Below are 57671 nucleotides of genomic sequence, written 5' to 3' on the forward strand. Positions count from 1 at the left end.
GAAGTTTGGCACCGCCCAATCCAAGTCGATCAGGTGCAGGAGGCTCTCGACAAACCCCGTCGTCTGCCGCAGCGCCATGCCGAACAGTACTTTCATCGTCAGACATGTCTGGATCGCAGCGTCACTGTAGTCGGGCTGTCGGCCACGTTTTCCGGTCGGCGCAGCCTCCCAGGCCATGGTGGGATCGAACCAAATCGTCAGCGAGCCACGACGCTTGAGCGCTTCGTTATAGGCGGACCAGTTCCTGGTCTTGTAGGCGAGGGGTGTGGGTTTACTCATACCACACAGCTACCATGCTGGATTCACAAGATGAATCCCTCATGGGATTTGTGCAACAGAGCCCATGACAGCCACCACAGATGCACAGCGTTCGGTCTTAATTGTGGGCGCGGGCCTGTCGGGGGCGGTGGTGGGGCGCGCTCTGGCCGATGCTGGATGGGCCGTGCAGATCATCGACAGCCGCGCGCATATTGCGGGCAATTGTTACACCGCGCGCGATGCGGATACGGGCGTTTTGGTGCATGTATATGGCCCACATATTTTCCACACCGATGATGCGGACGTTTGGGCGTATGTGAACCGCCACACGACCTTTCGGGCGTTCAAAAACCGGGTGAAAACCACCAGCCAAGGGGCGGTTTATGCGCTGCCCATCAACCTGCACACGATCAACCAGTTTTACGGCAAAACCTTTGGCCCTGCCGATGCCCAAGCGTTTTTGGAGGCGCAAGGCGATGCCAGTATCACCGACCCGCAGACGTTTGAAGAACAAGCGTTGCGGTTCGTTGGCCCCGATTTGTATGAAGCGTTTTTTAAAGGATATACCGAAAAACAGTGGGGCTGTGCGCCGTCTGAGCTGCCTGCGTCCATCTTGAAACGCCTGCCGGTGCGGTTCAATTATGAGGATGATTATTTCGCGCATCGTTTCCAAGGGATGCCCGAGGATGGCTATACCCCTATGGTCGCGTCGATTTTGGACCATCAAGGCATTACGGTGACGCTGAGCACTACGTTTACGCCCGACATGGCGCGGGGCCACACGCATGTGTTTTGGTCGGGCGCGCTGGATGGGTATTTCGATTTTCGGTTGGGACGCTTGGGATACCGTACCTTGGATTTTGAGGCGTTCTCAGGTGTCGGCGATTACCAAGGGTGCGCTGTGATGAATTATGGCGACCGCGATGTGCCATACACCCGCATTACCGAACACAAGCATTTTTCGCCGTGGGAAAGCCACGACAGCACCGTGTGTTGCCGCGAATTTTCGCGCGCGGCGGGGCCAGAGGATGTGCCCTATTACCCGATCAGGTTGGTGGAGGAACGGGCGCTGTTGGGTGATTATGTGGCGCTTGCGCAAGCGTGCGAGGGCGCTACGTTCTTGGGGCGACTTGGCACCTACCGCTATCTGGATATGGACGTGACCATCCGCGAGGCGATGGATGCCGCCGAGGCGTTTTTGGCGCGGGGCGGTCATTTGCCCGCGTTTTGCGTGGACCCGCTGACAGGCGCCAAGGTGATTTGACCGGGTTATTTTGGCGGGCGTGAATAATCTTGTTGAAGCGACGATTTTCCCGCGCCATCATCCGGTTATGGAACCCACATCCCCCCGCTATGACGCCTTAATGACGAACCTGCGCACTCGCGAACGCGATTTGATTGCGCTGACCCAAGATTTAATTCGCATCCCCACCTTGAACCCGCCCGGCGAAAATTATCGCGCGATTTGCGATTATCTGGACCAGCGCCTGCGCCGCATGGGGTTTGCCACGGAAATGATCCGCGCGCATGACACGCCGGGCGATTGTGATGAATACCCCCGTTGGAACGTGGTGGCGCGGCGTGAAGGCAGACGGGCGGGCGATTGTGTGCATTTCACCAGCCATATCGACGTGGTCGAAGTAGGCGCGGGCTGGACGTTTGACCCGTTTGGCGGCGAGTTGCACGATGGCAAGATTTACGGGCGTGGGGCCTGCGATATGAAAGGGGGCCTCGCCGCGTCGATCATCGCGGTGGAGGCGTTTTTGGGCGTCTGCCCCGATTTTGCAGGCGCGATTGAGATTTCTGGCACAGCCGATGAGGAATCGGGTGGTTACGGTGGCGTGGCCTATTTGGCCGAAAAAGGCTATTTTTCACCGCAAAAGGTGCAGCATGTGATTATTCCAGAACCGCTGCAAAAAGACCGCGTGTGTCTGGGTCATCGCGGCGGTTGGTGGGCGGAGATTGAGACGTTTGGCGAAATTGCCCACGGCTCCATGCCGTTTCTGGGTGATTGTGCGATCCGTCATATGGGGGCCGTGCTGGACGTGTTTGAAGATAAACTGTTCCCCGCCATGGCGCTGCGGCGCACCGATATGCCCGTGGTGCCCGAAGGGGCGCGGTCGTCCACGATGAACATCAATTCCATCCACGGCGGGCAGCGTGAAACCCCTGCGGGCTCCACCGCGCTGCCATCCCATTGCGTACCCGACAGTTGCCGCATCGTGATTGACAGGCGGTACTTGGTGGAGGAATCGCTGGACGGTGTGCGCGATGAAATTGCGGGCTTGCTGGACGGGTTGAAACGCGACCGCCCCAAATTTGATTATGCGATGCGCGAATTGAACCATGTTATTCCGTCGATGACCGACCGTGACGCCCCGGTGGCACGCACGGTGGCGGCGGCGATTGCGCAAGTGTTGGGAAAACCTGCGGAATTTGTCGCCTCGCCGGGCAGTTATGACCAAAAGCACATCGACCGCATTGGCAAGTTGAAAAACTGTGTCGCTTACGGGCCGGGGCTGTTGGAACTGGCGCATAAGCCCGATGAATATGTCGGCGTTGCGGATATGATGGACAGTGCCGCCGTGATGGCGCAAAGTTTGGCAACCTTGCTGTTGCCGGGACCAAAAAACGGGGAGACGACATGAAACATTTGACTGCGCTTATTCTGGCGGGAACGACCGCTGTGTTTGCCACGGCGGCGGCCGCTGAAACCAATATCCGCGTGGCGATGCAGTTGGAACCGCCGAACCTTGACCCGACCAGCGGGGCCGCGCAAGCCGTGGATTCGGTGGTTTATTCCAATATCTTTGAAGGGTTGACGCGGTTCATGTCCGACGGATCGGTCGTGCCGGGGCTGGCGGAAAGCTGGGAGATTGCAGCGGATGGGCTGACCTATACGTTCAAGCTGCGGCCCGGTGTGATGTTCCATGACGGCACCACGATGGACGCCGAAGATGTGAAGTTCAGCCTCGATCGTGCCCGGGCCGAGGACAGCACCAATGCGCAAAAGGCGTTGTTTGCCAGCATCGCGGATGTGACGGTGGTGGATCCGTTGACGGTGCAACTGACCCTGTCGGCCCCAAACGGCGCGATGTTGTTTAATCTGGCGTGGGGTGATGCAGTGATCGTGGCGCCGGAAAGCATTGCGGATATTGCGACCAAACCGATTGGCACTGGTGCGTTTACCTTCACAAATTGGGTGCAAGGCGACCGGATAGAGATTGCGCGCAACCCAAATTATTGGGGCACGCCCGCCGCGATGGAAACGGCGACCTTCCGCTTTATTTCCGACCCAACAGCCGCCTTTGCCGCTGTGATGGCCGAGGATGTGGATGTGTTTGTGGGCTTTCCCGCCCCCGAAAACCTGCCCCAGTTTGAGGCGGACCCAAGGTTTCAAGTGTTGGTGGGCAACACCGAAGGCGAGACGATTTTGGCGATGAACAACGCCCGTGCGCCGTTTGACAACAAGCTGGTGCGCCAAGCCGTGGCCCATGCGATTGACCGCCAAGCGATTATTGACGGGGCGATGTACGGCATCGGCACGCCGATTGGTACGCATTTTGCGCCGCATAATCCCGATTATGTGGACCTGACCGGCCTGTCGAATTTTGACCCCGAAAAATCCAAGGCGCTGTTGGCCGAGGCGGGGTTTGCCGATGGGTTTACCACCACGTTGAAATTGCCACCGCCATCCTATGCGCGGCGTGGCGGCGAGATTATTGCCGCACAGTTGCGCGCCGTGGGCATCCAGACCGAGATTGAAAACCAAGAATGGGCGCAATGGTTGGAAACCACGTTCAAAGGCAAGGATTTTGGCCTGACGATTGTTAGCCATACCGAGCCGATGGACATTGGGATTTACGCCAACCCCGATTACTATTTCGGCTATAACAACCCCGATTTGCAGGCGATGATGACCACGCTCACATCCACCACCGACCCGGCCGCGCGGTCGGAGATGTGGAAGCAAGCGCAGACTGTGATCGCCGAAGATTTCGTGAACGCTTATCTGTTTGAACTCGCGGTGCCCACGGTGGCAAAGGCGGGGATTGAAGGTTTGTGGTTGAACCAACCCACCGCCGCGATTGACCTGACGGGCGTGACTTGGCTGTAATTGAATGGGCGGCGCAGGGCACCCCGCGCCGCTGTTGACTGACCCCAAGCGCGGAGCCGCCCAGCGATGATACGCTACACCGCCACGCGCCTAATCTCGCTTTGTATCAGCTTGATTGTGGCGTCACTGGTGATTTTCACAGTGGTGGAGGTGTTTCCGGGCGACCCTGCTGCCTATATGCTGGGGGTCAACGCGCAACCCGATACGGTGGCCGCGTTGCGGGCGGAATTGGGGTTGGATATGTCGCGGCCTGCCCGATACCTCGCTTGGGTTTCCGGCATGGTACAAGGCGATTTTGGCCAATCCTATACTTACCGAACGCCCGTGTCGCAGATGATTATGGACCGGATTTGGGTGTCGCTGCCACTAGCGCTGTTTGCGCTGGTGCTGACCGTATTAATCGCCTTTCCCGCCGGGATTTACGCAGCCAGCAGGCGCGGTGGCGCGGGGGATATTGGCGTGATGGGGGCCACGCAGCTGGGAGTCGCCATCCCGAATTTCTGGTTTGCGATGATCTTGGTTTTGATATTCGCCATCCATCTGCGCTGGTTTTCGGCAGGCGGATTTCCGGGTTGGGACAAGGGGCTGTGGCCCGGTATCAAGGCGCTGATCTTGCCCGCTGTCGCACTGGCGCTGCCGCAAGCGGCGATACTTTCGCGCGTGATGCGGTCATCCTTGTTGGATATGCTGGGCGAAGATTTCATCCGCACCGCCCGCGCAAAGGGCCTGTCGCGCCGCCAAGCACTGTGGCGCCATGCCCTGCGCAATGCGATGATTCCGGTGTTGACCATCATCGGATTGCAATTTTCGTTCCTGCTGGCGGGTGGCATTGTGATTGAGCAGGTGTTTTTCCTGCCCGGCTTGGGACGGTTGATTTTCCAAGCCATTTCCGCCCGCGATTTGATTGTGGTGGAAAGCGTGGTGATGCTGCTGGTGTTTTTGGTGATTGTGGTGAATTTCGCGGTCGATATCGCCTATGCCGCCGTAGACCCTCGACTGCGAGTGCGGCGATGACGGTGCCGCGCGGGTTGATTGCAGGCGCGGGTTTGGCGATTTTGTTTATTGCGGGCGCGCTATTGTCGTTTCTGTGGACGCCTTATGACATTTTAACCCTGTCCATCCCCGACCGTTTGCAGCCGCCCAGTGCTGCGCATTGGCTGGGCACCGACCATCTGGGCCGCGATATGCTGTCAATGGTGATGATGGGGGCGCGCACGTCGATTGCGGTGGCGCTGTTGGCGGTGGGGATTGGCATGGGGTTGGGCGTGCCGCTGGGATTGTGGGCGGCGGCGCGGCGCGGGTCGCTGTTGGATGAGGTGATTATGCGGGGCAATGATTTGATTTTTGCCTTTCCCAGCCTCGTGATTGCGATTTTGATCACGGCGGTGTTTGGCGCAGGGGCAATGAACGCGATTATTGCGATTGGGATTTTCAATATTCCGGTGTTTGCGCGGCTGACACGCGGGGCCGCGCTTTCGTTTTGGGCGCGCGATTTTATCTTGGCCGCGCGGGTCTCGGGCAAATCACCCGCGCGCATTTCGGTGGAACATATCTTGCCGAACATCGCCAATTTGATGATTGTGCAAGGCACCATTCAGTTTTCATTGGGCATATTGGCCGAGGCGGCACTGTCCTACATCGGGCTTGGCGCGCAACCGCCCATGGCCAGTTGGGGGCGAATGCTGGCCGATGCGCAAACGCTGGTCAGCATCGCGCCGCATGTGGCGCTGGTCCCGGGGTTTGCGATTATCCTGTTGGTGTTGGGGTTGAACCTGATGGGGGACGGGCTGCGCGACATGCTGGACCCGCGCATCCGGGTGGCGCGCGTATGACATTGCTGGCGGTTCAAGGGCTGAATGTAAGCATCCGCGCAGTGCAGATTTTGCACGAAGTCACGCTAGAGGTTGCTGCGGGCGAGGTGGTCGCTATCACGGGTGAAAGCGGGTCGGGCAAGTCGATGACAGCACTTGCCGTGATGGGTCTTTTGCCGGATAGGTCGATGGCGACCGGGCGGGTGGTATTGGACGGGGCGGACCTGTTGGCGCTGAGCGAGGCGCAGATGTGCAGCATCCGGGGCCGCGATATTGGCATGGTGTTCCAAGAGCCGATGACCGCTTTGAACCCCGTGCAGACTATCGGCGCGCAAGTGGCAGAAACCATCCGCATCCATGAAGGGATTGGCAAAGCGCAAGCTTGGACCCGCGCGCGCGATATGCTGGCCCGGGTGGGGCTGCCCGAGGCGCGCTTTCCCCTGACCCGCTATCCGCATGAATTGTCTGGCGGGCAACGCCAACGTGTGGTGATTGCGATGGCAATTGCGTTGCGCCCCAAACTGCTGATCGCGGATGAGCCGACAACCGCGCTGGACGTGACCACGCAAGCGCATATCTTGGACCTGCTGCGCGATTTGGCCAGCGAATTCGGCATGGGGTTGCTGATGATCACCCATGATCTGGCGGTCGTGGCACAAATGGCGGACCGGATTGTGGTGATGCAAAAAGGCCGCGTGGCGGAGACTGGCCCCACCGCACAGCTGTTTGCCGCGATGAAGCACCCCTATACCCGCGCGCTGTTTGCGGCGTCGGCGCACCGGGTGAACCTGCCGCCCGCCCCCGCCCCTGTTCCACTGTTGCAGGTGCGCGGCGTGACCCGCACCTACCGCCAACCGCGCCGCAGCTTGTTTGGCCCGCGCGCGGTGGTCGATGCAGTAGCGGATGTCAGTTTCACGTTGCACAAAGGCGAACGCTTGGGGCTGGTGGGCGAATCTGGCTGCGGAAAATCGACCCTAACCCGTGCGATTTTGGGGTTGGAGGATGTGCAGGCGGGCGAAATTACGCTGAACGGCGCGCCCGTATGGTCCGCCAATCGCTCCAATCTGGCCGTGCGCCGCCAAATGCAGGTGGTGTTCCAAGACCCCTATGGCAGTTTCAACCCCCGCCACCGCGTGTCCCGTCTAATCACCGAGCCGTTTCATTTGCTCCCCCATCCCCCGCAAGGTGAGGTACGCGATGCCGCGATTGCCCGCGCGTTGACGGATGTGGGCCTGTCACCGGATGATGCGCACAAATACATTCATGAATTTTCCGGCGGCCAGCGCCAGCGCATCGCGATTGCCCGTGCGCTGATCAACGACCCCGACCTGATTGTGTTTGATGAGGCGGTATCGGCGCTGGACGTGTCTGTGCGCGCGCAAGTGCTGGATTTGCTGGCCGATCTGTGCCGCAAACGGCCCCTTAGTTACCTGTTCATCAGCCATGATTTGCATGTGGTGCACAGTGTTACCGACCGGGTGATGGTGATGCAGGCAGGCCGGATTGTGGAGCAGGGCGTGACCGAGGAGGTCTTTGGTAACCCGCAGCATGCCTATACCAAAACCCTGCTCGCCGCCGCGCCAAGACTGCCCGAAATAGGGGGGATTTCCCATGTTACTTGACGCTTTTGCCATCCCTGCCGCCCACCATTTGATCGGCGGCGTTTGGATGCCTGCGCGCGAAACGCTGGCGCTCATCAACCCCTCTACCGGGGAATGGTTGGCCGATATTGGGCGCGGCGATGGCACGGATATTGATGCCGCCGTGACCGCTGCGCATACCGCCCGCGCAAGTGATTGGGGCCGTATGACCGCGTTGGAGCGGGGGCGAATTTTGACGCGGCTGGGCCAATTGATTTTGACGCGGGTCGATGATCTGGCGCAATTGGAGGCGCGCGATGTCGGCAAACCGCTGGCTCAAGCACGCGCGGATGCTGTGGCGCTGGCCCGGTATGTGGAATTTTACGGCGGCGCTGCAGATAAGATTATGGGCGAAACCATCCCCTATCTGGACGGCTATACCGTCTATACGCTGCGCGAGGCGTTTGGGGTGACGGGGCATATCATCCCGTGGAATTACCCGATGCAGATCATCGGGCGGTCGGTAGGCGCGGCGCTGACCATGGGCAATGCCTGCGTTTTGAAACCGGCGGAGGAGGCGTGTTTGACCGCGTTGGCTTTTGCGGCAATGGCGACCGAGGCGGGGCTGCCTGCGGGGGCGCTGAACGTGGTGACGGGTTTGGGCGCGGAGGCGGGGGCAGCCCTGGCCGGGCATCCGCGCGTGCAGCACCTGTCGTTTACCGGTTCGGTGGGTGTGGGCGCGCTTATCCAAGCGGCGGCGGCGCGCAATGTGGTGCCCGTGACGCTGGAACTGGGCGGCAAGTCGCCGCAGATTGTGTTTGATGATGCCGATCTGGACCGTGCGCTGCCGTTTTTGGTCAATGCAGGGGTGCAAAACGCAGGACAAACTTGTTCAGCATCATCGCGCATATTGGTGCAGCGCGGTGTTTATGACGCGGTGCGCGACCGGATGGCGGCGGCTTATGGCGCGCTAACCGTTGGCCCGGCGTTGGGAAATCCATCTGTGGGGCCGTTGATTTCAGCACGGCAAAAAGCGATTGTGGAGGGGTTTTTGGCACTGGGGGCCGATTTGAAAATCGCAGGCGAAGGAGTTTTGCAAAGCGATGCGCCCCCCGCTGGCCATTACGTTCGCCCAACCCTGTTTGCCGATGTGCCACCCAACCACCCGCTGGCGCAGCAAGAAATCTTTGGCCCCGTGCAAGTTATTATCGCGTTTGAGGATGAGGCGGACGCGCTGCGCATCGCCAACAGCACCGAATATGGGCTGGTGGCCGCCGTGTGGACCCGCGATGGTGGCAGGCAAATGCGGTTTGCGCGCGATTTGCACGCGGGCCAAGTGTTTATCAACAATTACGGCGCGGGGGGCGGGGTGGAACTGCCCTTTGGCGGGGTGGGCAAATCCGGCCATGGGCGCGAAAAGGGGTTTGAGGCGCTGTACAGCTTTTCGCAATTGAAAACGGTGGCAGCATGGCATGGGTGATCGCATGAGACTGATGGGAAAAATCGCAATTGTGACCGGGGCCGGGTCGGGGTTTGGCGCAGGCATCGCGCGCAAATTCGCGGCGGAGGGCGCGCGGGTGATCGTGGCGGATATCAATTTGGAAGCGGCACAGGCGGTGGCGGATGAAATTGGCGGCACAGCGCAGATGTGCGATGTGGCCAACCGCGCCAGCGTGGCCGCCCTGCGCGACATGGCGCAAGCGGTTGATATTGTGGTGAACAATGCGGGCGTGACGCACTTGCCCTGCGCGACCGAGGATGTGAGCGAGGATGATTTTGACCGCATCATAGCCGTGAACATGAAGGCGATTTATTTGATGACCCAGGCCTTTGTGCCGAGGTTCAAAGCGCGCGGTTCGGGCACTATCCTGAACATCGCATCGACTGCGGGCGTGTCGCCGCGCCCGCGTTTAAGTTGGTATAACGCGTCCAAGGGATGGGTGATTACGGCGACAAAATCGCTGGCGGTGGAGCTGGCCCCTTTTGGCATCCGCGTGAACGCGCTAAACCCGGTGGCGGGGGAAACGCCGCTGCTGAAGTCGTTTATGGGGCAGGATACGCCAGAAATTCGCGCCAAATTCCTGTCGACCATCCCCTTGGGGCGGTTTTCCACGCCCGAAGATATTGGCAATGCCGCGTGCTTTTTATGCTCCGATGAGGCGTCGATGATAACGGGCGTCGCGATGGAGGTGGACGGTGGGCGCAGCATATAAAACCGGACCGCGCAATACGATCACCGATGTTGCAGGGTTGCGGGTGGGCAACGCATCGGACGCAGGCTTGAAATCTGGAGTCACGGTGGTGACCGCCGATGCGCCGTTTGTGGCCAGCGTGCATGTGATGGGCGGTGCGCCGGGGACGCGCGAAACCGATCTGCTCGCCCCCGATAAAACCGTGGTGGCGGTGGATGCGTTGGTGCTGGCGGGTGGGTCGGCGTTTGGGCTGGATGCCTGTTCGGGGGTGGTTGACGGCTTGCGCGCGGTGGGGCGCGGGTTTCGGGTCGGCGATGCGGTGATCCCGTTGGTGCCGGGGGCTATCTTGTTTGATTTGCTGAATGGCGGGAGCAAAAGCTGGGCGGTAAACCCTTACCCCGCCTTGGGGCGCGCGGCGTTTGATGCGGCGGCCCCCGATTTTGCGTTGGGGTCGGTGGGGGCTGGTACAGGCGCGCTGGCGGCGATGCACAAGGGGGGGCTGGGGTCCGCGTCCTTGGTGTTGGGCGACGGCACGGTGGTGGGTGCGCTGGTGGCAGCCAATCCGGTGGGCAGCGTGACCACACCCGGCGAACGGCATTTTTGGGCCGCATCGTTTGAAATGGGTGCGGAATTTGGCGGGCGGGGGCCGGACCCCACATCAGGGCATTGCGCCCCGCCCCAAAGCCAGAAAATGGCGGCGCTGCTGGGGCCGCGCAGCAACACCACCATCGCGATTGTGGCGACCGATCGCGCGCTGACCAAGGCGCAGTGCCACCGTTTGGCCGTGGCCGCCCATGACGGCATTGCGCGCGCTGTGGTGCCTGCGCACACGCCCTTTGACGGGGATTTGGTGTTTGCCCTGTCCACTGGCAACGGCGCGCCCGCCAGCGATGCGGAAATGGTGGAGATTGGCCACGCCACCGCCCTGTGCCTGTCCCGCGCTATTGCCCGCGCGGTGTATTTGGCGACCCCAGCGGCGGGTGATGTGTTGCCCTGCTATCAAACTAACTAGCTGCGCCGCCCCAGCAACCAGACAAAAAACAGCCCGCCCCCAAACCCTGTGATGATGCCAATCGGCATATCCTCGGGCGCCATGATGGTGCGCGCGACAATGTCGGACCACAGCAGCAGCACCGCACCCACCATCGCAGAGGCGGGCAGCACGCGCGCATAATCACCCCCCACAACCAAGCGCACGATATGCGGCACCATCAGCCCCACGAACCCGATGATGCCCGAAAACGCCACCATCGTGCCCGTGATCAAAGCGCTGGCGACGAACACCTGCACCCTAAACCGCGCCACCGGAATCCCCAAGGTTGCAGCCGTTTCATCGCCCAGCGTCATCGCGTTCAGGTCGCCAGCCCGCCGCCACACCCACAGCGAAATCGGCAACAACACCGCCAAAGGCCACATAAGTTGCCCCCATTGCGCAAGGCCAAGCCCGCCCAGCATCCAAAACACCACCGTATGGGTGGCGCGCGGATCACCCATAAAAATCAACATATTGGCCAATGCCATCACGATAAACGATACGGCCACCCCGGCAAGGATCATGCGGTCCGCCGATGTGGCCCGCGTGGTTTGCGTGACCCCAAGCACCAACAAAGTCGCGGCCATCGCCCCCAAAAAGGCAAACAGCGGCACGGTCGCCAGCCCCAAAAACAACCCCGTGTGCAGCAGCGCCAAAATCGCGCCAAAAGCCGCGCCAGAAGAGATGCCAAGCAGATGCGGGTCGGCCAAGGGGTTGCGCGTGACCGCTTGCAACATCGCCCCTGTCACAGCCAAACCTGCCCCCACCAAGGTCGCCAGCATCGCGCGCGGCAGGCGCAGATTCCACACGATTGCGCCATGCCCCGCTGGCCAGTCGGGGGTAATCCAACCCGGAATAATGGCGTTTGCCACCACACCCCAAACCGTGGCGCCGGGCACATAAACTGCCCCCACACTGACCGCGAGGGAAAAGGACAGGGCCAACACCACAACCCCCAGCGCCAGCAAAAGCACCAGCCTGCGCTGCGGGGTCGATAAAAGGGTGGCCCTGACCATTGGGTCAGTTGCCCCGCAAGGCGGCGGCGACCTTGGTAACGGCAGCGATGTTGCGCGGGCCGGGCGTTGCCTCCACATATTCCAGCACGACAAAGCGGTTGTTGCGCACGGCGGAAATGCTGGCAAAGGCTGGATTGTCCTTAAGGAAGGCGATCTTTTGTTCTGCGGTCACATCGCCGTAATTCACGATCATGATAACTTCGGGATCACGTTCCACCACCGCTTCCCATGCGATTTCTGCCCAGCTTTTTTCAATATCATCCAGAATGTTCACACCGCCCGCCGCCTCAATAATCGCGGTGGGCATGGCATAGCGGCCAGCGGTAAATGGGGCATCCTGCCCCGAATCGTACACAAAAACGCGCGGGGCTGCGGGCAGTGGCGTCAATCCCGCCAAGGTCGTGGCCAGATCATCGCGGTAGCCTTGGACCAGCGCCTGCGCCCGATCCTCCTCCCCGAAAATGCGGCCAAGGTTCAACAGGTCGATATACATATCCTCCATGCTGATCTTGGATTTGGGCATGATGTGGCTGCAGCTTTCCGTCAGCTCATACACGTTGATATTATACGCCGCTAAACTTTCAGGCGTCACCTCACCGCCCACTTTCATGCCGTAATTCCAGCCTGCAAAATAGAAATCGGTGCCAGCGCCGATCAACACCTCGCGGCTGGGGTATTTTTCCGACAGTTCGGGCAAGGCCGCCACCCCTTCGCGCAAATCAGGTGCCAAGGTTTTCCAGCCCGAAATCCCGGTGTATCCCACCATGCGATCGGTCAGGCCCAAGGCCAACATCATTTCTGTCAGGTTCACGTCATTGGATACGGCGGCGGTTGGGGCCGCGTCAAAGGTCACGCTGCGATTGCAGCTTTGCACCGTGACCGGAAACGCAAAGGCGGCGCTGCTGGTACAAGCGAAGAGTGCGGCAAGGATAAGTTTCATTTTGGGCCTCAGGAATTGGTTAGGTGAAAGGTTAGATGGGGGGCGTTGCTGGGGTGCAGGTGTTGGACTGCGACGCCAACCCCAAACACGGCGGCCAATGTCGCAGGGGTCATTGCATTGCGCGCGGGGCCAAGGGCAGTCACGCGACCATCAGCCAGCAGCACAATGTCATCGCACAAATGGGCGGCCAGGTTCAGGTCATGCAGGCTGATAACGATGGTCAGGCCAAGGTCGCGGATTAGGGCAATCACCTCTAGCTGATGGCGGATATCAAGGTGGTTGGTGGGTTCATCCAGCACCAAAATTGCGGGGTTTTGGGCCAATGCGCGGGCGACCATAACGCGCTGACGTTCGCCCCCCGACAAGGTGCCCATCAAGCGGTGCGCCAAGGGACCAAGCGCCAGTTGGTCCAGCGCATCGGCGACAATGGCCTGTTCACTGCGGCCAGACTGCGGTGACGCGTGCCGATGCGGCGCGCGGCCAAGCGCCACCACCTCGGCCACGCTAAGGGCGAAATCGGTGGGGTGCTCTTGCAGCACGGCGGCGATTTGGCAGGCGACCGCGCGAGCATCCATCGCCCAAATGTCCACCCCGTCCAACAAAACTTGCCCCGTGCGGGGGCGCAAAAACCGATAAATCAAACGCAACAATGTGGATTTTCCCGCGCCATTCGGGCCGATCACGCCCAAGATGCGGCCTTTTTGCAAGGATAGCGACACGGCCGACAAAACGGGCGCACCAAAGCGCGGGCCCCAGCCCACGCCGCGCAATTCCAAATGAGGGGTCATTGCAGGCGGGTCCCCAACGCTTCGATACGGCCAAAGGCGGCTGGTGCGGCGGCGCTGTTGATATCGCCTTTGAACCAAATCTCGGCTGCCGTTGCGTGCCAAGCCACCGTACAATCCCGGCTGCAATCCGCCAGATCGGCCTGCCCGGACAAAGTAAAATCCAGCCTAACGCCGTCAATTTGCGCCATTGCCGCAGACAGGCGTGTGATCAGACCAATACCCGCATGACACGGCGCGCCTGTGTGACGGCACAAGGTGCTGGTCGTCAATCGGTGGTTTTTTGGGTGAGCCATGTCATTCGCCTCCGCGCAAAGGACGGGGCGGGCAGCGCAATGCTGCATAAGGTCGGGATAAACCGATCCATCATAGCAAAACTCCTGTCCAGACACCCCGTCCGGGTTGGTTGACCTATGATGGCAGGTCTCCTGACTTGCGGGTCAACGCCGACTTGCGCCTTCCCAAACCCAAAGCGCGGGTTCAGTGGCTGTTGCAAGCAGGCTTACCGCGTACAGTTGCGGGGGCAGTCACGGATTCGGTGCCTGTTGGCTACGCCTTACCGTGTTCCCTTTTCATCCGGCGCAGCTTTCACCTGCCAGAACCATCGAAAACACACAGACCCGGTTCTGCGGGCAGAGTCAATCCATACTGCGACACATCGCGGGCAAAACCCGTCAGCCCAAGGCGTAACCCGCACCCCGCACGGTGCGCAAAATATCGGTTCCGTCCGTGCCGCACAGCACTTTGCGCAACCGGCCCACATGCACATCCACCGTGCGGGTTTCAACGTGGATGTCGCGGCCCCAGACCAAATCCAACAACTGTTCGCGGCTTAACACACGACCAGGGCGTTCCATCAGGGTTGCCAGCAGCCGAAATTCGGTTGGCCCCAACTTCAATTCAACCCCTGCGCGGGTGACGCGGTGAGTTTCGCTGTCCAGCGTCACATCTTGAAATTCCAGCACCACGCCAACGGTGGAGGGGCGAACGCGGCGCAGGTTGGCCCGCACCCGCGCCATAAGTTCCGCGATGGAATAGGGTTTGATGACGTAATCATCCGCGCCGGTTTCCAAGCCGCGCACGCGGTCCAACTCCTCGGACCGGGCCGACAGCATGATAACGGGGATTGCGCGGGTTTCGGGGCGCATTTTCAAGCGCCGACAAACCTCAATCCCCGACAAATGCGGCATCATCCAATCGAGGATAATCAGGTCGGGCGGATTTTCCGCGACCAGCAGCATCCCCTCCTCACCATCGCTGGCTTGGGCCACGCGGTAGCCTTCGGCAGCAAGGTTATAGGCCAGCACTTCGCGCTGCGCCGCCTCATCTTCGACCAGCAAGATCAGGGGTTGGGTCACGGCTGCCATTGCGCGTTACCGTTCCGTGCCTGTCATCAAAGCGGTGTTATCCGCCTTTGGCCGCGCCTCGGCGGGCAAGCTGCCTGTCACCAGATAGATCACCTGTTCGGCAATCCCCGTGGCGTGATCACCCATCCGTTCGATGTTTTTGGCGATGAAATGCAAGTGCATACAGGCGGAAATATTGCGCGGATCCTCCATCATATGGGTGATGAATTCGCGAAACAGGGCGTTGTACATTTGGTCCACGTCATGGTCATCTTGGCGCACCTGTTCGGCCAGAACGACATCGCGGCGGGCGTATGCATCCAGCACATTTTTCAACTGCAATTGCACCGCCTTGGCCATGCGCCGGATGGAACCTGCCGACCCCGCGACCGCCGGCATCTGCGCCAGAACATTGGACCGTTTCGCAAGGTTTTTGGCATAATCGCCGCAACGTTCCAGCGCGCCTGCAATTTTCATCGCCGTCAGCACCGTGCGCAAATCGGCAGCGGTGGGGGACCGCAGCGCGATCAGGCGCGCGGCATCCATATTGATCTGTTCTTCAAGCGCGTCGATCGCTTTGTCGCCAGCGCGAACAGCGCTCGCCAGCGCCTCATCGCGGGTTTCCAGCGCTGTGGCGGCGTTCAAAATAGCCTCCTCCACCAGCCCTGCCATACGCATGATATGCGTCTCAATCGCTTCAAGGTCGCGGTCAAATGCGGTGGTAATATGGGTGTCTTTTTTCATCGTATCCTCCGTCAGCCGATGCGGCCGGTGATATAGCTTTCGGTGCGGGGGTCGCGCGGGGTGGTGAAAATTTGCCCAGTTTCGCCGTATTCTACGAGGTTTCCAAGGTGGAAAAACGCAGTGCGTTGGCTGACGCGGGCGGCCTGTTGCATGGAATGGGTGACGATGACGACCGCGAATTGGGTGCGCAACTCGTCAATTAACTCCTCCACCTGTGCCGTGGCGATAGGGTCCAGCGCGGAACAGGGTTCATCCATCAACAAGACCTCGGGGTTGGTGGCGATGGCGCGCGCAATGCACAGACGTTGCTGTTGGCCGCCCGACAGGCCGGTGCCGGGGGCGTGCAGGCGGTCCTTCACCTCGGCCCACAGGGCCGCGCGGCGCAGGGATTTTTCCACCACTTCGTCCAGCTCTGCCTTGCTGCGGGTTAGCCCGTGAATTTTGGGGCCATACGCCACGTTATCATAAATCGACTTTGGGAACGGGTTGGGTTTTTGAAACACCATGCCCACCTTGGCGCGCAGTTGCACCGGGTCCACGCGGGGGTCATAGATGTTTTCGCCCTGCATCAAAATTTCGCCCTGCACGCGGCAAATATCGATGGTGTCGTTCATGCGGTTCAAGCAGCGCAAAAAGGTGGATTTGCCGCAGCCCGATGGGCCGATAAAGGCGGTTACGGTGTTGTCGAGGATATCGACATCAACATCCTTGATCGCGTGGTTGTCGCCGTAAAACACCTGCACGCTGCGGGCGGTCATCTTTGTGGTTTCAGTAGTCATAATCTGTTCCCTTTACCAGCGGCGTTCAAAGCGGCGGCGCAGCAAAATTGCGGTGGCGTTCAGGACCAACAAGAACACCAACAAAACGATAATCGCCCCGGATGCACGTTCCACAAAGGCAGGGTCGGCGCGCTGGGTCCAGTTGTAGATTTGCACCGGCAGCGCGGATGCTGGGTCAAAGAACCCTTCGGGCGGCGCGCCGGGGTATTCGCGCACAAAGGCGACCATGCCGATCAACAGCAAGGGGGCGGTTTCGCCAAGCGCTTGGGCCAGGCCAAGGATTGCCCCGGTCAGGATGCCGGGCGCGGCCAGTGGCAAAACATGGTGAAACACCGCCTGCATTTTGGACGCGCCCACCCCAAGGGCTGCATCACGGATGCTGTTTGGCACCGCCTTCAGGCTGGCGCGGGTGGCGATAATGATGGTTGGCAGGGTCATCAACGTCAACACCAGCCCGCCCACGATGGGGGCCGATTGGGGCAGGCCCGCAAAGTTGATGAAGATCGCAAGGCCAAGGATGCCAAACACGATGGAGGGCACGGCGGCAAGGTTGGCGATGTTCACCTCTATCAGATCGGTCCAGCGGTTTTTGGGCGCAAATTCTTCGAGATAGATGGAGGCAGCAACACCAAGGGGCAAGGCCAAGCACAAAACCACCAGCATCATATAAAGGGAGCCGAGGATGGCCACGCCCAACCCCGCCGCCTCGGGCCGTTGGTCAGAGGCATCGGCGGCGGTGATAAACGCCCAGTTGAAATCGCGCGACATCAGACCTTTGTCTTGCATCGCATCGGCCAGCGCCAGTTGGCGGGTGGAGATTTTGGTGTCGATCGCAGCGGATTCGAGGCTGACACGCCCTTTCAGATACCCATCGACCCGGCCATTGGCGAGGATGGAAAAGCTGACTGTTTGGCCCACCAAATCGGGGTTGGCCAGCACCGCATCGCGAACTTGCGCGGGGGCCTCCTTGGAAATCGTGTCGGCGATATCATCATCCGTCAGCCCATCAATCACGATGCCATTGTCGGCAATCGCCTGCGCCAATGCGGCGTTGATCACACGGGCATAGCCGATGGTCGTGACTTTGTGCATCACATCGGGGTCACGGGTGCCGGATTTATCCAGCGCGCTTTCGGTCAACGTGATGGGAATATGGATAAACGTCTGGCGAAACGCGCCAAGGCCGGAGGAGAAGACCGAGGTGAGCAGCATCACCAGTGCAGCAAGGCTGATGCCAATTGCCGTGAGGCCGTAACGGCGAAAGCGGCGTTCGGCGGCGTTGCGGCGTTTGGTGCGGGTGTCTTGGGCCAGCAGACTCATTCATATTGCTCCCGATATTTGCGTACGATGATCAGCGCCAGCACGTTCAGGCAAAGGGTAAAGGCGAACAGCGTCAGGCCAAGCGCAAAGGCGACCAGCGTTTCGGGGGCGGCAAAATCGGTGTCGCCCGTCAACTGGCCCACGATTTTGACGGTGATGGTTGTCATCGCCTCAAACGGGTTCAAATCCAGTTTTGCTGCCGCCCCCGCGCCCAGAACCACGATCATCGTCTCGCCAATCGCACGGCTGGCGGCCAGCAACACTGCGCCCACAATACCGGGCAAGGCGGCGGGCAACACGACTTGGCGGATGGTTTCAGACTTGGTGGCCCCAAGGCCCAGCGACCCATCGCGCAGTGATTGCGGGACTTGGCTGATGATATCATCCGACAGGGATGATACAAACGGGATCAACATAATCCCCATCACCAACCCCGCCGTCATCACCGACGACCCGCTGTTGCCAAGGCCCAACGGCTGCGCAAAATAATCGCGCAACAACGGGCCAACGGTGATCAAAGCGAACAGGCCGTAGACGATGGTGGGGATGCCTGCCAAAACCTCAATCAACGGTTTGGCAATGGCACGCAGGCGCGGCCCGGCGTATTCCGATAGGTAAATTGCGGCAAACAAGCCCGTAGGGACGGCGAATAATAAAGCGATAAAGCTGATGTAAAGCGTGCCCCAGAGAAGCGGCAAGAACCCAAGGTCGCTGTCGCCTTGGAACCGGGGCGACCATGTGGTGGAAAAGAAAAACCGCGTCCAATCATATTGCGAAAAGAAGTTGCGGGTTTCAAACAGCATCGACAAAACGATGCCCGCCGTGGTCGCAATCGCGATGGAGGAGGCGAGGATGAGCAGCCCCATCACCGCACGTTCCACCGCGTTGCGCGCACGGAAGGTGGCCGAACTGCGCAGCCATGCCCAAACCAGCCCCCCAAGCGCCAACGCCAGCACCGCAAACCCGCCCGCGTTGCCAAGGGGTGCCACCGTTTGCCATGCCAAAAACAGAACCGAAGCGGGCAGCACCGTCCAGATCGCCACAGCCCAGCCGTAATAATGCGGCAGCGAATGAAGACGGCGGCTGTCGCCTTGCACCGATGCCAAAGCGCGGCGGCGGCCAAGCACGAACCCAAGCGTGGCGAGGATGCCTAGCATCAAAAGAGTGGAAACTGCGGTCATCAAAGCCCCTGCATGTCGGCGACACATGGGGTGGGGCCGGATGGCCCACACCCCGTTTTCATCACTGCATCGTCACTTCATCTGCCACAACCGCTTGGGTTTCGGCAAGCGCCGGGTCGGACACCATGCCGTAAGCCGCCAAGGGACCGTCCGGGCCTGCCAGATCATCGGAGACAAAGAATTCCGCAAATTCCTTCAGCCCCGGAATTACGCCGATATGCGCCTGTTTCAGGTAGAAATACAGCGGGCGTGACACGGGGTATTCGCCAGATGTCACGGATTCGGTGGAAGGTAACACGCCGTTCATGGTGGCCACCTGCAACTTGTCAGTGTTGTTTTCATAAAACGACAGGCCAAACACGCCAATCCCATCGGGGTTCGATGCAATGCGTGCCAGCGTTTCGGTATAATCGCCGTCAATATCCACAGACCGCCCATCGGTGCGCAGCGCGGTGCAGGTTTTTGCAGCATCATCGCCTTTCAACGCGACCAACGCTTCGACAGCGCCGCTGTCTTGGCAGCCCTGCTCCAACACTTGCAAATCAAACACTTCGCGGGTGCCGTGCTTGGTGCCGGGCACAAAGGCCATGATGGGCTGCGCGGGGAAATTTGGGTTCACATCGGCCCATGTCATCGCGGGATTGGCAACCAGCGCGCCGTCCACGATCACTTCGGCGGCCAGTGCTTTGTACCAATCGGCGGGGGTGAACGCAAAGGCGTTGCCGGCAATACCCGATGCAAACACGATGCCATCATAGCCAATGCGCACTTCGATAATATCGGTCACACCTGCGGCGGCGCAAACCTCACGCTCACTCGCTTTGATCGCGCGCGATGAATTGGCGATATCAACGGTGTTTTCGCCCACCCCTTCGCAAAACCGCTTTAGCCCCGAGGAGGAGCCACCCGATTCGACCACGGGCGTTGGGAAATCGGTGTTTTCGCCAAACGCTTCGGCCACGATGGTCGCATAAGGCAGCACGGTCGATGATCCGGCGATTTGCACTTGGTCGCGGGCCAATGCAGGTGTGGCGGCCAAAAGGGCAATGGCAGAGGCGGTTATGGTCAAACGGGTCATGCATCTTCTCCTGAAGGTTTGCAGATAGGTCCCCCCTATGGCGACCCATGCCTACGCTTTAGTCGCGCTTGACCACGCTTTTGCGACAGTTGTGTAACAATTTTATGAAACCTGTCGGGACGCGCCCACACTTGGCACATAAACCGAAAAACAAGACCCCTGCCCCGGCGTGCTGGCAATGGTCAGGCGGCCTTGGTGGCGGTGCAGGATGTGTTTGACAATCGCAAGGCCAAGGCCCGTGCCGCCCTTTTCACGCGACCGATGGGCATCAATGCGATAAAATCGTTCGGTCAGGCGCGGCAAATGGTGCGCGGCAATCCCTGCGCCTTGATCGACCACATCAATGCGGATTTGCCCCGCTGCCACCGGATGCAGCACGACCGATACCACCTTGCCCGGCTGGCCATATTTCACCGCATTTTCAATCAAGTTCTGGAACACTTGCATCAGCTGATCGGCATCCGCGGTTACTGGCACAGCCTCTTGGCCTGACACTTCAATCACAACGCCTGCGGCATCCGCCATGGGGCGTAAACTGGCTGCCACGGTCGCCAACAGGTCTGCCAGATTGACCAAACCCGTGGGGCGGCGACGCTCCTCCGCCTCCACCGATGATAGCGACAACAGATCGCGCACCAAACGGGTCATGCGCCCTGCCTCGCGCCCCATAATCTCAAGGAAACGGTTGCGCGCGGCGGGGTCATCCTTGGCCGCCCCTTTCAGGGTTTCAATAAAGCCGGTTAGGGTGGTTAAGGGCGTGCGCAATTCATGGCTGACGTTGGCCACAAAATCACGGCGAAACTGGCCAATCTGTTCGGCTTCGGTGATATCTTTGAACGCGCACAGCGCCCCTTGCAGCAACGGCGTCACCGCGACCAAATACGTCACCTCATACGAGGGGCCGATCACGACGAAACGCGCCTGCCCCGCCACACCGCCCTGCAAAGCCGCAGCAATCGTTTGCAGCAAGGCGGGCTGGCGCAGGGCGATGGCGTGGTGGCGCGCGACCTGCCCCGCGCCCAAAATGGCCACCGCCTCTGGGTTGGCATGGGTGATACGCGCGTCCGCGTCGATGAACACCAGCGGCAAGGGCACCGCCCCCAAAACCGCCCCAAACATATTTGTATCCATAATCGCCCGCATGTCCTGTCCCATTTCGACAAGTTTGCCCGAATTCCCGCGAATAGGCGAGGGGGGCACAAAAACCCTGCACGGTGCAGGTGTAACATCCGGTCAATCTTTGCTAAGAGTGGGAACCTGTGCGATTGCCACGGGTTAAACCTTGCTGTGAATTTCAGAAAACAGCCCCGCAAAGGATGCATCCCCTGTGATCGCCATTTCCACCGACTTTGCCCCGTTTGTTGCCCTTGCGCTGGTGGCGGTTTTGTTTGTGCTGTTCATGCTGGAACGCTACCCGCCCGAGGTGACGGCAGCAGGTGTTGCGGCAGCGTTTCTAATCTTGGGGCTGGTGCAACACGATACCGCCCTTTTGGCCTTTTCCAACCCTGCACCGCTGACAATCGCCGCGATGTTCGTGATTTCGGGCGCGTTGGTGCGCACCGGGCTTTTGGATGCGCTGGCCGGACGTATTTTGGCCTGGGCCGAGGTGTCGCCTGTGTGGGCCGGGATTGGCTTTATCTTTGCCACCATTATCGCGTCAGGCACGGCCAACAACACGCCCGTGGTTTTGGTCCTTATCCCCGTTGTGATCAAACTGGCGCAAAAGCTGGGGCTGGCCGAAACGCGCGTCCTTATCCCCTTGTCTTATGTGGCGATTTTGGGTGGCACGCTGACACTGGTGGGCACATCGACCAATATTTTGGTTGCGGGCGTGGCCCAAAACGAAGGGCTGACCCCGTTTTCGATTTTTGAAATTACACCGATTGGGGTGGTTGTCGTGGCGGTTGGCCTTGTGTCGCTGGCCATTCTGGGGCCGCTGTTGCTGCCCAAACGGCGCAGCGCGGGCATTTCACAATCTGACCATGACACGGTTTATCTGACCGAAATCAAGGTTGACGCCGATTTCGCCGATATCGGCAAACCCTTGGCCGAGGTGACGGCGTTGCAGCGGTCGGCCATCCAGATTTTGGCCCTGCGCGACCAAGGCGCGCTGCGCCGGGACGGGGTGGCAGACCATATTTTGGCCGCGGGGGATGAGGTGATCTTGCGCCTTGATGCGGCAGAGCTGTTGACGCTGAAACAGGCCACAGGGCTGGTGCTTGGGGCGGTGCGCGGTGCGCCCCCTGTCAAGTCAGAGGAGGAGCAGATCATCGCGCAGGTGATGGTCAAACCAAACCGCCACCGCAGCCAAAGCAGTTTGGGGGCGCTGGGGTTGGGCCGCCGCTATGGCATGCGGATTTTGGGTGCGTTTCGTCCCGGCCATAAATTTGGCCCCGATCTGGACCGTGCCGTGCTGCGCCCTGCCGATGTGTTGCTGATCGAAGCGCCGCAATCGGCGTTTGAACGGCTGGAACGGTCCGTCGATCTGGTGCCTATCAGCCGCCCCACTGTGCGCGCGTATCGCCGTAGCCACGCCCCTTTGGCCGCACTCGCCATGCTGGGCGTGATCGTGCTGGCCGCATTGGGCGTGGCCGAAATTGCGGTATTGTCGCTGATTGCTGTGGCGATTTTGCTGGTCGCGCGCTGCATCGACAGCGATGAAGCCTGGGGGTTTTTGGATGGCGGCATTTTGGTGCTTATTTTTTCCATGCTGATCATCGGGTTCGGGCTGCAAGAAACCGGAGCCGTGGCGATAATCGTGGCCGCCATTGCCCCTTATGTGGACGGATTGCCCCCCATCGTGATGCTGGGGGCACTGTACCTGCTGACGTCGATTTTGACCGAGATTGTTAGCAATAACGCGGTCGCCATCGTGGTCACCCCCATCGCCATCAGCCTTGCCATCAGCGCCGGGATTGACCCGCGCCCGATGGTGGTCGCCGTGATGTTTGGGGCCAGCGCCAGTTTTGCCACGCCGATCGGCTATCAAACCAACACGCTGGTGTATGGCGCGGGGAATTACAAATTCACTGATTTCTTGAAAATCGGCGTGCCGATGAATTTGATCGTGGGGGTGGCCAGTGTGTTGACCATCCCGATCTTTTTCCCGTTCTAACCGGGTTAGCGCAGGAAAAACAAAACGCTCATCCCTACGCCAACGGCGGTGATAAACAGGCGCAACAAGGCGGTGTTGGTGATCTTGCGGCTGTAATGCCCGCCCGCAAAACCGCCCAAAGCGGATGCAATGGCCATTGGCACCGCCGCTTGCCACACGATCAACCCGGCCGCAACAAAGGCAAGCGCCGAAATCAGCGACAGCGCCGCCGACAGCACATTTTTCAGCCCGTTCATATTGTGCAAATCGCTGTAGCCCAGCAGGCCAAATGCGGCCAACAACATGATGCCCAAACCGCCGTTAAAATACCCGCCGTAAATCGACACCGCCAACAAAACCGCCGCAGATACCAACGGTCCCGCAGGCCCGAACCCTTGGCTGCGGGTCGCCGCAATCAACCTTGGCCCAATGGCAAACAACACCGTGGCCCCCAGCAGCAACCACGGCACCAACCCGGTGAACACGCTGTCGCTGGTGACCAACAGCAGCCCCGCCCCGGCCAGCGCGCCAAAGGCCGCGACCGCCAGAACGGCGCGCAGCCCCAACGCCCCTTCGGCCCGCAAATCGTGGCGATACGCCCAAGCGCTGGCAACATAACCCGGCAAGGCGGTCAGGGTCGCGGTGGCGTTGGCTGCGACCGGGGGGACGCCTGTGTAAATTAACGCAGGCAGAGTTAGGAATGTACCACCGCCAGCCACGGCATTCAATGCGCCCGCCGCAAACCCCGCCATGATCAAAATCAGAATGTCCATCAACAGCCCCCCACCAGCAGGCAAAGGTTTTGCACCACTCAGGTTAAACCCGCAAGGGCGTCACCTTATTGAATTTCTGCGTCCACCGCCCGCTGCGCACCTTGCGCCCACAGCCTTTCGGCGGCTTGCGTGACAGGCGCGCGCAATTGGACGGCCAAGGCCAAGGGAAATATCTCAGCGACCGCCAAAAGGGCCACGACCTTTTCCGCCGGGGTCGTGGCCGCGTCTGACACTGCGCGCAAACGGGCGGCCATAGGGTCTTTCACCTCAATCGTGCGGCCCTGTTCATCAACCCCGCCGACATAGCGCATCCATGCCGCCACGGCCAAAATCAACCCCGGCGATGCGCGCCCTGCGGCTATATTTTCCGCCAGCGTGCCCAAAATGCGCTGCGGCAATTTCTGGCTGCCATCCATCGCGATTTGCCAAGTGCGGTGGCGAATGGCGGGGTTTTCGTACCGCGCGCGCAGGGCGGCGGCATATTGCGCCAGATCAACGCCCGTAGGGGTGGCCACGGCTGGCATAATCTCTGCCCATAATTGGCGCACAAAGGTATTAAAGCCGGGGTTTGCCACCGTATCCGCGATGGTTTCATGGCCTGAAAGATAGCCAAGATAGGCCAACGCAGAATGGGTGCCATTCAACATGCGCAGTTTCATATGTTCAAACGCCGTCACATCCTGCACCATTTGCACGCCCACGGCGGCGAAATCGGGGCGCGCATCGCCCACAAAATCATCCTCGATCACCCATTGGCGGAACGGTTCGTGCAAGACGGGGGCAGCGTCATGGTGGCCCGTCACAGCCTCCAGCCGGGCAATGTCACCTTGGGTCGTGGCGGGGGTGATACGATCCACCATCGTTGCGGGGAAACGGGCATGTTCGGCAATCCAACCCGCCAGCGCAGGGTCAACGCGCGCTGCGAAATTCAACACCAAACCGCGCACCAAAGGCCCGTTTTCGGGCAGGTTATCACAGGTCATCACCGTAAAGGGGGCCACCCCCGCCGCATGACGCAAGGCAAGGGCGCGCACCAAAAATCCAATCGCGGACTGGGGCAGCGGATGCGCCAAATCATGCGCAATATCCGGGTGATCCACGTTCAGCGCCCCGGTGGCCGGATTGTGGCAATACCCCTTTTCGGTCACCGTCAGCGACACAATCCGCACGCCCGGCTGTGCCATGGCCGCCAGCACGGCGGCAGGGTTTTCGGGCGCGACCAGCACATCTTCCAACACCTCTATCACCGCGACCTCTTGCCCCGCAGAGGACAGGGTCACGCTGGAATAGGCCCAGTTTTGCGGACGCAGGGCATCGCGGATGGCGGGGCTTTGCAAAGATACGCCGATAATCCCCCAATCGCCGCCGCTGTGCGCCATCGCCTCGGCCACATAACACGCACCAAAGGCCCGGTAAAACGCGCCAAGGCCCAAATGTACGATGCCCACACCGGGGCGCGGGGCGGTGCTACGGGTTAAACGCTTAACGGGCAAGCCAGCCTCCGTCCACGTTCAAAACCGCACCATGCACATAGGCGCTGGCGGGGGTGCAGAGGTAGGTGACCGCGCCCGCAATATCGGAGGCATTGCCCCAGCGGCCCGCTGGAATACGCTCCAAAATGGAACGGTTACGGTCAACATCGGCGCGCAACGCTTCTGTATTGTTGGTTTCGATATAACCGGGCGCGACGGCGTTCACATTGATGCCCTTTGCCGCCCATTCATTGGCCAACAGTTTTGTTAGCCCCGCCACGCCATGTTTTGACGCGGTATAGGATGGCACGCGGATACCACCTTGAAACGAGAGCAGGCTGGCGATGTTGACCACGCGACCCCCCCCCGATCCGGCACCGCGCGCAAACACCTCACGCGCAAAAGCTTGGGTGGTGAAAAACAACGCCTTCAGGTTCACGTCCATGACCGCGTCCCAATCGGATTCACTAAAATCAACCGCTTCGGCACGGCGAATGATGCCCGCGTTATTGACCAAAATATCAAACCCTTGGCCCGCAAACAAACTTTGCCCCGCCATCGGGTCCACAAAATCCACCAACACCGAGCTGGCCTGTCCGCCCGCGCGCGTGATCTGCGCCACGGTTTCGTCACAGGCCCGCCGCCCGGCACAGACCACCGAAGCCCCGGCCTGCGCCAGACCAATCGCAATCGCCTGCCCAATCCCGGTATTTGCCCCCGTCACCAAGGCGCGGCGACCAACCAACGAGAATGGATTGGTCACAACAACCCCTCCACCGACAGCATGTCCATATCGGTGAAATCGACGTTATCGCCCGCCATCGCCCAGATGAAACTATACGCCCCGATGCCAGCCCCCGAGTGGATGGACCACGGCGGCGACAAAACGCCTTCCTCATTCGCGATGAACATGTGGCGCGTCTCGGTCGGCTCCCCCATCAGGTGCAAAACTCGCGCTTCGGGCTTCATGTCGAAATACAGATACGCCTCCATCCGGCGGTCGTGGATATGGGCGGGCATGGTGTTCCAAACCGACCCATTGTGCAGGCTGGTATAACCCAGCACCAACTGGCAGCTTTCCATCACATTAGGGTGGATGAACTGGCGGATGGTGCGGTCATTCGATGTTTCCGCTGCGCCCAAACGCACCTCTTTGGCATCACCCACCGACAGCAGACGCGTCGGGCAAGTGCGGTGCGCGGGCGCGGAAGTGATGTAAAACCGCCCCGCCCCTTCAAACGTCACAGGACCAGACCCCATACCCAGATACAACACATCGCCGCGCGCCATTTTATGGCTGGCACCCGCCGCCTTGACCACCCCATCGCCGCCAATGTTTACAATTCCCATCTCGCGGCGATCCAGAAAATTCGGTGTGCGCGTTTCGGTAACATGGTCCAGCGTCAGGCTGCCGCCATTCGGCACCGCCCCCCCCATCACAAAGCGGTCGTAATGACTGTAAACCAACCGGATTTCCCCATCCGCAAACATGCCCGGCGTTAGAAAATGCTGGCGCAGGGCCGTGGTGTCCATCCCTTTGGCGTGGTCTTGGTGAACGGCGTGGCGTGTTTCAACGGTCAGCATAAAAGCTCCTTAAACGGCATCAGTGAAAGAGGGAGGGCAGCCACAACGACAGCCCCGGAATATAAGTGACCAGCATCAGCGTGGCAAAGGCCGCGCCGTAAAACGGCCAGATGGTACGGACCGCGTCCCAGATCGAAATGCGGCCAACGGCGCAGCCGACAAACAGCACCGCGCCAACAGGCGGCGTACACAGCCCAATCCCAAGGTTCAGGATCAAGATCACGCCAAAATGCACCGGGTCCACCCCGAAAGCCATAGCGACAGGCAGGAAAATCGGCGTGGTGATCACGATCAGCGGCGACATATCCATAAACGTGCCCAAAACCAGCAAGACCACATTCAGCAACAGCAGGATGATGATCGGGTTGTCCGACACATTTTGCAGCGCCATCACCATTGTCGTTGGCACCTTTGTATAGGCCAACAACCAGCCAAACGCGGCGGCACAGCCAATCACCATCAACACCATCGCGGTGGTGCGCACGGCGGCAAATGTCGCCTCGATGAAATCATGAAACGACATGGTGCGGTACACGAAAAACGTTACCAACGCCGCATAAACCACCGCAATGTTCGACGATTCCGATGCGGTGAACACGCCGGATCGCACGCCGAAAAAGATAATCCCCACCAGCACCAATCCGGGTGCTGCACTAAAAAACAAAGTGCCCAGCATGGCCCAACCGGGAAACGCCTCGGTCGGATAGCCGCGTTTGCGCGCCACGAACCACGCCGCAACCATCAACGACAGCGCCAACAACAGGCCGGGAATGATGCCCGCCGTGAACAAATCCGCGATGGAAATTTTGCCCCCCGCCGCGATGGAATAGATGATCATATTATGCGACGGCGGCAACATCAGCGCGATGATAGACGACACGACCGTGATGTTCACCGCATAATCTGCACCATACCCGCGTTCCTTCATTTGCGGCACCATCAACCCGCCCACCGCCGATGCATCGGCAGCAGCAGACCCGGAAACGCCACCAAACATCACCGATGCGATGATGTTGACCTGCCCCAAACCACCTCGCAAATGCCCGACCAGCGCCCCCGCCAGCCCGACCAACCGGCGCGCAATATCGCCACGCACCATCAAATCCCCGGCAAAGATAAAAAACGGAATCGCCATTAGCGCAAACACCGACACACCGGAGTTTAGCCGCTGAAACACCACCACAGGCGGCAAGCCCATGTAGATGACGGTCGCAAAGCTTGACACGCCAAGGCAGAACGCCACGGGGGTGCCGATCAGCAGTAGGAACACGAAAGTTCCGAAAAGGACGTACAGCTCCATTTAGTCCTCCACCGGATCTTCGCCAAACCGCGCGGTGCGCAGACCTGCGGCGCGCCGCATCACGCGTTCGGCGGAAAAAATAACCACCAAAACGCCGCCGCCCACAATCGGCAGAAAATCAAAAGCGCCCGAAATACCCAGACTAGGCAGCTTGTTGCCAGCCGTCTTGGCGGCCAATTGCCAGCCAAACCAGACCATGCCCCCGCCAAACGCGGCCACTGCGACATCCGAAATCGAATACAAAACCATCTTCACGCGGTGCGAAACGAAATACAAAAGCACGTCAAACGACAAATGATACCCTTCGCGGATACCAACTGCGGCGCCCAGAAAGATGAACCACCCCATGATCATCACCGATGCAGGTTCAGTCCACACCAAACTGTCGTTCAAAACGTAGCGCCACACCACTTGGGCTGCGATGAACACGGTCATCAAAACCAACCCCGTTCCCGCCACCCACAGCGCCAAACGGGCCAGCGCGCCGGTAAACCGCGCCGCCGATTTCATTGTAGTTTCCACAATTTGCCCCCGGCAAAGGATTGGCCCGCGACATATGCCGCGGGCCGTTTGGGATTATTCCGTCGCCTGAATATCCTCGACCATCTTTTGCAACTTTGGCGTGGTCACATATTTCGCGTAAACTGGCACCATCGCCTCGATGAACGGGGTTTTGTCGATGTCGGTGATAATCTCGGTTCCTGCCGCGCGCACTTTCGCCTCAGATGCCGCCTCACGCGCCGTCCACAATTCGCGCATCACGGGCACAGAATCCTTGGCCGCTTGGCGCACTGCCGCTTGATCTTCTGCAGACAGTTTATCATACGCGATTTTCGACATCACCAAAATTTCCGGCACGATCAAATGCTGGTTCAGCGTGTAATATTTAGCCACTTCAAAATGGCCGGAGCTTTCATAGGACGGCCAGTTGTTTTCTGCCCCATCAATCACGCCGGTTTGGATGGACGAATACACCTCGCCATACGGCATGGGCGTTGCGTTGGCACCAAGGGCCGCAACCATGTCCACGAAAATATCCGACTGCATCACGCGGAATTTCATACCCGCCATATCCGCGATGGACCGAATTGGCTTTTCCGAGTTGTAAAAGCTGCGCGACCCGCCGTCATAAAACGCAAGGCCAACCAGATCGGCCCCCGCCATCGCATCCAAAATTTGCTGGCCCACCGGACCGTCCATCACCTTGTGCATGTGATCGGTGGACCGGAAAATGAACGGCAAGGACGGGATTTGCGTTTCTTCAACGATATTGTTGAACGGCCCAAGGCTGACGCGGTTCATGTCGATCACGCCGAACTGGGTCTGTTCAATCGTGTCTTTTTCCTCGCCCAATTGCGCGGAATGAAACACCTCGACGCACAAACGGTCGCCTGTGCGTTCTTTCAGCAATTCGCCCATCTTTTGCACGGCAACAACGGTGGGATACCCATCAGGATGCGTGTCAGATGACCGCAAGGTGATTTCACACGCAGTGGCCGCTGTTGCCATCGCAACGGTGCCCAGCATTGCCGCAATTAGGGTCTGTTTCATTTGGTTTTTCCTCCCAGAAAATGGCTTTTCACAGCCGATACGCCTGTTTTGCCAGGCCATAAGCAAGGTCATGCGCGACCTCATTTGCCTCATCCGCGTCCAGCCGCCCTGTGGCGACCAACGTGGCAAGGAATGCACAATCCACCCGGCGGGCCACATCATGGCGCGCGGGAATGGAACAAAACGCGCGTGTGTCGTCGTTGAAACCCACGGTGTTGTAAAATCCGGCGGTTTCCGTCGCGGTTTCGCGAAAGCGGCGCATCCCTTCGGCGCTGTCATGGAACCACCAGGGCGGCCCCAATTTCAGCGCGGGGTATACACCCGCCAGTGGCGCGAGTTCGCGCGCGATGCTGGTTTCATCCAGCGTGAACACGATAATTGTCACATCGCTGCGCCCGCCAACCGCGTTCAACAATGGGTGCAGCGCGCGGACGTAATCGGTGCGGGTGGGAATATCGAACCCTTTGTCACGGCCAAAGCGGGCGAATACATCGCGGGAATGGTTGCGCCAACTGCCGGGATGGATTTGCAAAACCAACCCGTCATCAATGCTCATCCGGGCCATTTCGGTCAGCATTTGGCCGCGAAACATATCCGCCTCATCGCCCGTGCATTTGCCTTGCAGCGCGCGTTCAAACAGACGCGCCGCCACGTCTTGGGGCAAATCCTCGGTCCGGGCGGTGGGGTGGCCGTGGTCGCTTGACGTGGCGCCATAGGTTTTGAAAAACGCGCGGCGGGTGCGGTGGGCCGCCAAATACCCGGCCCAAGTGGTCGTATCCTGCCCGGTCAGCGCGCCCAACTGCACCACATTATCCGCGAACCCGTCAAATTCCGGGTCCACCACCGCATCAGGGCGGTAGGCGGTAATCACCTTGCCGCCCCAACCGCTGTCCTTAATCATCTGATGCCAGCGCAGATCGTCCAAGGCACTTTCGGTGGTTGAAATCACTTCAATATTGAACCGTTCAAACAGCGCGCGGGGGCGATAATCTGGACGGGTCAGGCACTCTGCAATCTGGTCATAAACCGCGTTGGCGCTGGTGGCATTCAAGCGCTGCGTCACGCCAAACACCTCTTGCAGCGCATGGTTGACCCACAGCCACGATGGCGTGCCACGAAACAAATGGAAATTGGCGGCAAACAGCCCCCAAATTTTGCGCGCATCGCCTTCGACCGGGCCACCATCGGCGCGCGGCACGCCCAAATCCGCCAGCGGGATGCCTTGGGAATGGAGCATGCGAAAGACATAGTGATCGGGCGTCACAAACAGCGCTGCGGGGTCCGCAAAAGCGGCGTTTTCAGCAAACCAGCGCGGGTCCGTGTGGCCATGCGGGCTGATGATGGGCAAATCGCGCACGGTGTCATACAGCCCCCGCGCCCTATCCCGCAGTGCGGGTTCAACAGAAAACAGCCGATTTTCGTCCAACAACGCCATCCGCACCGCACCTTTCGACTCATCCCCTTAACTAATAACCTAGTTTTTCACAAAAGCCGCGTCAACTGATATCCCAGTTGGCAAATCACAATTTCCCCCTATGATGGGCACAATCAGGGAGGGGCGTGATGGGCAATACACATATTTTGATGATGGGTGATGCCCCCAATCAAGCAGCCCCAAAGCCGCTGCCAAAGCTGGCACGCGCCACACAACCATCCGTCGCCGACCAAGTGTTCGACTTGCTGCAGCACCGCATCCTGACGCTGGACCTGCCCCCCGGCACCAAACTGTCCGAAGGGGAGGTGGCGGGCCAAATGGGCGTATCCCGCCAACCCGTGCGCGAGGCGTTCAAACGTCTGGCCGCCCAAGGGTTTTTGCTTATTCGCCCCCAGCGCAGCACAACCGTTAGCCTGATATCCGAAGCGGCGGTTCTGCGCGCCCGGTTCATTCGCACCGCCCTAGAAACCCACACGTTTCGCCTTGCCTGCACTACGCTAACCTCTGCCGATATCGCAGCCCTGCGCGCTTTGATTGATGCGCAGAAAACGGCGATCACCGCACAGGACCGCGCGCTGTTTCATGCCTTGGACGATCAGTTCCACCGCGAGGTGTGCATCCGTTCCGGCGTAGGATACGCGTGGGATTTGATCCATGATAGCAAGGCGCATATGGACCGGATTCGCATGCTGTCGCTGAACAGCCAATCGCAACAACACGCGTTGCGCGAACATATCGCAATTCTGGATGCGATTGAACAAGGCAACCCGGACGCCGCTGCAAGGGCCATGGACAGTCACCTGTCGCGCATCACCACCCTGATCGCCGAGGTGAAGGCCGTTAATCACGGCTGGTTCACCGATGCTGCCGATTTGGGTTAAGGCTTGTCCTTGCGTACATATTTGGCAGGGTCAAACGCGATGAAAAATTCGTAACCACAGCCCGCCGCAAGGCAGGCCGCCAGAACCGCCCAGCCAGTGCCGCCCGTGGCCAATTCCAACGCCGCCCACAGCGCCAAAAACCCAACCAACACCACCCGCCGCCATATCGGCAGAAAAAACGGATGGTACAACCCCAATAGTTTGCCAATCATCGCACACGCCCCCTATCGCCCAAACCCACAGCCTTCATCCCACAGCCCCTGAACGGTCATGTGCGGCCCGTTCCAGCAATGACAACAACAACGGGTTTGGAAACTGCCGTTTCACCGTCACCGCATGGAAACTTTCCGTCACACCAATATCATGCCGCGCCTCTTGCAGCATCCCCGACGACAGCTCATTTTTCACCACGATCGGCGGCAACACGGCCAAACCGATGTCTTCGCGCGCCAGCAAACGCATCATCGCCATGTCATCCACCTCGGCGGCCAGCACTGGTTCCACCCCCAGCCGCGCGCACAGCGTGTCAAACCCCGCCCGCACCGGGCTGTCGGTGGTGGGCACAATGACCGGGTGGCGGCGCAACAAATCGGGCAGGCTGTCATCGCCCGCCAACCGCGCGGGCGTGCCAATAATGCTGACACTTTGTTCCGACAGTCTGTGCGCAATAAAACTGGACATCGCATCGGGCGCAGGTACCCGGTTGGTCAACACCACGTCCAAGCCCAAGGTTTCCAACCCCTGCAACAACTCGACCGAGGTACCGGACCGCAGCACCAGTTCCACATCCTTGGCCCCCAGCAAGGGCCGCAAAAATTCGATCTGAAAGTTGCGCGACAGCGTGGCCAGTGCGCCCATCCGCAGCACATGACGCAAGTCACCCGACCGCGACAGCGTCGCCAGTAAATCCTGGCCCGCCTCAAAAATCGTATCCGCATAATCCAGCGCGATGCGCCCGGCTTCGGTCAAATGCAACTGGCGGCCGCGCCGTTCAAACAGCGGGTGGCCCAACCTATCCTCCAGCTTGCGGATTTGCACCGACACCGCCGATTGCGACAAGTTCAACTTGGCCGCCGTGCGCGTCAGGTTGCCGTCATGCGCAACCTGCCAGAAATACCGCAAATGGTTGTAATTTATTTCTATCATTCGTTCTGTTTAAGCGAACGCTTTATTGTGATCAATGAATTTTATTTATGCAACCCGCACCGCTATCCCCTATCCAAATTGATGGAGGATTTTATGCTTGCCCACGCCCTGCCACTTCTGGCCCCGCTTATCTTACTGGGGGCCGCCCTGTTCTTGCACTTGACCAATCCAACCCGCCAAAAAGGTGCCGCGCTTGCCGAAGGGGCTGCTTTTGCAGCTTTGGTCGTGGCCGTGCTGTCATTGGGCCTGTTAGTTTTGCGCGGGGCGGGCGATGGGTTCGTCACCCGGCTGGACGCGATCAGCATCACCATGCTGCTTTTGGTGGCGTTTATCGGTTGGGTCGTCGTGCGGTATTCCCGCACCTATCTGGACGGTGAGGCGCGGCAGGGCACCTTCACCATCTGGCTTTTGGGGGTGTTGGCATCCGTGCTTTTGCTGGTTCAAGCGGGCAATCTGGTGGTGCTGATCGGCGCTTGGGTCGCGACCAGCCTGTGCTTGCACAAACTGCTGCTGTTTTATCCTGAACGTGTCGCCGCCAGGCGGGCTGCACGCAAAAAATTCGTGACCGCGCGTTTGGGCGATGCGGCCTTGGTCCTTGCGACACTTTTGCTGGTGATGGCTTATGGCTCCACCCAAATTTCCACCATCCTCGCCGCCGCTAAACTGGGCGAAGGTGGCATGGCAGCCGTGGGTGCCGCCGCCCTCCTTGCCCTCGCCGCTGTCCTAAAATCGGCGCAATTTCCCAGCCACGGCTGGCTGACTGAGGTGATGGAGGCACCGACCCCCGTCTCCGCCTTGCTGCACGCAGGTGTGGTCAACGGTGGCGGGTTCTTGCTCATCCGCTTTGCCGATGTGATGCTGCTGTCACCCTTGGTGTTGGCAGGTTTGGTGCTGATCGGCGGATTCACCGCGCTGTTTGGCGGGTTGGTGATGCTGACCCAGCCCACCGTCAAATCCTCGCTCGCATGGTCCACCGTGGCGCAAATGGGCTTTATGATCTTTCAATGCGGGCTTGCGCTGTTCCCCCTCGCGCTTTTGCACATCGTCGCCCATTCGCTGTACAAAGCGCACGCCTTTCTGTCGGCTGGTGGTGCTGTGGAACGGGTCACGGCCATTTCGCGCCCCGGCCCAGTTGCGGTGCCAAACCTTGCTGCTGTCACCCGCGCCTTTGCGCTGGCCATCGCGATTTATGGCGGGGTGCTGATCGCCTCGGGCCTTATCTTCGGCTTTGCCGATAAATCCCCGCAAGGCATCGCGCTTGGCACCATCCTGATCTTTGGGGTCGCCTATCTTTTGGCCCAAGGGCTGGCAGATGCCGCCCCCCGCGCCCTGACCTTGCGCACCGCCCAACTGTCCCTGATCGCGGCGGTCAGCTATGTCGCCTTGCAACGGCTGGCCGAGGCGGCAACGGCGGGCACCCTGCCCCCCACCCCCACCGCGGGCCCCTTGGAATGGGCGCTGATCCTGCTCGCCCTTCTCAGCTTTGGCCTTGTGGCCTTGGCCCAGGCCACCTTACCTTTGTGGTCGCACCACCCCGCCGCCCAAGGGTTGCGCATCCACCTGTCCAACGGGCTTTACATCAACGCGATTGAGGACCGTTTGCTGCACGGCTGGTCCCTGAAATTCTATGCCAAAGGAGCGTCAAAATGAAGGCCGACACCCACGCAGGTTTCACCGGAACCCATCTGGAACTGATCGCCGCATCGGAAAACGCCAGCCGCGCCATTCCGCCTTTGTGGCCCCTCGCCTCCTCGGTCGCGGTCAACCCGTTCTTGGGGCAAGCCGGGCACACATTGGCGCAAACATCCGCCCTTTTGGGCCGGGTCGCGGGCGTGGCCGTCACCATGCCGCGCAAATGGTATGCGGATAAACTGGCGGCAGGCACCATCACCGACGTTGACCTGTTGGACGCAATCGCGGTCACAGGTTGCCCGTTGAACCCTGTCGCCCTGCGCGCAGCGGCCCTCGCCCCCGACACCACCCCCACCGCTTTGCCCACGGTCGCAGACCTCGCCGCAACCGCGTCGGGCACCGATTGGCCCGCGCTGATTGACGACCGTATCGGCGCTTGGGCCGCAGGGTTTTTCGACAAAGGTCAAGCCTTGTGGCAGGCCACCCCCGGCCACGGCGCATTTGACAGCTGGCGCTTGTTCGCCACCCGCGATCTGACCGCCGAAATCAACGGTCTGCCCGGTTTTGCAGGCTTTGTCGCCAGCACCGCCGAAAAACCCCGAATCGCCCTTGCCATGGCTTGCGACACGCTGGGCCTTGGCACGGATGCCGCCCCCACCTATTTCCACCAGCTTTTGTTGGGTCTTGGCGGCTGGTCGCAGGTCGCACGCCAACATCTGTGGCAGGCCGAACTGGCAGGCAAACGGGATGAAATGACCAGCGATATGCTCGCCATCCGCATCATTTGGGAACAAGCGCTGTTTGCCCGCTACAAAGACCAGATCAGCGCTGATTGGGCGACAATCCGCGCCCAGCACGCGGCCCCCATCACCCCATCCGCCGATGATCTGGCAATGGCAACCTTGCAGGAGGCCGCCGACCGCGCAGGCCAGCGCAGCCTTGCGCAAACCCTGTCCGGCCCCGCAGCCGTCAAACCGCAAACCCGCCCCAGCCTGCAAGCAGCGTTCTGCATCGACGTGCGCAGCGAGGTGTTTCGCCGCGCGCTTGAAACGCTGGACCCCACCATCCAAACCTTGGGCTTTGCGGGGTTTTTCGGCCTTACCGCCGCGCACAACGGCTTTGCCTCTGATATCGCTGAACAGCGCCTGCCCGTGCTCTTGACCGCAGGCGTCACCAGCCACGCCACAGCGCCCATGGCCGATGATCAAACCGCCCGATTTGCCGCCCGCGCAGGCCGCGCTTGGGGCCGCTTCAAACTCGCCGCCGTATCGTCGTTTGCCTTTGTCGAGGCGACAGGCCCGGTTTACGCAGGCAAGCTGGTGCGCGATGCTTTGGGTTACGGGGCCGCCCCCGCAATGGACACGCACAAACCGCAGTTTGATGACAGCCTCGCCCTGCCCGACCGCATCAATGCTGCCACCAAAATCTTGGGCGCCATGTCGATGACCGACAATTTCGCGCCCTTGGTTCTGATGGTCGGTCACGGCGCAAATGTGGTCAACAACCCGCACACCAGCGCGTTACATTGCGGGGCCTGTGGCGGTTATTCGGGAGAGGTGAACGCGCGCTTGCTCGCGGGCTTGCTGAACGACCCTGCCGTGCGCAAAGGTGTGGCGGAGGCTGGCATCACCATTTCCGCCGACACTGTTTTCCTTGGCGCATTGCACGACACCACCACCGATGCGGTCACGATTTTCGACACGGACACCGCCCAACCCATCCCCAGCCTGCCCCAAGCACGCGGCTGGCTGGCGCAAGCGGGCCGTATCGCCCGGACTGAACGCGCGGTGCGCCTGCCCCGCGCCACGAATGAGGGGCAAGTGACCAAGCGCAGCACCGATTGGGCCGAAACCCGCCCCGAATGGGCGCTTGCGGGGTGCAAAGCCTTCATCGCCGCCCCGCGCGCCCAAACCCGTGGCAAATCCCTGTCGGGCCAAGCGTTCTTGCATGATTATGACTGGACACAGGACAATGGGTTCGGCGTGCTGGAACTGATCCTGACCGCGCCTGTGGTCGTGGCCAGTTGGATCAGCCTGCAATATTACGGTTCGGTCGTTGCCCCAGATATTTTCGGCGCGGGCAACAAACTGCTGCACAACGTGACAGGCGGGATTGGCGTGGTTGAGGGGAATGGCGGCAAGTTGCGCGCGGGCCTGCCGTGGCAATCGGTGCATGATGGGGTGGGATATGCCCATGACCCGTTGCGCCTGTCGGTTTGCATCGCGGCCCCGCAGGCGGCGGTCGCCGACATTCTGGCCCGCCATGACGGCGTGCGCGCGTTGTTTGACAATCGCTGGCTGCACCTGTTCTTGCTGGATGACGCAGGCCAAATGACCCAACGCTATTGTGGCGGGTTGGCATGGGAAGATATGCCCGGCACATTGACCAAAGCCGCTGCGTGATCCAATATCTCGATCAATTCCACACGGATTGATCGGGAACACAAATAATGATCGACAAGCTGGAAATGTTCATCGCCGTCGCGCGCGAAGGTCACTTTGGCCGCGCAGCCGAAAGCCTGAACATCTCACAACCCTCCCTCTCCGCCGGCATCAAACAGCTGGAGGAACAGCTGGGCGTGCAGCTGGTCTTTCGCGGCTCGCGCTATGGTGGCCTCACGCCTGAGGGGCAATCCGCACTGGTCTGGGCGCAGCGCATTGTTGGTGACGCCCGGCAGTTTCGCGAAGAAATGCGGGTGAAACGCAACGGGTTGTCGGGCGAATTGCGGCTGGCCACCATCCCCACGGCACTGACGTGGGCAGCGCTTCTGTCGGCTGACTTTACCAAGCGCAACCCAAAGGTGCGCTTCACCATTCTGTCGCGAACGTCGCGTGAAATCCTTGCGCTGTTGGATCGGTTCGAAATCGACGCGGGCATTTCTTACCTTGATAATGAACCGCTTGGCCGGGTCCACACCGCGCCGCTTTATGATGAAGATTACATGCTGGTCTGCGCCACAGGCAGCGATTTTGCCAACCGCGCGTCGGTGCCGTGGGCCGATCTGTCGGGCCAAACCCTCGCGCTTCTGACCCCCGACATGCAAAACCGCCGTATTATCAGCCAAATCTTTGCGGCCCATAACGTCACCCCCACCACGTGCATCGAATCCAATTCGACCATCGTTTTGGTGGCGAGCGTGGAGGCGGGCCGCTGCATGACCGTGCTGCCCCGCGACATCGCGCAGTTTTTGGCCAGCGGTCGCAATGTCACTTTGGTCCCCCTAACGGGCGCGCATCCGCGTCACAGCGTGGGGTTAATCGTGCCGCACCGCGAACCGCGCAGCCCGGTGATTGACGCACTATTGATAGGCGCTGACCGCCTGTTCCAGCAAAGTCGATCAGAAATCCCGATCACTTAACGGATCAACCTTATTGATTTTTGCACCCCGCCGGGCAATGCACGCGTGAAGCAAAGGAACACCAATATGCCCGCACCCGCCCCACCTGTTGACGACCTGCGCGCCCTGATCGCGCCGTTTTTGCAGCTTGAAGGGCCAATGCTGCCCATCCTGCACGCATTGCAGGCCAAATACGGCTGTATCCCCACGGGCGCAGATGCCGAAATCGCCACCGCCCTGAACATCACCAAGGCCGAAGTGCACGGCGTCGTCTCCTTTTATCATGATTTTCGCGATACCCCCGCAGGCCGCCACACCCTAAAAATTTGTCGGGCTGAGGCGTGCAAGGCCGTGGGCGGCGATGCCCTCGCCACAGCCACCCTCGCCAAATTGGGCCTTGATTGGCGCGGCACCACCGCCAATGGCGCGGTCACCGTTGAACCCGTTTATTGCCTTGGCCTTTGCGCTTGCGGCCCCGCCGTGATCGTCGATAACAAGGTGGTGGGCCGCGTCACCCCCGCCCGCATGGACGCCATTTTGCAACAGGTGGGCGCATGAAAATCTATCTGCCCATGGACAGCGCCGCCAAAGCTCTTGGGGCAGATGAACTGGCCCTTGCCATCACCGCACACGCCGCAACACAGGGCACCGACCTAACCCTTATCCGCAACGGATCGCGCGGCATGATCTGGCTAGAACCGTTGGCCGAGGTGGTGATTGATGGCGTCCGCCACGGCTTTGGCCCCATGGAACCCGCCGATGTGCCCGCCCTGTTCGGCGACCTTTCCAAACACCCAAAGGCCCTTGGTCCCGTCGATGCCCTGCCATGGATGCAGCGCCAAACCCGCCTAACATTCGCCCGCGTCGGCGTTATCGACCCGCTGGATCTGGATGATTACCGCGCCCACGGTGGCCTTGCAGGCCTGCACCGCGCCATCACCATGACGGATGCCAAAATCGTCGCCGAAGTCACCGCTAGCGGGTTGCGCGGTCGCGGTGGCGCGGGCTTTCCCACCGGCATCAAATGGAACACCGTGCTGGGCGCAAAAGCCCCGCAAAAATACATCGTGTGCAACGCCGACGAAGGCGACAGCGGCACTTTCGCTGACCGCATGGTAATGGAAGGCGACCCCTTCACCTTGATCGAAGGGATGATCATCGCGGGCCTCGGCGTGGGGGCCACCAAGGGCTATGTGTACCTGCGCAGCGAATATCCCGATGCGATTGCGGTGATGCAAGCAGCGGTCAAAATCGCCCAAAACGCAGGCGTGCTGGGCGCAAACATCCTCAACTCCGGCCGCACATTCGACATGGAAATTCGCGTGGGTGCGGGCGCGTATGTCTGCGGCGAAGAAACCTCGCTCCTCAACTCCCTCGAAGGCAAACGCGGCGTGGTCCGCGCCAAACCGCCCCTGCCCGCTTTGGAAGGGTTTCTTGGGCGTCCCACCGTGGTCAACAATGTCATCAGCCTTGCCACCGTCCCCGTGATCTTTGAACGTGGTGCGCAGGCCTATGCCGATTTCGGCCTTGGGCGGTCGCGCGGCACCGTCACCTTGCAAATCGCAGGCAACGTGAAACACGGCGGGTTGTTTGAAACCGCATTCGGCCTGACCTTGGGTGAAGTGGTCGATGACATCGCAGGCGGCACCCTGTCGGGTCGCCCGGTCAAGGCCGTACAAGTCGGCGGCCCTTTGGGCGCTTACATGCCGCGCGCAAAATTCGACACCCCCGTGGGGTATGAGGAGTTTGACAAACAAGGCGGTCTTATCGGCCACGCCGGTTTCGTGATCCATGATGACAGCGCCGATATGCTGCAAATGGCCCGCTTTGCAATGGAATTTTGCGCGGTGGAATCTTGCGGCAAATGCACCCCTTGCCGCATCGGGGCCGTGCGCGGCGTGGAAACCATCGACCTTATCGCCCAAGGGGATGCAGGTGCAATTGACCTGCTGACCGACCTTTGCGCCACGATGAAAGACGGCTCGCTTTGTGCCCTTGGCGGGTTCACCCCCTACCCGGTCCTGTCCGCCCTCACCCATTTCCCCGATGACTTTGCTCCCCAGCAAAAGGCCGCCGAATGAAAGATTTCATCCTCCCCCCCCTGAACGACCGCGACATGGGCACCCCCACCAAACAGGGCGCACCCATCACGCTGACCATCGACGGGTTTGCGGTTACTGTCCCCGAAGGCACCTCTGTGATGCGCGCCGCAGCGGAGGCGGGGCTACAAATCCCCAAACTCTGCGCGTCCGATAACCTAGAGGCGTTTGGGTCGTGCCGTTTGTGCGTGGTGGAAATCGAAGGGCGGCGCGGCACGCCCGCATCCTGCACAACCCCGGTGGTGGAGGGGATGGTGGTGCGCACCCAGACCCAACACATCAAGAAAATCCGCAAGGGTGTGATGGAGCTTTATATTTCCGACCACCCGCTCGATTGCCTGACCTGTGCCGCCAACAACGACTGCGAATTGCAGGATATGGCGGGCATGGTTGGTCTGCGGGATGTTCGCTACATTGCCCCCGCCAACGCGCCATTGGCCAACCATTTCATGCGCCAAAACACCTCCGGTGAGGCGAACCCGCAATGGCTGCCCAAGGATGAAACCAACCCTTATTTCACCTATGACCCCGCAAAATGCATCGTGTGCAGCCGCTGTGTCCGCGCGTGTGAGGAGGTGCAAGGCACCTTCGCCCTCACCATCGAAGGGCGGGGTTTTGACAGCCGCGTGTCATTTGGCGCGAAAACCGACACGGCGCTGGCCTCCGACTGCGTCAGTTGCGGCGCTTGCGTGCAGGCTTGCCCCACAGGCACCTTGCAGGAAAACTCCGTCATTGAACTTGGCACCCCCGAACGCGCGGTCGTCACCACCTGCGCCTATTGCGGCGTGGGCTGTTCGTTCAAGGCCGAATTGAACGGCGACGAATTGGTCCGCATGGTCCCATACAAAAATGGCAAGGCCAATCGCGGCCATTCATGCGTCAAAGGCCGATTTGCCTATGGCTACGCCAACCACAAAGACCGCATCCTGAACCCCATGATCCGCGACCAAATCACCGACCCGTGGCGCGAAGTATCGTGGACTGAGGCGATGGAATTTACCGCCACCCGCCTGCGCGCATTGCAGGCCAAATACGGACAAAAATCCATCGGCGTCATCACCTCCAGCCGCTGCACGAATGAAGAAACTTACCTTGTGCAAAAACTCGCCCGCGCGGTGTTTGGCAACAACAACACCGACACTTGCGCGCGGGTTTGCCATTCGCCCACGGGCTATGGGCTGGGCCAAACTTTCGGCACCAGTGCCGGCACCCAGGATTTCGATTCTGTGGAACACACCGATGTTGTGATCGTGATCGGCGCGAACCCCACCGATGGTCACCCCGTTTTCGCCAGCCGCCTGAAAAAGCGGATGCGCAAAGGCGCGAAATTGATCGTGATCGACCCGCGCCGCATTGATCTGGTGAAATCGGCGCATATCAAAGCCGCGCACCACCTGCCCTTGCGCCCCGGCACCAATGTCGCCGTGGTCACCGCCCTGTCCCATGTCATCGTGACCGAAGGGCTGATGGATGAGGCGTTTATCCGCGACCGCTGCGATTGGGATGAATTCCAAGATTACGCCGCCTTTGTCAGTGACCTGCGCCATTCCCCCGAGGCGACCGCTTTGCTGACAGGCGTGGACGCGAATGAGCTGCGCGCCGCCGCCCGTCTGTTTGCCACAGGCGGCAATGGCGCGATATACTATGGCCTTGGCGTCACCGAACATTCCCAAGGGTCCACCACCGTCATGGCCATCGCCAACCTTGCGATGCTGACCGGAAACATTGGCCGCAACGGCGTGGGGGTAAACCCTTTGCGCGGGCAAAACAATGTCCAAGGGTCGTGTGATATGGGCAGTTTCCCGCATGAACTGCCCGGCTATCGCCATGTTAAATTCCCCGAAGTGCGCAAGATATATGAGGACGCTTGGGGCATCACCATCGACCCCGAACCGGGTCTGCGCATCCCCAACATGCTGGACGCGGCGGTCGATGGCACGTTCAAAGGGCTTTATTGCCAGGGCGAAGACATCCTGCAATCCGACCCCGACACCAAACATGTCGCCGCAGGTTTGGCCGCAATGGAATGTGTGATCGTGCATGACCTGTTCCTGAACGAAACTGCCAATTACGCCCATGTGTTCCTGCCCGGCTCCAGCTTCTTGGAAAAAGACGGCACGTTTACCAACGCCGAACGCCGCATCAACCGCGTGCGCAAGGTCATGGCCCCCAAAAATGGCTATGGCGATTGGGAGGTGACGCAACTGTTGGCAAACGCCATGAATGGCAACTGGACATATACCCACCCCAGTCAGATCATGGATGAAATTGCAGCCACCACCCCCAGTTTCGCGGGCGTGAATTACGACATGCTGGACGCCAAAGGTTCGGTGCAATGGCCTTGCAATGACGATAATCCAGACGGCACGCCCTTGATGCATGTCGATGGCTTCGTGCGTGGCAAGGGGCGGTTTATCGTGACCGAATACATCGCGACCGATGAAAAAACCGGCCCGCGTTTTCCCCTGTTGCTCACCACCGGCCGCATTTTGTCGCAATATAACGTGGGCGCACAAACACGGCGCACCGATAACGTGATCTGGCATGACCAGGACCTGCTGGAAATCCACCCCCACGATGCAGAGGTGCGGGGCGTCAAGGATGGCGATTACATCAAACTCGCCAGCCGATCAGGGGAGACCACCCTGCGCGCCACCATCACGGACCGCGTGTCACCGGGCGTGGTCTATACCACCTTTCACCACCCCGACACACAGGCCAATGTCATCACCACCGATTTCACCGATTGGGCCACCAATTGCCCGGAATACAAGGTGACAGCGGTGCAGGTTAGCCCATCGAACGGTCCAACCGAATGGCAAACCGACTATAACACGCAGGCCGAACAGTCGCGCCGCATCCTGCCCGCCGCCGAATGAACGGGGCCAGCAGCCACACAGGTCTGTCGGTGCAACCCGATGGTACCCGCACCGTCCACCGCACCCTGCCGGATGAGGTGGCGGTGGCCATGGTGTTCAACGGCTCCACCCAAGCGGTGATGATGGCGACCCCCGCCGACATCACCGACCTTGCCCACGGTTTCGCGCTGACCGAAGGAGTGATCACCGACCTATCCCAAATCGAATCGTTCGAAATCACCGACCATCCCAACGGGATTGAGGCGCGCTTTTGGATCACCCCCGACCGCGCCGACGCCCTATCAACCCGCCGCCGTTTCATGGCTGGCCCCGTGGGCTGCGGCCTTTGCGGTATCGACAGCCTTGACCAAGCCAACCGCCCCCTGCCCCAAGTCAGCAACCCAGCTTTGCGTTTTTCCCGTGCCGATATCGCCAATGCCACCGACGCCCTGCGCAACCTGCAACCCCTGCACGACCAAACCCATGCCGCCCATGCCGCCGGCTTTTTGCGCCCCGGCGCAGGGATTGTCATGGCGCGCGAAGATGTCGGCCGCCACAACGCGCTGGATAAATTGATCGGTGCCATGGCCCGCGCGGGGATAACCCCGACCAATGGCGCGTTTGTTATGACCAGCCGCCTGTCGATTGAACTTATCCAAAAATGCGCCATCGCAGGCGCGCCCGCCCTTATCGCCGTTTCCGCCCCCACCGCCGCCGCCGTGGCGCTGGCCAATGCGGCAGGCATCACCCTTGCCGCATTCGCGCGTGGCGGCGGGTTTGACATCTATTCCCAACCGCACCGCATCACGACCGAGGTTCCCCATGTCGCCTGAAAAAATGGTCTATATGACCAACCAAATCGCCACATATTTCAAAACGCAGGCCGACCCCGACCGCGCCGGAAAAATCGCCGACCACTTGTCCGACTTTTGGGAACCGCGCATGCTGGAAAAACTCTATGCCCATGTGGACAGCGGCGGCGCAGGCATGGACCCCTTGGTGGTTGAAGCGGCGCAACGGGTGCGCCGCGCCAAAGCCGCCTAAAGCGCGATGTGCTGCCGCCGGTCACTGGCAATAAGCCGCTGAATTTGTGTGACAATCTGGTTGGCATGGTCCAGCGCCAAACGGTCCGCCAGCGAGATGTCCCGCGCCGCAATGGCCGCAATCATATCCTCATGCTCCGCCACATAGCGGGGCGGCAATTGGTCGTGATAGGATTGATAATACATCCGCAAAATCCGCCGCCCTTCGTCCAGCAGCCGCAAAAACAACCCCTCGTAATAGCTGTTTTGCCCTGCCACCGCGATGGCCGCATGAAAATCGCGGTTGGTCGCGATCATTCCCAAAGCATCCTTGCCCTGCACCGCCTGCACAAATTCCGCCTGCCGCGCGCGGATACCCTCCAGATCTTGCGGCGTGTGATATTCCGCCGCCAGCCGCGTGGTCACCCGGTACATCAACGTCAGCGCATCGAAAAACGTGTGCAACGTCAGAAAATTGATGTTCGACACCACGGTGGACCGGTTGGGCAGCGTGGTCACCAACCCCTCACCCGCCAAACGCACCAACGCTTCGCGTATCGGGGTGCGTGACATTTCAAACCGGTCTGCCAGTGCAATCTCATCAATCGGGCTGCCGGGGTCCAACACCAAATCAATAATTTCATCGCGCAGCACGTCATAGACATGTTTCACGCCCGAACCGCGCTTGCGGTCCGTCTTTTGCGATGGGTCCAAATCGTTCATGCCGCCTCCTTTGTGCTGCACCCCGGATAGGCGAACGCCCACCCCCAATCAAGCCCCCTACAGCCCCGGTAACCACAGCGCGATCTGTGGAAACGCGATCAGTAACGCCACCAACAGCATCGAACACCCGATATAGGGAAAGGCGGAAACATAAATATCGCGCATCGTCGTGTCCTTGGGGGCGACCCCTTTCATCACAAACAACAACAGCCCGAACGGCGGCGTGGTAAAGCTGATCTCCAGCGCCAGCAAAACGATGATGCCAAACCAAATCGGGTCAAACCCCAGCGTCGCCGCCAATGGGAAAAAGATTGGCACCGTCAGCAGCATCATGGAAATCTGCTCCATGAACATGCCCAGCAACAACAGCACCGAAAACATCACCATCAACATCGCGATGGGGGCGAGGTCGAACGATGTCGCCCAATCAATCAACCCGCTGGACGCGCCCGAAAATGCCAGTAACTGGCTGAACGTGGCCGACCCGAACACGATTAGATAGGCCATCAACGTCACCCGCAGCGCGCCGATCACGGATTTTTTCATCGCTTCCCATGTCAGGCAGCGAAACAGCAGCGCCAAAATCAGCACCCCCAACGCGCCAAACGCCGCCGCCTCAGACGGGGTCATAAACCCTGCGACCATGCCAATCACGATCAGCACCATCACCGAAATCATTGGCAACACATCGCCCATCAGCAACCGCATCTTCTGCCCGAATGTCAGCGCCTCCACCTCATACGGCGGGGCGGCGTGCGGGTCTAACTTGGTCTGCAAAAAGATCACACCGATGTACAGGCAGGCCAAAACCAACCCCGGCACAATCCCCGCAATCAACAACGCGCCCACATCAATTTTCGCCAAAGTCGCCAGCAGCACCGCCAACGCGGACGGCGGAATGATAATCGCCAGCCCGCCAGTACCCAAAATCGGCCCAATCGACATATGCTTTTTATAGCCGCGCGCGGTCATTTCCGGCACCATCAAACTGCCCAACAACGCGGTGGACCCCATCGATGACCCCGACAACGTGGCAAAGGCCGTGCCGCCCATCACGGTGACATAAGACAACCGCCCCGGCAATTTCCCCAACAGCTTGTCAATTGCGTTGAACATCCGCGCGCCAAGCCCAGTGTGAAAGAATATCTCCCCCATCAGCAAAAACAACGGGATCGGCACCAACGCATAATTGGTCAACCCGCCAAACCCGTTGTTCAGCAGCAAGGTAATGCCCTTGGCACCGCCCATAAAAATCCATGCGCCCACAATATTAGCCGCCAAAAACGCCAGCGCCACAGGCATCCCGATCGCCATCAACAACAGGATTGAGCCCAGCAAAAGGGCCAGCGCGCTATACCATTCCATTATTCGTGTATCCCCGCTTCGCCCGAATGCATCAGGTCTTTGCCAAACACAAACCGCGAAAATTCAATGGCCATCAGCCCGAAACTGACCGGAAACGCGATGGTCAAAATCCATTTCGGAAAATAATAGGCCCGCACATCCAAATCATTGCGCGCGATATTTCCCAAAAACAATTCCGCCCCTTTCCACGCCAAAATCACGCAAACCAACACGCACAGCGCCGCCACCCCTCGGCTAACCACACGGCGCGCAGGCGCGGGCAGCGCGGCCGTGACCAGTTCAATATGCACATGCCCTTTTTCGCGCACCAACCACGGCGCGCCCAGCATGGTCATGTATAAAATCGCGTATTCGGATGATGTGAACAGCCAAGCAAAGGGTTGCAGCCCTGCATTGCGCATCAAAACGGACGTGATGACCGAAAACATCAGCCAGATCAGCATGAACCCGGCAACCCCAGCCATCAGGTATAAAAACCCACGATAGAATTTGCCGATCATCCCACGCCCTTTCCCGAATAAAATGCGGCGCGCAAATCCCATCGGCGCACCGCGACCTGTTTATTTGACGTAGAACAGTTCCAGCAGGCGGTCATAATTGCCGTCACCCTGCGGGCTTTCCGCCATCAAACCCTTCATCCGGTCCCATGTGCTTTGGGTTGCGGCCGCCAAATAAGCCGCTGCGGCATCCGGTGCCAAGGTTACAACCTTCATCCCCGCCGCGTCCAGTGCCGCAAAATCGGCATCGCGCACAGCACCCAGTTTGGCCGCACTTTCCGCCTCATGCGCAATCGCCACATCTTGCAAAATCTGGCGCGATGCGTCGGTCAAACTGTTCCACTTTTCCAAATTGATAATCGTGCCCAGATCGGTGGAAAAGAAACACGGCTCAATCCGATAGTTCAAAAATTCATTCCACTTCAGGTCGATCAAACCAATCTGCGTCCAGCCCGTCGCATCCACCACGCCTTTTTCCAGCGCGGAATAGACCTCGGTCGTTGGCAAATCGATCACTTGCGCGCCCAGATAATCGGTGAAAAACGCGTTATAAACCGCATTGCCGCGCAGTTTCAGGCCCGATACATCCAAGTTGCCATTGGCATCCAACTTCGGCTCATCCCGCGTCCACAGGTTGTAACAGACGTTGCTATCAAACCAGCCAAGGTATTTGACGCCCATTTTTTCCTGATGAATTTCATCAATCAACGCGATGCCGCCATTGGCCCGCGCCTCAACCGCCGTAATGTTCGATGTCACCAGCGCGTCTTTTTCAGGCAAGGCCCCTGCGTAAAAACTGCCCGGTGTGTACACCATATCTACCACACCCTCACGCACCGCGTCGGGCTGCTGGAACATGCCAATCGCCTCTGGCCCGCCGCGCACTTCGATCTTCACCACGCCCGCGCCTGCGGTGTTCACCTTATCCACAAACTCCAAAAACGACTTGGTATAGATCAGCGATTCTGGGAACGCATGCACCGCCGTCAGCGTATCCTCGGCAAATGCGGTTGTGGTCAGGGCTGTGGTCGCAAGGATCGCACCGATAATATTGTACTTCATCTTGTCGTTCTCCCGGTTGATGGGGCACTTTTTGCACCCCTTTGGTTTTGGCCTGCCCCCTTTCGGCAAGGGCGGCCCCGTTTTTAAACTGTGGGCGCGGCCCACTGATGCGCCGCAAACCGCGCCGCCCGAAACTGTAAAATCTGCGCTTGGTGCTGGGTGGTCAGGTCAATATCATCCCAGCCGTTCACCAGCTTTTGCTGCCACAAGGGGTCCAGATCGAACACCACCGCATGACCACCAATCACCGCCTGCCTCGCGTTCAAATCCACCCGCGCCAGCGCATCATTGGACCCCAAGGCTTCAATCAACGCCTCAATCTCCTCTGCTGGCAGCCTTGCAGGCAACAAGCCGTTGTTCACTGCATTGCCCGCAAAAATATCGCCAAAGCTGGGGGCAAACACCGCGCGCACCCCAAAATCCACCAGCGCATACACCGCCGCCTCGCGGCTGGACCCGCTGCCAAAATTGCGCCGCGTCACCAAAACGCTCGTCCCTGCAAAGCGGTTCAAAACATGCCCCGTATCATCTTGGCGCGCGTCATGCAGCAAAAACCCGCCATAGCCCGTACTGCGCGGCGCAGACATAAACCGCGCCGGAATCAACTGATCGGTGTCGATGTTTTCTTGCGCCAACGCCACAGCACGCCCCTCAATCACGTGCCAACCGCTCATACTCGCCCCTCCAACAGGGGCCGCACATCGGCCAGATACCCCATCACAGCGGCAGCGGCGACCATCGCCGGGCTCATCAAATGGGTGCGCGCACCGCGCCCTTGCCGCCCGCGAAAATTGCGGTTGGTCGATGATGCACAGCGCTGCCCCGCCGCCACCAAATCACCGTTCATGCCCACACACATCGAACACCCTGCATCGGCCCATTCCAGCCCCGCACCGACGAATATCTGCGCCAACCCCTCCGCCTCCGCCTGCCGTTTCACCAGCGCGGATCCCGGCGACACCAGCCCCGGCACCCGCGATTTGCGCCCCGCCAACACCGCCGCCGCCAGCCGCAAGTCCTCAATCCGGCCGTTGGTACACGACCCGATGAACACCTCATCCACCGCCACGCCCGCCAACGCCATCCCCGGCGTCAGGCCCATATAATCCAGCGTGGCGCGCGCCTGCGCTTGCGCGCCCGCCGCCAACAGCGCGGGGTCCGGCACATGGCCCGTGATTGGCAGCGCCTCCTCCGGCGATGTGCCCCATGTCACGGTCGGCGCAATCGTACTTGCGTCAATCGTAACCTCCCGGTCAAACACCGCGCCCGCATCCGTGCGCAGCGCCCGCCAGTCGGCCACCGCTGAATCCCACGCCGCCCCTTTGGGCGCAAAGGCACGGCCCTGCAAATAGTCGAACGTCACCTGATCGGGCGCAATCAATCCCAACCGCGCGCCGCCTTCAATGCTCAGGTTGCACAGGGTCAGCCGCCCCTCAATGCTCATCGTGTCAATCGCGGGGCCTGCATATTCAATGGCATGGCCGCGCGCGCCGTCCGCACCAAATTTCGCAATCCAGTGCAGCGCCAAATCTTTGGCCGCGACCCCCGCCCCCAACGCACCCGTCACCATGATGCGCATCACCTTTGGTTTGCGCTGCCAAATCGTCTGCGTGGCCAGAATATGCGCCACCTCCGTCGCCCCAACGCCAAACGCCAACGCCCCCAGCGCGCCATGCGTCGACGTGTGGCTGTCGCCGCAGTTGATCAGCAATCCGGGCAAGGTTAGTCCTTGTTCCGGCCCCACAACATGCACAATCCCCTGCCCCGGGTCACGCAAATCAAACAGCCGTATCCCCTGCGCCGCCGCATTTTGCCCCAAGGTATCAATCATCCGCCGAATATCAGGGGCCACCGCCCCCGGCCGCGTCGGCGCATAATGGTCCACCACGCCAAAGGTCAGGTCGGGTGCTGCCACCGCCATCCCCCGCGCCGCCAGCTTGGCAAAGGCGTGGTGCGACCCTTCATGCACCAAATGCCGATCGACCCACAAAAGCGACATGCCATCGGCGCGCTGCATCACCTCATGCGCGGCCCAAAGCTTCGCAAACAGGGTCTGTGGCGCACTCATTCCGCAGCCTCGCGCCGTGCGAGATTGATCACGGGTTCCCAATGGCGGGTTTTTCCGGTGCCAACATGGCTCATCGTCATTTCCAAACGGAACATTTCGGGGCGGTACAGCGCGGCCAAATATTCCACCCCCCGCCCTTCCTCATCGCGCACCACACGGTCCAGCGACAACAACGGCGCGCCAACCCTAACCCCCAACGCTTCCGCCACTTCGGGCGATGCCAGCGTCGCGCTTACCGTCTGATGCGCCGCATCCACCTTCACCCCCGACCGTTCCAGCAAACGGTACAGGGGCGTGGTCGCCAGCTCTGCCTCCGTGTAATTCTGCGCAATCGCTTCGGGCACCCAAGTGGTCAAATGCGAAAACGGCTCACCCTCCACCAGCCGCAACCGCACCGCCGCTTGCACCCGCGCCTGACCGTCCAGCCCCATCGCGGCGGCCACGCCCGCAGGCGGCACGCCATAACTAAACGACAACAACCGCGCCGTGGTGTTTTGCCCCATTTCCACCAATTGCGGCATCAAGGTGCTGAAATCCGCCGCCATGGTCGGGCTGGCCTTTTGCGCACAAACAACCGTGCCCGACCCTGCGCGCCGTTCAATCAGCCCGTCCGCCTCCAGCACATCCAGCGCGCGGCGCACCGTGACCCGCGACACGCCCAGCGTCACCGCCAGCTTTTGCTCGCCCGGCAAAACAGACCCCGGCGCATAGGCCCCGCGCGCAATTTCCTGATGCAAATGCAAGAAAACGCGCTGTGCCTTGCCCCCATCCGGAAGCCCTTTTGTTGCCGATGATGCCAGCGTCAATCCCATATCTGCCCCCACAATTCCACCCACCCTATCAACGGATTTTGCAAAAGCAAGAAATCTATCTGCCAAAGATCAAAATATTTGACCTATGCGGGCCTAATAATCTGTATTACCAATAATACAGGTTTGAAATGGAGGCGCCGATGCCCGTAATCGAAATCCATGTGCTGCAAGGCTACAGCGATGATGATAAATCGCGCTTGTGTACCGCCCTCACCCACGCCTCCCGCAGCGTTATCCCCGCGATGCCCGAGGCTGTCAGCGTGATGGTTCATGAAATGGCCCCCGCCGCCTACATGCGCGGCGGCCAGCATCGCACCCCCGCACCCGCCTTGCCAGATCCAACCCAAATCGTGCAAACCTATTTGCAGGCGATGGAGGCGCGCGATCTTAACACCGCCCGCGCCCTGCTGGACCTCGCTTTCACCATGACATTCCCCGGCACCGCCCCCATGACCACGCTGGAACAACTGATCGCTTGGGCCAAACCCCGCTACCGCTTTGTGCAAAAAACCTATGAGGGGTATGACGCGCTGCAATCGCCGGGCGCTGCTGCAATCGTCTATTGCCGTGGCACCCTGTCGGGCGAATGGCCGGATGGCACACCGTTCAACGGCATCCGCTTCATCGACCGCTTTGAACTGGTCGCAGGCCGCATCACCCGCCAAGACGTCTGGAACGACATCGCAGAAACCAAAGCAGAAACAAAGGCCACCTCATGACCCACCCCATCGACCCGATCACGCTGGCCGTTCTTGCAGGCCGCATGGAACAAATCGCGGATGAAATGGACGCCACCTTGTTTCGCGCCGCCTTCAACCCTATCATAGCCGAGGCGCATGACGCCTCCCACGGCCTCTATCACGCGCAGACCGGTGACACGCTGATCCAAGGCAAATCCGGCCTACCCATTTTCGTCGGCGTCATGTCATTTGCCGTCAAAGCCGTGATTGAAAAGGCCGCCGAACATGGCGATCTGGCCGATGGCGACATTTATATTTTCAACGATGCCCACATGGGCGGCACCCATCTTAGCGATATGCGCCTTGTTCGGCCCTATTTCCACAACGGCGCTTTGTTTTGCTACCTCGCCTCGGTCGGCCATTGGCATGATGTGGGGGGGGCCGTTCCAGGCAACTATAACCCCGCCGCCACCGATGCGTTTCAAGAGGCGTTTATCCTGCCCCCCGTCCGCCTTGCCAAAGCGGGTAAAATCCAGACCGACATCATTGACATCCTGATGCGCAACACCCGCCTGCCGCAATCGGCGCAGGGCGATCTGAACGGCCAACTCGGCGCGCTGGACCTCGGCGTCAAACGACTTGATGAACTGCTGGCTGAATACGGCGCCGATACCGTGCGCACCGCCCTCGATGCCTTGCAGGACCGCGCCGAAACCCTGATGCGCGCCGAACTGACCGACCTCCCCGATGGGTGCTGGCAGGCGATGGATTTTCTCGACAATGACGGCATCACCGACACGCCACTGACGATCAAAGTCGCGCTGACCATCAAGGGCGACGAAATGACGCTGGATTTCACAGGCACCGCACCGCGCTGCGCTGGCCCCGTGAACATCGCCCTGCCCACCGCCGTGGCAACCGCTTATGTCGCGATCAAACACATCTTCCCCAGCCTGCCCGCCAACAACGGCGTCATGCGCCCGATCAAGGTCATCATCCCCGAGGGGTCCTTGCTCGCCGCCCCCTTTCCTGCCCCGGTCGGCGGTTACACCGAAACCATCCTGCGCATGGTCGATGTAATTTTTGCCGCCGCATCGCAGGCCGCCCCCGACCGCGTGGTGGCCAACGCTTACGGCACCATCAACGCGCTTTCCATTTCCGGAAAACGCCCCAACGGCCAACCTTGGGTGATGTTCAGCTTTTACGGTGGCGGCCATGGCGGCAGCAGCGACGGCGACGGCCTCAACCACGGCAACGCCCCCATTTCCACCGCCACCATCCCCCCAATGGAGATTTTGGAGGCCGCTTATCCCGTCATGTTCAAACAATGGGCGCTGCGCCCCGACAGCGCAGGCGCAGGCCAGCATCGCGGCGGCATGGGGGCCACCTATGAAATTGAGGTGCTGGCCGACAATGCCACCGCTTTTCTGTTCGGTGAACGTGGCCGTTTCGCGCCCAAAGGTGTTGCAGGCGGGGCCAATGCCGCCCTAAACGTGTTTTCGTATGAACAGGCGGATGGCTGGCACACCCCGCCCATGGCGTCAAAAATGGTCGGCATCAAACTGCAACAGGGCCAATCCGTGCGCCTTGATACGCCGGGCGGTGGTGGCTACGGCCCCGCGTCCAAACGCGCCCCCGCAGATGTGGCGCATGATATTGCAAACGGCCTAATAACCCCCGAAAACGCCACAACCGCATACGGCCCCGCATGGAAAAAGGTGACAAAATGACCACCGCACACCGCATGATCGGCGTCGATGTTGGCGGCACCTTCACCGATATTTTCGTCCTCGACGAATCGACCGGGCTGGCAGAGGTGGCTAAAGTCCCCACCACCCGCCCCGACCAATCCACCGGGTTTCTGGCGGGCATTATGGGCCGCGTGGCCGATCTTTCCACCGTCTCGGTCGTCGTTCACGGCACCACGGCTGGCACCAACGCCCTGCTGGAACGCAAAGGCGCGCGCATCGGCGTGATCACCACCACGGGCCTGCGCGATGTGCTGGAAATGCGCCGCCGCGACCGCCCCCGTACTTGGGGCCTGCGCGGCAATTTCACCCCCATCGTCGACCGCGCCCTGCGACTAGAGGTGCCCGAACGCACGCTGGCCGATGGCACCATCCGCACCCCCGTCAATCTTGACGCCGTGCGCGCCGCCGCCCAGCAGTTGATCGACGATGGCTGCCTCGCCTGCGCTATTTTGTTTGCCAACAGCTATGCCAATGCCGAAAACGAACGCCTCGCCGTGGCGGCGGTACGTGAAATCTGGCCCAACGCCCATGTCTCCGCCTCCTCCGAAATCCTACCCGAGATTCGCGAATTTGAACGCTTCTCCACCACCGCCCTCAACGCTTATTTGCAACCCGAGGTGTCGGGCTACCTCGCCCGGCTGGAAACCGCGCTAAAACAAAACGGCTTTGGCGGCGAATTTATGATCGTGCAATCAAACGGCGGCGTGATGGGCGTTGATACCGCCGCCAAACTGCCCGTGCGCACCGCGCTGTCTGGCCCCGCCGCAGGGGTCATCGCCGCAGGCTATATTGCGCAGGCCGCTGGATTCCCGGATGTGATCACAGGCGATATGGGCGGCACCTCCTTTGATGTCAGCCTAATCGCAAAGGGCCAGTCCATGCTGTCACACCAAACATCCATCGACTTTGGCATGGTCGTCCGATCTCCCATGATCGAGATTACCACCATCGGCGCGGGTGGCGGCTCCATCGCGTGGGTCGACAAAGGCGGTCTGTTGAACATCGGCCCAGAAAGCGCAGGCTCCACCCCCGGCCCGGTCGCGTATGGTCAGGGCAACACCCGCCCCACCGTCACCGATGCGAATGTGGTGCTGGGCCGCATTGACCCCGACAACCCCATCGGCGGCAAACTCACACGGTTGGATGTGGACGCCGCCGCCGCCGCCATCGTTGAGCATGTCGGCAAGCCCCTCGGCCTCACCGCCATCCAAGGTGCCGAGGCTATTTTGCGCGTCGCCAACAGCCGCATGGCTGGCGCGCTCCGCCTCGTTTCCATTGAACGCGGGTTCGACCCCGAACGCTTTGCTTTCATGCCCTTTGGCGGCGGTGGTGCCCTCCATTCCGGCGCCATGCTGGCTGAGGTGGGCCTCGCCCGCGCCATCGTGCCCCGCTATCCCGGCGTCACATCGGCCATGGGCTGTGTGATCGCCGACATGCGCCAGGATTTCGTGCAAACCGTCAACGCCGGGCTTTCGGGCATCAACCTGCCCAACCTCGCCGCCTTCATGCAGGCGCATGTAGACGCGGGCACCTCCACTTTGGACGCTGCCAAAACCCGGTTTGACCGCCGCGATACTGAATTTGCGCTGGATATGGCCTATCTGGGCCAAACCCACACCGTGCCCGTGCCGCTGCCGATCACGGTCACCAATGGCACCGTCACGCCCCCCACGGAATCCGAAATCGCCGCCGCTTTTGACGCCGCCTACCTCGCCACCTATGGCCGCCTGTTGCAAAACGGCACCCGCCGCGTCATCAACCTGCGCTCTGCCATCACTGGGCGCAGACCGCGCTTTGATCTGGCCACCCTCGCCCCCAAAGGCGGCAGCGTTGATGCGTCTTTTAAAGGCACGCGCCAAGTGCATTTCGGTGATGCTTGGCATGAAACCCGTCTCTATCACCGCCTTTCTTTGCCCGTCGGTGCCGAAGTCCACGGCCCCGCAATCTTGGAGCAACCCGACACAACCGTGTTGATCGAACCCGGATTGGTCGGCAAAGTCGATGCTTACGGCAACACATTGATCGAAAGGGCCGCACCATGACCCCTGCCACCACGGCCTTGTTGACCATAGATCTGCAGAACGATTTTCTGCACCCCAAAGGAGCTTACAGCCGCGCAGGCCTTGCCGAACCTCGGATCGCCGCCCTGCCAGACCGCATTGCACCCCTAAAATTGGCTCTTACACAGGCAGGTGGGACTTATATCTCTGCCCAATTCACCCTTGTTCCGGGCCGCGACGATGAACCCCTCATCGCGCCCCACCTTAAAAAACTGCGCCCGTTCCTCGCCAAAGGCGACTTTGCCCCCGGCAGTTTTGGCCATGCCTTGACCGACAATTTGGCCCCTGCCGATTATACGGTGGAAAAAGTTGCCTATTCCGCCTTTTACCAAACCCGGCTCGAATACATCCTGCGCGCACTGAAAATTGATACGCTGATCATTGGCGGTATCGTGACCAATGGCGGCGTCGCCTCCACCGTCCGCGATGCCCACCTGCGCAACATTCACACGATTTTACTTTCCGACGGCTGCGCCGCTTTTAACAACGAAGTGCATGACGCCACGCTCATTTCCCTCGGTTCCGTCACGCAAATCGCCACCTGCGAACAAGTTGTCACAATGATCGGGGGCACTCTATGACCCTGCGCGCCCGCCTGAAATCCCCGCGAATTCTGCTCGCTCCGGGTGTCTATGACGGCCTAACAGCCGCCCTCGCCACCGATGCGGGGTTTGAGGCACTGTATCTTTCAGGCGCCGCCGTTGCCTACACCCGCCTTGGCCGCCCCGACATTGGCCTGACCACCGCATCGGAAATGGCTGATACCATGGCCCTAATCGCGGACCGTACCGACCTGCCCGTGATCATAGACGCCGATACAGGTTTTGGCAACGCGCTGAACGCCCGGCGCACGATGCAAACCTATGAGCGCGCAGGCGCGCACGCCTTGCAGGTGGAGGATCAAACATATCCCAAACGCTGCGGTCATCTGGCCGATAAATCCTTGATTTTGCCTGCCGAAATGGTCGGCAAAATCGCCGCCATGGCCGATGCCCGCCGCCATGACACCCTGATCATCGCCCGCACCGATGCAATCGCCGTGGAGGGGTTCGACGCCGCCATCGACCGCGCAGGCCAATATATCGACGCCGGCGCCGATGTTTTGTTCATCGAGGCCCCGCGCGACCGCGACGAGCTGACCAAAATCGCCCAAACCTTCGCTGGCCGTGTCCCCCTGCTCGCCAATATGGTCGAAGGCGGGGCCACGCCCATTTCATCGGCCGCCACCCTGCAAGACATCGGGTTTGACATCGTCATTTTCCCCGGCGGCATCGTGCGCGCCTTGGCAAAAACTGCTGAAAGCTATTACGCAAGCCTGCTGAAATCAGGGTCTAATAAGCCATTTTCGGACCGTATGCATGATTTTGATGGGCTGAACACCGCCATCGGCACCCCCGAAATGCTGGCCCTTGGAAAGCGGTTTGATGGTAAATCCTAACATCGCCCCACCGCCCCCAAACTACGACCTAAAGGTCCAAACCTTGATCATTGGCGCAGGGGCGGCTGGCATGGTCGCCGCCCTCTCAGCACATGAATCCGGCCAAGACGTTTTGGTAATTGAAGCGGACAGTACACCCGCAGGCTCCACCGCCCTCAGCGCCGGGTTAATTCCAGCGGCGGGCACCCAGTTTCAAACGCGCGCCAATATCACCGACACCCCCACCCTGTTCGCCGCTGATATCCAAGCCAAGGCCAAAGGCGAAAACGACTCCGATTTGGTCTCTATTATGGCCCAAACCGCTGGTCTGGTCATCGAATGGCTCACCAAAACCCACGGTCTACCCTTCTCGGTCATCACTGATTTCGATTATCCCGGCCACAGCCGCCGCCGGATGCACGGCCTGCCCACCCGGTCTGGCCGCGAACTTATCGACGCGCTGCGCAGCCGTATCGACGCGCTCGAGATTCCGCTGATCTGCAACCGCCGCGCCACCACGCTGTTCACCCAAAACGGTGAAATCACCGGCGCACAGCTGCAATTGCCCGATGGCACTTTGGAAACCGTGGCCTGCGACCGCCTTATCCTTGCTTGCAACGGCTTTGGCGGCAACCGCGCAATGGTGTCGCAACACATGCCCAACATCGACCGCGCCATCTGGTTCGGCCACGATGGCAACCGCGGCGAGGCGGTAACATGGGGCGCAGCCTTGGGCGCAAAAACCACTCACTTAGGTGCCTATCAAGGCCACGGCAATGTCGCCCACCCGCACGGCATCCTGATAACTTGGGCCACGATCACCCAAGGCGGCGTGCAGGTTAACTTGAATGGTGACCGGTTTTGGAACGAAT

The 57671-nt window shown here is 60.2% G+C and carries 54 protein-coding genes and 1 riboswitch (1 of these 55 running past the window's edge); of the genes, 25 read left to right on the forward strand and 29 right to left on the reverse strand.

From position 1 onward, the window contains the following. On the reverse strand, positions 1-279 hold a 279-nt coding region (locus tag BMY36_RS09265; RefSeq protein ID WP_175469273.1), incomplete at its 3' end, for a transposase. A 64-nt stretch (positions 280-343) separates the two neighbouring features. On the opposite strand from BMY36_RS09265, the gene BMY36_RS09270 reads away from it, so the two are divergent. The 9 genes from BMY36_RS09270 to BMY36_RS09310 all read left to right on the forward strand — a co-directional run bounded on the left by BMY36_RS09270 (position 344) and on the right by BMY36_RS09310 (position 10970). Further along, positions 344-1522 (forward strand): UDP-galactopyranose/dTDP-fucopyranose mutase family protein, encoded by a 1179-nt coding sequence (locus BMY36_RS09270; RefSeq protein ID WP_050519748.1) that lies wholly within the window; start codon positions 344-346, stop codon positions 1520-1522. 67 nt (positions 1523-1589) lie between these two features. Continuing rightward, the gene (locus tag BMY36_RS09275) at positions 1590-2906 is read left to right on the forward strand and encodes an acetylornithine deacetylase/succinyl-diaminopimelate desuccinylase family protein (RefSeq protein WP_419186859.1); all 1317 of its coding nucleotides are present in this window, start codon (positions 1590-1592) and stop codon (positions 2904-2906) included. Continuing rightward, the gene (locus tag BMY36_RS09280; RefSeq protein ID WP_050519747.1) at positions 2903-4375 is read left to right on the forward strand and encodes an ABC transporter substrate-binding protein; all 1473 of its coding nucleotides are present in this window, start codon (positions 2903-2905) and stop codon (positions 4373-4375) included. The genes BMY36_RS09275 and BMY36_RS09280 overlap by 4 nt, the downstream gene beginning before the upstream one ends. A 66-nt stretch (positions 4376-4441) precedes the next feature. Continuing rightward, on the forward strand, positions 4442-5389 hold the full coding sequence (locus BMY36_RS09285; protein WP_050519746.1) for an ABC transporter permease: 948 nt from the start codon (positions 4442-4444) through the stop codon (positions 5387-5389). Positions 5390-5391: 2 nt separating this feature from the next. After that, positions 5392-6207, forward strand: coding sequence for an ABC transporter permease (locus tag BMY36_RS09290; RefSeq protein WP_050519761.1), 816 nt, complete (start codon positions 5392-5394; stop codon positions 6205-6207). Further along, entirely contained in the window at positions 6204-7808 is a 1605-nt protein-coding gene (locus BMY36_RS09295; RefSeq protein WP_050519745.1) for an ABC transporter ATP-binding protein, read from the forward strand. Before BMY36_RS09290 ends, BMY36_RS09295 begins: the two co-directional genes overlap by 4 nt. Continuing rightward, positions 7798-9246 carry an aldehyde dehydrogenase family protein gene (locus BMY36_RS09300; protein ID WP_050519744.1) on the forward strand — a complete coding sequence of 483 codons (1449 nt, stop codon included), beginning with the start codon at positions 7798-7800 and terminating at the stop codon, positions 9244-9246. The genes BMY36_RS09295 and BMY36_RS09300 overlap by 11 nt, the downstream gene beginning before the upstream one ends. A gap of 4 nt (positions 9247-9250) precedes the next feature. Further along, entirely contained in the window at positions 9251-9979 is a 729-nt protein-coding gene (locus tag BMY36_RS09305) for an SDR family oxidoreductase (protein WP_050519760.1), read from the forward strand. Further along, on the forward strand, positions 9963-10970 hold the full coding sequence (locus BMY36_RS09310; protein ID WP_050519743.1) for a P1 family peptidase: 1008 nt from the start codon (positions 9963-9965) through the stop codon (positions 10968-10970). Before BMY36_RS09305 ends, BMY36_RS09310 begins: the two co-directional genes overlap by 17 nt. On the opposite strand, the gene BMY36_RS09315 is transcribed toward BMY36_RS09310, so the two are convergent. The 11 genes from BMY36_RS09315 to BMY36_RS09365 form a co-directional block, all read right to left on the reverse strand. Then, positions 10967-12007 (reverse strand): FecCD family ABC transporter permease, encoded by a 1041-nt coding sequence (locus BMY36_RS09315; RefSeq protein ID WP_050519742.1) that lies wholly within the window; start codon positions 12005-12007, stop codon positions 10967-10969. The genes BMY36_RS09310 and BMY36_RS09315 overlap by 4 nt on opposite strands. 4 nt (positions 12008-12011) lie before the next feature. Further along, positions 12012-12947: an ABC transporter substrate-binding protein gene (locus BMY36_RS09320; protein ID WP_050519741.1), complete on the reverse strand. Its 936-nt coding sequence runs from the start codon at positions 12945-12947 to the stop codon at positions 12012-12014. An 8-nt stretch (positions 12948-12955) separates the two neighbouring features. Then, entirely contained in the window at positions 12956-13735 is a 780-nt protein-coding gene (locus BMY36_RS09325) for an ABC transporter ATP-binding protein (protein ID WP_050519740.1), read from the reverse strand. Next, positions 13732-14028, reverse strand: coding sequence for a hypothetical protein (locus BMY36_RS09330; RefSeq protein WP_139193993.1), 297 nt, complete (start codon positions 14026-14028; stop codon positions 13732-13734). Before BMY36_RS09330 ends, BMY36_RS09325 begins: the two co-directional genes overlap by 4 nt. Before the next feature lie 105 nt (positions 14029-14133). Further along, positions 14134-14353: riboswitch (cobalamin riboswitch) on the reverse strand. Between the two features lie 53 nt (positions 14354-14406). After that, positions 14407-15099 (reverse strand): phosphate regulon transcriptional regulator PhoB, encoded by a 693-nt coding sequence (gene phoB, locus BMY36_RS09335; RefSeq protein ID WP_050519738.1) that lies wholly within the window; start codon positions 15097-15099, stop codon positions 14407-14409. 6 nt (positions 15100-15105) lie between these two features. Next, positions 15106-15822, reverse strand: coding sequence for a phosphate signaling complex protein PhoU (gene phoU / locus BMY36_RS09340; protein WP_050519737.1), 717 nt, complete (start codon positions 15820-15822; stop codon positions 15106-15108). A gap of 11 nt (positions 15823-15833) precedes the next feature. Beyond that, positions 15834-16601: a phosphate ABC transporter ATP-binding protein PstB gene (pstB, locus tag BMY36_RS09345; RefSeq protein ID WP_050519736.1), complete on the reverse strand. Its 768-nt coding sequence runs from the start codon at positions 16599-16601 to the stop codon at positions 15834-15836. A gap of 12 nt (positions 16602-16613) precedes the next feature. Next, on the reverse strand, positions 16614-17921 hold the full coding sequence (pstA, locus tag BMY36_RS09350; RefSeq protein ID WP_050519735.1) for a phosphate ABC transporter permease PstA: 1308 nt from the start codon (positions 17919-17921) through the stop codon (positions 16614-16616). Next, a complete protein-coding gene (gene pstC, locus BMY36_RS09355) occupies positions 17918-19102 on the reverse strand; it encodes a phosphate ABC transporter permease subunit PstC (RefSeq protein WP_050519759.1) in 1185 nt (394 codons plus the stop codon). Before pstC ends, pstA begins: the two co-directional genes overlap by 4 nt. 61 nt (positions 19103-19163) lie before the next feature. Beyond that, positions 19164-20180 carry a substrate-binding domain-containing protein gene (locus BMY36_RS09360; protein ID WP_050519734.1) on the reverse strand — a complete coding sequence of 339 codons (1017 nt, stop codon included), beginning with the start codon at positions 20178-20180 and terminating at the stop codon, positions 19164-19166. A 102-nt stretch (positions 20181-20282) separates the two neighbouring features. Then, a complete protein-coding gene (locus BMY36_RS09365; RefSeq protein WP_050519758.1) occupies positions 20283-21323 on the reverse strand; it encodes an ATP-binding protein in 1041 nt (346 codons plus the stop codon). Between the two features lie 184 nt (positions 21324-21507). On the opposite strand from BMY36_RS09365, the gene BMY36_RS09370 reads away from it, so the two are divergent. Further along, on the forward strand, positions 21508-23295 hold the full coding sequence (locus BMY36_RS09370) for an SLC13 family permease (RefSeq protein ID WP_050519733.1): 1788 nt from the start codon (positions 21508-21510) through the stop codon (positions 23293-23295). A gap of 5 nt (positions 23296-23300) precedes the next feature. Here the strand turns inward: BMY36_RS09370 and BMY36_RS09375 are convergent, their stop codons facing one another. The 8 genes from BMY36_RS09375 to uxaC form a co-directional block, all read right to left on the reverse strand. Further along, a complete protein-coding gene (locus BMY36_RS09375) occupies positions 23301-24047 on the reverse strand; it encodes a sulfite exporter TauE/SafE family protein (RefSeq protein ID WP_331458132.1) in 747 nt (248 codons plus the stop codon). A gap of 65 nt (positions 24048-24112) precedes the next feature. Continuing rightward, complete coding sequence (locus tag BMY36_RS09380; RefSeq protein ID WP_050519732.1) at positions 24113-25540, reverse strand: mannitol dehydrogenase family protein; 1428 nt, start codon at positions 25538-25540, stop codon at positions 24113-24115. Next, positions 25530-26282: a 2-dehydro-3-deoxy-D-gluconate 5-dehydrogenase KduD gene (gene kduD, locus BMY36_RS09385; protein ID WP_050519731.1), complete on the reverse strand. Its 753-nt coding sequence runs from the start codon at positions 26280-26282 to the stop codon at positions 25530-25532. Before kduD ends, BMY36_RS09380 begins: the two co-directional genes overlap by 11 nt. Continuing rightward, a complete protein-coding gene (gene kduI, locus BMY36_RS09390; protein WP_050519730.1) occupies positions 26279-27103 on the reverse strand; it encodes a 5-dehydro-4-deoxy-D-glucuronate isomerase in 825 nt (274 codons plus the stop codon). Before kduI ends, kduD begins: the two co-directional genes overlap by 4 nt. Before the next feature lie 19 nt (positions 27104-27122). Beyond that, the gene (locus BMY36_RS09395; protein WP_050519729.1) at positions 27123-28403 is read right to left on the reverse strand and encodes a TRAP transporter large permease; all 1281 of its coding nucleotides are present in this window, start codon (positions 28401-28403) and stop codon (positions 27123-27125) included. Further along, positions 28404-28913, reverse strand: coding sequence for a TRAP transporter small permease (locus BMY36_RS09400; RefSeq protein ID WP_139193994.1), 510 nt, complete (start codon positions 28911-28913; stop codon positions 28404-28406). 66 nt (positions 28914-28979) lie between these two features. After that, positions 28980-29954, reverse strand: a complete 975-nt coding sequence (locus tag BMY36_RS09405; protein ID WP_050519727.1) for a TRAP transporter substrate-binding protein — start codon at positions 29952-29954, stop codon at positions 28980-28982. 28 nt (positions 29955-29982) lie between these two features. Further along, positions 29983-31389, reverse strand: coding sequence for a glucuronate isomerase (uxaC, locus tag BMY36_RS09410; protein ID WP_050519726.1), 1407 nt, complete (start codon positions 31387-31389; stop codon positions 29983-29985). A gap of 128 nt (positions 31390-31517) precedes the next feature. Between uxaC and BMY36_RS09415 the strand changes: the two genes are divergently transcribed. Beyond that, positions 31518-32270 carry a GntR family transcriptional regulator gene (locus BMY36_RS09415; RefSeq protein WP_231579717.1) on the forward strand — a complete coding sequence of 251 codons (753 nt, stop codon included), beginning with the start codon at positions 31518-31520 and terminating at the stop codon, positions 32268-32270. Here the strand turns inward: BMY36_RS09415 and BMY36_RS09420 are convergent. Together BMY36_RS09420 and BMY36_RS09425 are read right to left on the reverse strand one after the other, a co-directional pair. Continuing rightward, positions 32267-32482: a hypothetical protein gene (locus BMY36_RS09420; protein ID WP_050519725.1), complete on the reverse strand. Its 216-nt coding sequence runs from the start codon at positions 32480-32482 to the stop codon at positions 32267-32269. The two genes, BMY36_RS09415 and BMY36_RS09420, sit on opposite strands and share 4 nt — an antisense overlap. A 34-nt stretch (positions 32483-32516) precedes the next feature. Continuing rightward, positions 32517-33416, reverse strand: coding sequence for a LysR family transcriptional regulator (locus BMY36_RS09425; protein ID WP_050519724.1), 900 nt, complete (start codon positions 33414-33416; stop codon positions 32517-32519). 93 nt (positions 33417-33509) lie between these two features. On the opposite strand from BMY36_RS09425, the gene BMY36_RS09430 reads away from it, so the two are divergent. From BMY36_RS09430 to BMY36_RS09465, 8 genes are all read left to right on the forward strand, one after another. Then, complete coding sequence (locus BMY36_RS09430) at positions 33510-35066, forward strand: NADH-quinone oxidoreductase subunit L (RefSeq protein ID WP_050519755.1); 1557 nt, start codon at positions 33510-33512, stop codon at positions 35064-35066. Beyond that, the gene (locus tag BMY36_RS09435; RefSeq protein WP_050519723.1) at positions 35063-37450 is read left to right on the forward strand and encodes a YbcC family protein; all 2388 of its coding nucleotides are present in this window, start codon (positions 35063-35065) and stop codon (positions 37448-37450) included. Before BMY36_RS09430 ends, BMY36_RS09435 begins: the two co-directional genes overlap by 4 nt. A gap of 47 nt (positions 37451-37497) precedes the next feature. Further along, positions 37498-38406: a LysR family transcriptional regulator gene (locus BMY36_RS09440; RefSeq protein WP_050519722.1), complete on the forward strand. Its 909-nt coding sequence runs from the start codon at positions 37498-37500 to the stop codon at positions 38404-38406. Positions 38407-38472: 66 nt separating this feature from the next. Then, the gene (locus BMY36_RS09445; protein WP_050519721.1) at positions 38473-38943 is read left to right on the forward strand and encodes a formate dehydrogenase subunit gamma; all 471 of its coding nucleotides are present in this window, start codon (positions 38473-38475) and stop codon (positions 38941-38943) included. Further along, the gene (locus BMY36_RS09450) at positions 38940-40466 is read left to right on the forward strand and encodes a formate dehydrogenase beta subunit (protein ID WP_050519720.1); all 1527 of its coding nucleotides are present in this window, start codon (positions 38940-38942) and stop codon (positions 40464-40466) included. Before BMY36_RS09445 ends, BMY36_RS09450 begins: the two co-directional genes overlap by 4 nt. Then, positions 40463-43363 carry a formate dehydrogenase subunit alpha gene (fdhF, locus tag BMY36_RS09455; protein WP_050519719.1) on the forward strand — a complete coding sequence of 967 codons (2901 nt, stop codon included), beginning with the start codon at positions 40463-40465 and terminating at the stop codon, positions 43361-43363. The genes BMY36_RS09450 and fdhF overlap by 4 nt, the downstream gene beginning before the upstream one ends. Further along, complete coding sequence (gene fdhD / locus BMY36_RS09460; protein ID WP_050519718.1) at positions 43360-44175, forward strand: formate dehydrogenase accessory sulfurtransferase FdhD; 816 nt, start codon at positions 43360-43362, stop codon at positions 44173-44175. Before fdhF ends, fdhD begins: the two co-directional genes overlap by 4 nt. Further along, positions 44165-44386, forward strand: a complete 222-nt coding sequence (locus tag BMY36_RS09465) for a formate dehydrogenase subunit delta (protein WP_050519717.1) — start codon at positions 44165-44167, stop codon at positions 44384-44386. Before fdhD ends, BMY36_RS09465 begins: the two co-directional genes overlap by 11 nt. Here BMY36_RS09465 and BMY36_RS09470 read toward each other — a convergent pair. The 7 genes from BMY36_RS09470 to BMY36_RS09500 all read right to left on the reverse strand — a co-directional run bounded on the left by BMY36_RS09470 (position 44383) and on the right by BMY36_RS09500 (position 50891). Continuing rightward, positions 44383-45087: a GntR family transcriptional regulator gene (locus BMY36_RS09470; protein ID WP_050519716.1), complete on the reverse strand. Its 705-nt coding sequence runs from the start codon at positions 45085-45087 to the stop codon at positions 44383-44385. The genes BMY36_RS09465 and BMY36_RS09470 overlap by 4 nt on opposite strands. A gap of 57 nt (positions 45088-45144) precedes the next feature. Continuing rightward, complete coding sequence (locus BMY36_RS09475) at positions 45145-46452, reverse strand: TRAP transporter large permease (protein ID WP_050519715.1); 1308 nt, start codon at positions 46450-46452, stop codon at positions 45145-45147. After that, positions 46452-46952, reverse strand: a complete 501-nt coding sequence (locus tag BMY36_RS09480) for a TRAP transporter small permease (protein ID WP_050519754.1) — start codon at positions 46950-46952, stop codon at positions 46452-46454. The genes BMY36_RS09475 and BMY36_RS09480 overlap by 1 nt, the downstream gene beginning before the upstream one ends. Before the next feature lie 60 nt (positions 46953-47012). Beyond that, on the reverse strand, positions 47013-48011 hold the full coding sequence (dctP, locus tag BMY36_RS09485; RefSeq protein WP_050519714.1) for a TRAP transporter substrate-binding protein DctP: 999 nt from the start codon (positions 48009-48011) through the stop codon (positions 47013-47015). An 83-nt stretch (positions 48012-48094) separates the two neighbouring features. Beyond that, positions 48095-48685, reverse strand: coding sequence for a 3-isopropylmalate dehydratase small subunit (leuD, locus tag BMY36_RS09490; RefSeq protein ID WP_050519713.1), 591 nt, complete (start codon positions 48683-48685; stop codon positions 48095-48097). Then, positions 48682-50079, reverse strand: coding sequence for a 3-isopropylmalate dehydratase large subunit (gene leuC / locus BMY36_RS09495; RefSeq protein WP_050519712.1), 1398 nt, complete (start codon positions 50077-50079; stop codon positions 48682-48684). The genes leuD and leuC overlap by 4 nt, the downstream gene beginning before the upstream one ends. Continuing rightward, the gene (locus BMY36_RS09500; RefSeq protein WP_050519753.1) at positions 50076-50891 is read right to left on the reverse strand and encodes a GntR family transcriptional regulator; all 816 of its coding nucleotides are present in this window, start codon (positions 50889-50891) and stop codon (positions 50076-50078) included. The genes leuC and BMY36_RS09500 overlap by 4 nt, the downstream gene beginning before the upstream one ends. 140 nt (positions 50892-51031) lie before the next feature. Between BMY36_RS09500 and BMY36_RS09505 the strand changes: the two genes are divergently transcribed. The 6 genes in view from BMY36_RS09505 to BMY36_RS09530 are tightly spaced (each overlapping or abutting the next) and all read left to right on the forward strand, a layout consistent with a single transcriptional unit that may run on beyond the window. After that, positions 51032-51610, forward strand: coding sequence for a tautomerase family protein (locus BMY36_RS09505; RefSeq protein WP_050519752.1), 579 nt, complete (start codon positions 51032-51034; stop codon positions 51608-51610). Next, positions 51607-53301, forward strand: a complete 1695-nt coding sequence (locus BMY36_RS09510) for a hydantoinase B/oxoprolinase family protein (protein WP_050519711.1) — start codon at positions 51607-51609, stop codon at positions 53299-53301. The genes BMY36_RS09505 and BMY36_RS09510 overlap by 4 nt, the downstream gene beginning before the upstream one ends. Further along, a complete protein-coding gene (locus BMY36_RS09515) occupies positions 53298-55364 on the forward strand; it encodes a hydantoinase/oxoprolinase family protein (protein WP_050519751.1) in 2067 nt (688 codons plus the stop codon). Before BMY36_RS09510 ends, BMY36_RS09515 begins: the two co-directional genes overlap by 4 nt. Then, positions 55361-55963, forward strand: coding sequence for a cysteine hydrolase family protein (locus tag BMY36_RS09520; RefSeq protein WP_050519710.1), 603 nt, complete (start codon positions 55361-55363; stop codon positions 55961-55963). Before BMY36_RS09515 ends, BMY36_RS09520 begins: the two co-directional genes overlap by 4 nt. Further along, positions 55960-56820 (forward strand): isocitrate lyase/PEP mutase family protein, encoded by an 861-nt coding sequence (locus BMY36_RS09525; protein ID WP_050519709.1) that lies wholly within the window; start codon positions 55960-55962, stop codon positions 56818-56820. The genes BMY36_RS09520 and BMY36_RS09525 overlap by 4 nt, the downstream gene beginning before the upstream one ends. Continuing rightward, on the forward strand, positions 56807-57671 hold the 5' portion of the coding sequence (locus BMY36_RS09530) for an FAD-dependent oxidoreductase (protein ID WP_050519708.1). Its footprint extends 509 nt past the window's final position; only the first 865 of its 1374 coding nucleotides appear in the window; it begins with the start codon at positions 56807-56809; its stop codon lies beyond the right edge, outside the window. The genes BMY36_RS09525 and BMY36_RS09530 overlap by 14 nt, the downstream gene beginning before the upstream one ends.

The sequence above is a fragment of the Pseudorhodobacter antarcticus genome (assembly GCF_900110135.1).
Classification (GTDB): Bacteria; Pseudomonadota; Alphaproteobacteria; order Rhodobacterales; family Rhodobacteraceae; genus Pseudorhodobacter; species Pseudorhodobacter antarcticus.

Bases quoted from the DNA above. Each gene is read 5' to 3' on its own strand.
- BMY36_RS09270 (WP_050519748.1), top strand. From the start codon at position 344: ATGACAGCCACCACAGATGCACAGCGTTCGGTCTTAATTGTGGGCGCG.
- BMY36_RS09275 (WP_419186859.1), top strand. From the start codon at position 1,590: ATGGAACCCACATCCCCCCGCTATGACGCCTTAATGACGAACCTGCGC.
- BMY36_RS09280 (WP_050519747.1), top strand. From the start codon at position 2,903: ATGAAACATTTGACTGCGCTTATTCTGGCGGGAACGACCGCTGTGTTT.
- BMY36_RS09285 (WP_050519746.1), top strand. From the start codon at position 4,442: ATGATACGCTACACCGCCACGCGCCTAATCTCGCTTTGTATCAGCTTG.
- BMY36_RS09295 (WP_050519745.1), top strand. From the start codon at position 6,204: ATGACATTGCTGGCGGTTCAAGGGCTGAATGTAAGCATCCGCGCAGTG.
- BMY36_RS09300 (WP_050519744.1), top strand. From the start codon at position 7,798: ATGTTACTTGACGCTTTTGCCATCCCTGCCGCCCACCATTTGATCGGC.
- BMY36_RS09305 (WP_050519760.1), top strand. From the start codon at position 9,251: ATGAGACTGATGGGAAAAATCGCAATTGTGACCGGGGCCGGGTCGGGG.
- BMY36_RS09315 (WP_050519742.1), bottom strand. From the start codon at position 12,007: ATGGTCAGGGCCACCCTTTTATCGACCCCGCAGCGCAGGCTGGTGCTT.
- BMY36_RS09320 (WP_050519741.1), bottom strand. From the start codon at position 12,947: ATGAAACTTATCCTTGCCGCACTCTTCGCTTGTACCAGCAGCGCCGCC.
- BMY36_RS09325 (WP_050519740.1), bottom strand. From the start codon at position 13,735: ATGACCCCTCATTTGGAATTGCGCGGCGTGGGCTGGGGCCCGCGCTTT.
- BMY36_RS09330 (WP_139193993.1), bottom strand. From the start codon at position 14,028: ATGGCTCACCCAAAAAACCACCGATTGACGACCAGCACCTTGTGCCGT.
- phoB (WP_050519738.1), bottom strand. From the start codon at position 15,099: ATGGCAGCCGTGACCCAACCCCTGATCTTGCTGGTCGAAGATGAGGCG.
- phoU (WP_050519737.1), bottom strand. From the start codon at position 15,822: ATGAAAAAAGACACCCATATTACCACCGCATTTGACCGCGACCTTGAA.
- pstB (WP_050519736.1), bottom strand. From the start codon at position 16,601: ATGACTACTGAAACCACAAAGATGACCGCCCGCAGCGTGCAGGTGTTT.
- pstA (WP_050519735.1), bottom strand. From the start codon at position 17,921: ATGAGTCTGCTGGCCCAAGACACCCGCACCAAACGCCGCAACGCCGCC.
- pstC (WP_050519759.1), bottom strand. From the start codon at position 19,102: ATGACCGCAGTTTCCACTCTTTTGATGCTAGGCATCCTCGCCACGCTT.
- BMY36_RS09360 (WP_050519734.1), bottom strand. From the start codon at position 20,180: ATGACCCGTTTGACCATAACCGCCTCTGCCATTGCCCTTTTGGCCGCC.
- BMY36_RS09365 (WP_050519758.1), bottom strand. From the start codon at position 21,323: ATGCGGGCGATTATGGATACAAATATGTTTGGGGCGGTTTTGGGGGCG.
- BMY36_RS09375 (WP_331458132.1), bottom strand. From the start codon at position 24,047: ATGGACATTCTGATTTTGATCATGGCGGGGTTTGCGGCGGGCGCATTG.
- kduI (WP_050519730.1), bottom strand. From the start codon at position 27,103: ATGCTGACCGTTGAAACACGCCACGCCGTTCACCAAGACCACGCCAAA.
- BMY36_RS09395 (WP_050519729.1), bottom strand. From the start codon at position 28,403: ATGGAGCTGTACGTCCTTTTCGGAACTTTCGTGTTCCTACTGCTGATC.
- BMY36_RS09400 (WP_139193994.1), bottom strand. From the start codon at position 28,913: ATGAAATCGGCGGCGCGGTTTACCGGCGCGCTGGCCCGTTTGGCGCTG.
- BMY36_RS09405 (WP_050519727.1), bottom strand. From the start codon at position 29,954: ATGAAACAGACCCTAATTGCGGCAATGCTGGGCACCGTTGCGATGGCA.
- uxaC (WP_050519726.1), bottom strand. From the start codon at position 31,389: ATGGCGTTGTTGGACGAAAATCGGCTGTTTTCTGTTGAACCCGCACTG.
- BMY36_RS09415 (WP_231579717.1), top strand. From the start codon at position 31,518: ATGGGCAATACACATATTTTGATGATGGGTGATGCCCCCAATCAAGCA.
- BMY36_RS09420 (WP_050519725.1), bottom strand. From the start codon at position 32,482: ATGATTGGCAAACTATTGGGGTTGTACCATCCGTTTTTTCTGCCGATA.
- BMY36_RS09425 (WP_050519724.1), bottom strand. From the start codon at position 33,416: ATGATAGAAATAAATTACAACCATTTGCGGTATTTCTGGCAGGTTGCG.
- BMY36_RS09430 (WP_050519755.1), top strand. From the start codon at position 33,510: ATGCTTGCCCACGCCCTGCCACTTCTGGCCCCGCTTATCTTACTGGGG.
- BMY36_RS09435 (WP_050519723.1), top strand. From the start codon at position 35,063: ATGAAGGCCGACACCCACGCAGGTTTCACCGGAACCCATCTGGAACTG.
- BMY36_RS09440 (WP_050519722.1), top strand. From the start codon at position 37,498: ATGATCGACAAGCTGGAAATGTTCATCGCCGTCGCGCGCGAAGGTCAC.
- BMY36_RS09445 (WP_050519721.1), top strand. From the start codon at position 38,473: ATGCCCGCACCCGCCCCACCTGTTGACGACCTGCGCGCCCTGATCGCG.
- BMY36_RS09450 (WP_050519720.1), top strand. From the start codon at position 38,940: ATGAAAATCTATCTGCCCATGGACAGCGCCGCCAAAGCTCTTGGGGCA.
- fdhF (WP_050519719.1), top strand. From the start codon at position 40,463: ATGAAAGATTTCATCCTCCCCCCCCTGAACGACCGCGACATGGGCACC.
- fdhD (WP_050519718.1), top strand. From the start codon at position 43,360: ATGAACGGGGCCAGCAGCCACACAGGTCTGTCGGTGCAACCCGATGGT.
- BMY36_RS09465 (WP_050519717.1), top strand. From the start codon at position 44,165: ATGTCGCCTGAAAAAATGGTCTATATGACCAACCAAATCGCCACATAT.
- BMY36_RS09470 (WP_050519716.1), bottom strand. From the start codon at position 45,087: ATGAACGATTTGGACCCATCGCAAAAGACGGACCGCAAGCGCGGTTCG.
- BMY36_RS09475 (WP_050519715.1), bottom strand. From the start codon at position 46,452: ATGGAATGGTATAGCGCGCTGGCCCTTTTGCTGGGCTCAATCCTGTTG.
- BMY36_RS09480 (WP_050519754.1), bottom strand. From the start codon at position 46,952: ATGATCGGCAAATTCTATCGTGGGTTTTTATACCTGATGGCTGGGGTT.
- dctP (WP_050519714.1), bottom strand. From the start codon at position 48,011: ATGAAGTACAATATTATCGGTGCGATCCTTGCGACCACAGCCCTGACC.
- leuD (WP_050519713.1), bottom strand. From the start codon at position 48,685: ATGAGCGGTTGGCACGTGATTGAGGGGCGTGCTGTGGCGTTGGCGCAA.
- leuC (WP_050519712.1), bottom strand. From the start codon at position 50,079: ATGAGTGCGCCACAGACCCTGTTTGCGAAGCTTTGGGCCGCGCATGAG.
- BMY36_RS09500 (WP_050519753.1), bottom strand. From the start codon at position 50,891: ATGGGATTGACGCTGGCATCATCGGCAACAAAAGGGCTTCCGGATGGG.
- BMY36_RS09505 (WP_050519752.1), top strand. From the start codon at position 51,032: ATGCCCGTAATCGAAATCCATGTGCTGCAAGGCTACAGCGATGATGAT.
- BMY36_RS09510 (WP_050519711.1), top strand. From the start codon at position 51,607: ATGACCCACCCCATCGACCCGATCACGCTGGCCGTTCTTGCAGGCCGC.
- BMY36_RS09515 (WP_050519751.1), top strand. From the start codon at position 53,298: ATGACCACCGCACACCGCATGATCGGCGTCGATGTTGGCGGCACCTTC.
- BMY36_RS09520 (WP_050519710.1), top strand. From the start codon at position 55,361: ATGACCCCTGCCACCACGGCCTTGTTGACCATAGATCTGCAGAACGAT.
- BMY36_RS09525 (WP_050519709.1), top strand. From the start codon at position 55,960: ATGACCCTGCGCGCCCGCCTGAAATCCCCGCGAATTCTGCTCGCTCCG.